Source organism: Veillonella intestinalis, from assembly GCF_943192895.1.
Taxonomy (GTDB): Bacteria; Bacillota; Negativicutes; order Veillonellales; family Veillonellaceae; genus Veillonella_A; species Veillonella_A intestinalis.
Map to the genome: position 1 here is coordinate 115344 of NZ_CALPCB010000005.1, position 57671 is coordinate 173014.

Consider the following 57671-nt stretch of genomic DNA (forward strand, 5'->3'; position numbering starts at 1 on the left):
AAACTACAATACATGACAAAATAAATTCTCTTTTTACACATTTATTTTTGTCTATGTATACATCTTACCTATTGATAATGAATCTCACATGAAAGAATTAATTTTATTCAAAATTAATTAATATTGGAGATTATTTCTTATTTTTCATCATTTTCATTGATGTAAATATATTTATCCTTCTTTAATTTAGAGATTACTTCAGGAACCATACCAATAAGACGATCAAAACCGCTGTATTTAGCAGAACCTTTAATGTTGAAGAGTTCAACACGTTCACCTTTAATTACAAGAATAGCTGTAGGTTCCATTTTAGCGCCGCCACCAGCACCGCCACATTCAGCTTTACCAGCGCCACCGCTACCAAAGCCCATAGTTACATCAACAAAAGGAACTAATGTAGCATCGCCAATTTGAATCGCTTCACCTACCACAGTTTCTACTTTAATCATATCTTTGAATTTTTCAAAAATTGGCTCCAAATTATCTTTAATAAAAGTGCATTTATTTTCCATGAGTATCCTCCTTATATTGCATGTGTACTTCACACCAGTTATGGTTTCGTTATTTTATTCTGAATATTAAGCTGCCATAGCTTTATCATTATCGTCTGTATTTGCCTCAGCTTGCTTCTTAGCTTTTTGCGCTTTGCGATAGCGCCAACCAGCTTTTACCGCATCAATTAATAACGCTCGTACTGGTTGAGATACAGCAAATAAAGTCCCATACCAAGCTAAGACACCAGGGCTAATATGTCCACGAATTTCAAAACTACCTTTGCAAATTGGCTCTACATAACTCAATTCTACATGCGCCATTTTTTCAGGCCAAATAGAATATAAAGCTGCAGCGGTTAATCCCATTTTATAAGGGTCACCCGTGCCAAATTGACCTTCAATATGACAGTAACGTGGCTTAGAATGATTGTAGCAACGTTTAGTTACTAATAAAAGCTTTTCATACAAAGCACCATTCAACACATGTTTTAACCACCAACGTTTATGAGGGTCTTCTTCTTTTTTAATTTTTGCTTCGGTAGCTTCTTCTGTTGTTGTATCTTCTGTAGCCACTACCTCTTTATTAGCTGTTTCCGTCTCAGTTTTTGATGGATTTTCAACATTACTACCAAAGGTAGATTTGATTGGTTTCTCCATAGTTTCTTCAATTCGTTCAATGGGATTCCCTTCCGCATCAAAGCGAACCTGTTTAACAACTTTAACGGTTTCTGTAGTTGGTTCTTCTACTTGTGTCCGATAAGGCTCTAATTCCTCTTCATATACTTTAGATTCATCAGGATCTTCCGTTTCTTCTGCCACACGGCGAGATAGCCAATCTTCATAATCTCGTACAGCGCCTAATTTGGCTTTGCGCAAAATATATACTTCTTTAAAAAACGGTTTACCTTGTTCATATATAAAATGTATACGGAACATTTTACCCCACCATTGGATATAAAAGCGGAATTTATATGGCTTACGAGTCACCAATTCTACAGCATAGCTAATAGGGTTAAAAATAGCAACAACGATCAGAATAAAAATAACCAGTAGCACTATGGCTAATCCGGTCACAGGCAACACCTACCCTCCTATTACAATCTTTGCGGTTTTCTCTATATCCGCTGTACTTCTTCTATCCTCAAAAAGGCATTCTTTTAAATATTCTCCATGAGAATAAGAAAATCCTTTATTTTATCAAAAAATCTTCTATTTAGTTTTCAATACCTAAACGTGCTAACACACCTTGTTGGTAATAATGTTTCACTTCTTCCATAGAAGTAACTAAATCGGCTGTTTCAATGAGCCAATCAGGGGCGCCTCGCCCTGTAAATACAACTTCTGTATTCGATGAACGATGAGCCAATAAATCTTCTGTCTCTTTTCGCGTAATTAAATCAAAGAATAAAGCCATTACATATTCATCGAGAACTACTAAATCATATTCACCTGAGGAAATTGCTTCTTTAGCGCGCTCCATACCTTTAGCGATTAATGCTACATAATCTGCCGGTGGCTTACCTACAGGAAATACCACTACTTCATCACCCCAGCGAGCTAATTCTTCTTTTGATTTTACCCCTTCTTGAATAATGAAAAACGGCTTACCTACCGTTTCTAAGGTCATATTTGGTAAGTTTGGTAAAATATTATGTTCACTATATACTTTAGATTTCATAAATTGTAAAAATAAAACTTTTTTACCTGCCCCTAAAGCACGAATAGCAAGACCCATGGCTGCTGTCGTTTTACCTTTACCATCACCCGTATAGACTTGCACATACGTATTCATCATAGACCTCCTCAATATAATCATATATTATTATTTTACCACATCTGTTTGTTTCGCGTTATATAAAAAGGGTATATTTCAAAAAAATAATGCTGAAGTCATGCCCATTTTACATGACTTCAGCATTCATTGCTTTAAATTACTAATTAAATATCTCTTACAACACCTTAAGGCACTATAGAAATTAAAATACATACTATTAATTATTGAATGGGCAAGAATAACATAGGATCTACCGCTACACCATTAATATTCACTTCATAGTGCAAATGACTGCCGGTGCTCTTTCCAGTACTCCCCATTAAAGCTACCGTATCCCCTTGTTTTACTTGCATACCTTCATGCACTAATACCACCGATGTATGACCATAACGAGTGACGAAACCATTGCCATGATCAATTTCAACTAAATTACCATAGCCGCCACTTGTACTACCAGCAAAAGTAACCGTACCTGCCGCTGTTGCCATAATTGGTGTGCCATAATCATTAGCAATATCCAATCCTTCATGAGTGGCTGCCCCACCATATACAGGATCAACACGACCACCAAAACTAGAGGTAATAACCCCTTTAGTTGGCCAAATTGAAGGCATTGTAGTTGTAGCCCCAGGATTATTAGAAGCAAACGCTACAGACTGCAAATCACGAATATTTTGGCCCGCTCCATCACGTAAAATATTACGCAACATATAAAATGAAGCCATTCGTTGTTGTGCTACCCTATCTAAGTGGGATAATTTAGCTGATAAACTCGTTACTGAAGTTGGATTAGAGCTTGCGGCTACTGAACTAGCACCGCCAGGCTCTTCTTTATCACTACTTGTCGTAGGCGTCTGAGCTTCCCCACCACCTTGTGGTATAGTACCGCTTTCAGAACCCTTTACCATTTGACGAATCTCCTTGTCTAATTGATCAAGAGATTCCATCTTCTTATCTAAAATTTCTGTCTTTTGCTGCAATAACTTTAATTGTTCAGTTTGCAATTGTGTTTGTTGACGAAGTTGCATTACCTCTGCTTGTCGTGAAATCCCCCAAATACCAAATATAAGGGCTACCACTACAATAGCAACAATAATGCCAACTACTAAACGAAATTGTTTTTTAGTCATTTGCAGCGTGTACGAATCGCCCTGACTTTGCACCTGCTGTGCCAAAAAGCCTGGTAGTTTCATACTATCACCACATCCTATCTTTTATTTAACCACCGAAGCACTAATCAACGCTTCTTCATTACTCTTTGTACCTAGTGCTTCTTGTAAACTTTCCATTTCTTCTTGTGAAAGGCTTGCCAAACTTTTACCTTTTACAATAGGTTTACTAAAAATACGTGATTCACTACGACCGTATACACTAGATATACAAATCCCATTATTATTTCCATCTAATAAAGTAACGGAAAAGGATAAATCATTGCCAATATTTTCAAAGGCATTATATTTAACAAAGCCAATCTTTTGAAATGTGTTATGTTGTGTTGTTTGAATTGCTTGTTGCTGTTGAAATAAATTTTCAATGGATTCGGCAGCATCGCGCAACTCTTTAATTTCCACGGATAATTTCCGTTCTAAACTACTGCCATTTTCGCCGCGCATAAAATATTCATATCGTTTACTAAGCGAATTTATTTTACTCTGCAATACGAGGCAATAAAGAAATAATACAATGAGTAATAAACCGCCACCAATGACGATCCAAAGTTGCATATTTTCTAACATGATTTGCCTTTCTATTTTAAATTATACGAATATAATGAATTTACAATGTTATAATTCAGCCGCAAAGGGACTAAGGGCACGGTCTAGTATACCATGTAATGACGCAATTAGCACGCCATAATTTACAATTGGCACACCTTGTTCTTGTGAAACTTCTAAACGCCGCAATACTTCACGACGAGTCAACATACAAGCGCCACAATGAATAATTAAATCAAAAGACCGTACATCATCTGGAAATGCACCACCGCTAGTCCATTGCAAGTCTAAATTTTCATGACCAGCTTGCTTAAGCCAGCGTGGAATTTTTACACTACCAATATCATCACATTGACGATGATGGGTACAACCTTCACTAATCAGAACTTTTGCACCACTTTTTAGTTCTTTCACCGCTTTAACACCAGCTGCTAAGGTTTTCAAATCCCCTTTAAAACGGGCCATTAAAATTGAAAAAGAAGTTAATGGAATATCCTCTGGCACTTGTGCCGCTACGGCTTCAAAAGCCTGCGAATCTGTAATAACTAATTTAGGTTTAACTCCTAATTTAGCTAACGAAGCTGCTACTTCTTCCGTTTGAACAACTAAACTCATACCATGAGCATCTAAAATTTCACGAATCATTTGTACTTGCGGTAAAATAAGCCGACCTTTAGGTGCCGCTGCATCAATAGGGCAAACTAATACAATTAAATCATGAGGTTCTACTAAGCCAGCTAATAGACTCTGTTCCTCTTGATCTTTAGGTCGCATAGAGCCTAATTGATTTAAAATTGCCCCTTGTTGCTCCTTATGTAATAAATTTGCACTTATATAAGGAAGCTTAAAATCACGCAATACATCAGCATTTTGCGCCATATAGGTATCACCATCAATGGCATCGACTTCATTAAGTACCAATAAGGTAGTCACTTTTTTTGCTTGTAACAAACTAAGCCAAGCTATATCAGCTTCACTAGGTGCTGCATCTGTTTTTAACACATACACCGCCATATTTATGCGTGGCAATAACTCTTTCGTCTTACCAATGCGCAAAGGACCTAATTCTGATGTATCATCTACACCTGCGGTGTCTGTAATAACAACAGGCCCTAATGGCAAAATTTCCATAGCCTTACTCACTGGGTCTGTTGTTGTCCCTGCTACATCAGAAACAAGAGCTATAGGTTGCCCTGTTAACATATTAATCAAGGTTGATTTACCTGCATTACACCGTCCAAAAAATCCGATATGAACTCTATTAGCTTTTGGCGTTTGTTCCATTGTTGTCATCGCTTCTTACTACCTGCCTCTATTATACGCATTAAACGTGAAATGAAATTGAACCTATATCCTCAGATTCATCGTGTGCAGGGGAAGCTCCCTTAACTTCACCCATCCCTTGGGCCTCTAAATATTCGATAAGATAAGCCAGTTCTTCTTCATTTTTAAAGGCTATCTCCATCTTCCCTTGTACTTTTTTACCTACTTTTACTTTTATATCTACAGGCATACCTAAACTTACCTTTAAACGATCCATAATCGCTCGTAATTCAGCTGTATTATGTGGGTTTTGCTTAGCTTTTTGTCCCTGTTGCTGCTTATCCTCTAATAACTTCTTAACTAGAGTTTCTACTTGTCTTGCCGTTAATTCTTTCTCTTTAATTAACTGCAACGCTTCTTTCTGTAACTCTTTATTTTTTAAACTTAACAAAGGTCTTGCTTGGCCAATAGTAATATCTCCTACCGATAATTCCACCAACACAAAATCTGGTAAATTTAAAAGACGTACCATATTAGCCACATGAGAACGACTTCGTCCAAGACGGCTAGCTATTTCCTCTTGCGTCTTTTTAAACGTTTCCATCAACCGCTTATACGCATACGCTTCTTCTACAGGGTCTAAATCTTGACGCTGTAGATTTTCAACTAATGCAATTTCTGTAATTTGTTCTGAACTGTAATCTTTAATAACTACAGGAATAGTGGTAAAACCAGCTAATTGAGCTGCCCGCCAACGACGTTCACCAGCTACAATTTGATATATATCTCCCTGCTTACTCACCACAATAGGCTGAATTAAGCCATGCTGTTTTATTGACTCTACTAATGTAGCCATTTCATCTTCTAAAAAATGACGCCGTGGCTGATTTGGATTTGGTGTAATATCTGTCAGGGCTAATTCTACTAGCCCGGTTTGCTTATTTTTTATTTCCTCACTAACCAATACCTCTTTAGCATCAGCTTGTGGCATTAGCGAAAGAACACCTCTACCTAGGCCACCTTTTTTCTTAGTATCTCTAGCCATTTTTCAAGACCTCCTTCGCTAACTTCATATATACTTCGGCCCCTTTAGACTTAGGATCATAAATAATAATCGGCTCACCATAACTAGGTGCTTCACTCAAACGCACATTACGAGGAATAATTGTCTTATATACTTTGGTCGTAAAATATTTTTTAACTTCATCAGCCACTTGAATGGATAAATTAGTACGTCCATCAAACATGGTTAATAAAACACCTTCTACGTCCAATTTTTCATTTAAGGATTTTTTTACCAAATTAATAGTATTCATCAACTGGCTTACCCCTTCCAAAGCGTAAAATTCACTCTGTATAGGAATCAAAACACCATTAGCTGCAACTAAAGCATTTAATGTAAGCAAATCTAAGGATGGGGGACAGTCGATAAATATATAATCATAATCATCTTTAATTGATTTTAAAGCTTTTTTCAAAATGTATTCACGCTTTGGTAAACCAACTAATTCAACACCAGCGCCAGCTAAATCAATCGATGCCGGTGCAATTTTAAGCTTTTTAATAGCTGTAGGAACAACTACCTCTCCTACAGCCATGCCATTAATTAGTACATCATAAATACAAGTATCTAAATTATCTTTATCAATACCAAGACCACTCGAAGCATTGCCCTGTGGATCCATATCTATAAGCAGAACTTTTTTGCCCAATTTGGCAATACAAGCACTTAAATTAACCGATGTCGTTGTTTTTCCTACGCCACCTTTTTGATTAGTAATTGCTATAATCTTTCCCACAGGCTCACCTCAGTTTCTTAATATTAAACACACAAAATATTATACCATACTCACCAGATAAAAACTTGTAAAATACAATAATTTCACCGTTTTAATAAAAATGTTTCACGTGAAACATTAAATTTTTCAAATTTCAATCGTATCTTTATCAATTTTCATACGTTCTTCCCCTTCAATTCTATTTTATAAATGTTTCACGTGAAACATTTATAAAATTAGCCTCCCTTAAAACTTATATTTTAAAGGAGGCAAATCAATAAAAACCTAATAAAAGCTAACAAGAACGAAAAAACTAATAAAATTATATTCAATTTAATTCCATAATTTATATATGATCAATAAGGTAAAGGACCGTCTGAATATCATTAAGAGGCATAATATGAACGCCCTGAGCAATGTTCTTTATCTCCAATAATGTTTCTAAGGCAATCTCTAACCCCGCTTCTTTGCCACCCTCTTCCATACGTTTTAAAATATCTTCCGTCAAAGAAATGCCTGGCACCTTTGTATGTAAGTAATTTGCCATTTTAAAACTTTTCAGAGGAATTAAGCCCAACATCACGGGCACTCCTAAGGGCGAAATCATATCTACAAAACGTTTTGCCTTCTCTAAATCATAAATAGGTTGTGTCTGAATAAAGTTGGCTCCTGCCTCTATTTTACGAATAAGCTTAGCTTTTTCCTCTTCTAAATCGTCCGCCCCAGGATTACCGGTAGTACCAATATAAAAATTAGTGGCTTCATCTAAAGGATTACCTGCTAAATCAAAACCTTTATTTAATGTATGGGCAATCTGTAATAGTCCCATGGAATCAACTTCAAATACAGCCTTTGCCTCAGGATGATCGCCTCGTGAAGGCTCATCACCAGTAAGAGTCAATATATTATTAACCCCCAAGGCAGCCGCCCCTAATAATTCAGCTTGCAAACCTAAAATATTACGGTCACGACAAGTTAAGTGAAAAATTGTATCTATCTGGGCTCGGAATTTTATTAAATGAGCTAAAGCTATAGGACTCATACGCAATTTTGCCATCGGACAATCTGCAATATTAATAGCATCAACTTTATCAATTAATTGAGCTGCTTCCTTAAACGTCTTTGTTACAGAAGCACTCTTAGGTGGGTCTAATTCAACAGTAATTGTGAATTGACCCACTTTATGTTTATCTCGTAATGATCTTACCATACTATCCCCAACTCTCTCTAAACTCTATTTCCTATCTACTCTTTTCTAATAAAATATAGCTTAATATATAACTAACAAATACATATTAATCATCGCCTAATAATTCTTTCACAATATTCACTGCACTAATACCATCTTTAGCATACCTATCAGCGCCTGCTTTCGTTGCATAGTCCTGTGTCAATACAGCACCCCCAACAATAACTTTAGATGGTAAACCAGCTTCATGAATAGCCTTAATCGTCACATCTATCATAGGCATGGTTGTAGTCATTAATGAACAAATTCCAACGACGGATGCATTTTCTCGTTTAACAGCGGCTACAATTTCACTTGGATCTACATCTTTACCTAAATCAACTACACGATAGCCATTATTTTCTAACAAAGCAGCTACTATATTTTTACCTAAATCATGAATATCACCTTTAACTGTAGCCACTATAACTGTAGCTCGTGTAAGTCCATCATTTTCAGGTAGTACACGTTTAATAGTCTGAAAAGCACCTTGCATAGCCTCTGCAGCTAGCATAACTTGTGGCAAAAACACCTTACCGCTGCCAAATTTATCCCCCACTACATTCATTGCTTCAGATAAAGCCTGCTTAGTAATTTTTAAAGGATCAAGTCCCTCTGCTAACGCTTGTTCCACTAATTCAATAACTAATTCTTTTTCCCCTTGCTCTACAGCATGCTTAATATTTTCTAGAGGATCCTCACTATTAAATACTGCTTTTTCTATTTTATTAGCTGTCACAATACCAATTGGCATAGCTTCTTCATCTTGACCATAATCAGCAATAAATTCGGCGGCTGCTGGATCAAAACCTAATAAAGTACGTCCCGCTATAAACGCTTTTTTAACAGTGCTATTTAAAGGGTTTAATATAGGTGCTGTTAATCCATGTGATAAAGCCATCGTTAAGAATTGACTATTTAAATACGGTCGCTGTGGCAGTCCAAAGGATACATTAGACAAACCCATAACTGTAGGAAAACCAAAAGTTTCTTTATACATGGCTAGCGTACGCAAGGTCTGTATAGCACTATCTTGACCACTAGCCAAGGTAAGCACTAATGGATCAAGTAATAAATCTTCACTGCGTAAACCAACTTCATAAGCTGCCAAAACAATTTCTTTGGCCAAAGCAACGCGCTCTTCAGCCACAACTGGTAAATCACCTTTTCCTAAAGGTAAACAAAGCACTGCAGCTCCATACCGCTTAGCTAAAGGCAATACACGTTCTAGTTGTTCTGGTTCTGCATTCACAGAATTAATCAAAGGACGACCTGGATATGCTTTTAAACCTGCTTCCATAGCGGCTGAATCTATAGTATCAATTGATAAAGGCACATCTACTAGCATTGTTAATTCCATAATAGCCCGTTTCATAGTAGCAGCTACATCTATATCAGGTACACCCATATTTACATCCAACACATCAGCACCAGCTGCCACTTGTGCTAAAGCATCTCGTTTCACCATAGCAAAACGACCTTCTTTAATCTCTTTAGCTAATACCTTCCGCCCAGTTGGATTAATGCGTTCTCCAATAATAATTGGTTTTTCCTTATGGCCAACTTTTACAAAATTAGTACGACTAGTAAAGACTGTAAATGGCGCTACAGTCATTCTCTCTTTAGGTGTATGGCTATGAGCTGCCTTTGCAATTTCACTAATATGTGCTGATGTACTACCACAACAAGCACCTAAAAAGGTAGCCCCAGCATCTATTAAAGCCGGTACATATTCGCCCATTTCAACCGGTGATAAAGGAAATATCGTTTCTTTACCGACTAATTTAGGCATACCTGCATTAGGTTGAGCACTTATAGGCAAATTAGTAACCGATGCTAACCGTTCTACTAAAGGAATTAATTGCTCAGGTCCCAAGGAACAATTAATACCTACTACATCAGCGCCCATAGCTTCTACTGTAATAGCCGCTACTTCTGGTGGTGTACCTGTAATAGTTCGGCCATCTTCATTAAATGAAAATTGGCAGATAACACCCACTTCTTCTTTTGTTTTATTAAGAGTTTTACGCGCATCAAGAGCCGCTAATAAAGCAGCCCGCATTTCCTGTATATCAATAATAGTTTCAATAATAATAAAGTCCACACCTGCTTCAATTAAAGCAAGAGCTTGTTCATAATAAGAATTATAGACTTCATCAAAACTAATTTGTCCCAAAGGTTCTATAAATTGACCTGTAGGTCCCATAGATCCTGCCACTTTAGCCTCTTTTTTAACTGATGCTATAGCTTGTTTGGCTACTTTTACAGCTGCTGTATTTATATCCTTAACTCTATGAGCTAAGCCATAATCAACTAATTTTAAACTACACGCACCAAATGTATTGGTTGTTATGATATCACTACCACTTTGTAAATATGCTTTATGAATAGCCGTCACTATATCTGGTTGATTCACATTAAATAATTCAGGACATTCCCCTTCTACTAGCCCTGATTGTTGTAACATTGTGCCCATAGCACCATCAAAAATATACATACTATCGCCTCATCTCTCTAATTTATCCCTATACTAATCTTACATTTTGATACTCATATACTCATATTTTTCGTGATATACAATTTACTTGAGCACAAGATGTACAACCTCGCTTAGTTAATACCTCTTCATCATTAGGCATACAACCGATAATAGCAGTCACTGATTTTCTCGGAAATAATAAAAAACTATCAGTCACTGATACATTAATTTTTTCAGCACCTATAATACGGGCTAAGTCCTTTTGTACTGTTAAATCCCAATTACCATATCCAGGACTAAAACGCCAAGTTGTCTTATATCCAGCTTTTTCAGCTTCTTGCTGTATTACTTCATTGACTTGATTAGCTACTTGTTCTACTGCTGCCGTAGCCGCTGCATCCATCAATAACCCCAGTGTATAATTACCGTCCTTAAATAATTCAGCACTGCGTAATTCTACATCTTCACCAAGGGTAACTGCCATAACATAGACTTTAGTAGCATTGCCTAAATGCTCACGAATAGAACTTCCTTCAATTTGAAGTGGTGGATTACTCTTAATCAGCCCCTGTTTAGCATCATATTCATAAGCTTCATATACACCGCTAGGATCTGCCACCAATTGAACTTCTAAACAAGCCTCTTTGACATATTCTTTTGGAAACTCTTTGGCCTTCTGCAAACCTGCATAGCGTGTGGCTTCATCTATATCAATTTGTGGTAAACGTCCATTATAAATTGCCATACGCACATCTCCTCTATCTAAAAAAAACCTCTATCTAACTTAGATAGAGGATCTCTCCTTATCTATCAGTTTCCTGTTGGAAGTAGCACCTTGCTATTGCTGGTTGCCGGATATCATTGGGCCAAGTCCCTCCATCGCTCTTGATAAGGCTAACATATAAAAATAGAATACCGTCTACACTATAGATTGTCAAGAAAAACCCCTGAGTATGCAGGGTTTCACCTATATGTAAAAAATACACTTTGTTATAGGTAAAACCTTCAACACAGGGGTTTTATATTATTTGTCCAATTATATTTAGTTATTTAGGCTATTATTTACTCAACCATCTATTCTATTATCTATTTAATTATACTAACGGTTTTAACTTAATCTCTTTTGGTTTTCGAGGATACTGCTTAGGCGTAACACCTGTTTTACGTGTATAAATAATTGCTCGCTTATCTGTTAACGTCGGTAATTGAACCGGCTTCATATTAGCAATTTCGCCTTTTAATACTTGTAAAGCTTTCTTTGCTTCGCCTATTTCCTCTTCATAAGCAGCCCCTTTTAAAGCTACCATGTAACCATTCTGTTTCACATAAGGCAATGCCCATTCTAATAAAATAGGTAATCTAGCAACCGCACGACTGGTTACAATATCATAAATCCCTCGATGATCTAAAGTATGACTCATGTCTTCAGCACGACCATGTAAAGTTATGACATTAGATAAGTCTAACGCTGTAATAACTGACTCTAAAAAAGTAAGTCTCTTTTGTAAGGAATCAAATAAAGTAATTTTTAAATCAGGACGCATAATAGCTAATGGAATGCCTGGAAAACCAGCGCCTGTCCCCAGGTCTAACAACTTAGCGCCTTCTTTAAATACTACACCAATTAAAGAGTTTGTAGTATGTTGAATTGCTCCATCAGTAGTATGGACCTTTGCTGTTTCATCGGAAACAGTATCTAATGCTGTTAAAGAGTCTACAAAATGCTTTACTGCTACTTCATGAGGATCTGTAATAGCCGTTAAATTTAAGCTTTTATTGGTCTCTATAAGCATTTCATAAAATGTATTAAATTGTCCCAACTGCTTTGCGGTTGCCTTAAAACCAGCAGCTTCTAATTGAACAGCTAAATTATCAGTAAAGTTCATAGACCCTCCTAGGATTGTTGTTCACGACGATATTGCTCTAATTGAATCAACAATACAGATACATCCGCTGGTGAAACACCAGAAATACGACTAGCTTGGCCAATGGAATGAGGTTTAATTTGTGCTAATTTCTGTTTCGCTTCTAAGGAAATGCCCTTCATAGTCTCATAGTCCCAATCAGCGGGAATAATCTTTTCTTCTAATTTTCGCACTTTAGCCACTTGTTCCATTTGTTTTTTAATATAACCATCATAAGTGATCATAATGTCGATTTCTTCTTCCACATCTGGCGTATAACGGGATAAATTGAATGATTCCGCTACATCACCATACGATAACTCATTACGTTTTACTAAATCAAATGCTTTAATACCAGTCTTAATAGGCGCTGTTCCCATAGCTTCTAATTTAGCCTGTACTTCAGTTGATGGATTAATTGGCGTATTTTGTAATTCAGCTAATCCTTGTTCAATTAAGGCTTTCTTTGCTTTAAAACGAGCATATCGTTCTTCTGTAACAAGGCCAATTTCATAGCCTTTTTCAGTTAAACGCATATCCGCATTATCTTGACGTAATAATAAACGATATTCACTTCGACTTGTCATCATGCGATACGGTTCTTTCGTCCCTTTAGTTACTAAATCGTCAATTAATACACCAATATACGCTTCTGAACGCGATAAAATGAATGGCTCTTTACCCTGTAAGTATAAAGCTGCATTAATACCAGCCATTAAACCTTGAGCAGCTGCTTCTTCATAACCAGAAGTGCCATTAGCTTGTCCTGCAGAATATAAACCTTTAATGGATTTAACCTGCAAAGCTGGAGTCAATTGCAAAGGATTTAAGCAATCGTATTCAATAGCATAAGCAGGACGCATAATTTCAACCCCTTCAAGGCCTGGAATTGTACGCAAGAATTTGTATTGCACATCAATTGGCAAACTTGTACTCATACCTTGAACATACATTTCATTAGTATGATTACCTTCTGGCTCAACAAATAATTGATGGCGATTCTTATCACTGAAACGCACTACCTTATCTTCAATAGAAGGGCAATAGCGAGGGCCTGTACCTTCAATGATACCTGTATACATAGGGGCTCTGTTTAAATTAGCACGAATAATATCATGCGTTTCTTCACTCGTATATGTCAACCAACATACTTGTTCATTGCGATTTGTCCAATCAGACATAAAGGAGAATGAGCGATACATGCCATCCCCTGGTTGTTCCGTCATATGCTCTAAAGTCAAAGTACGCTTATCTACACGAGCTGGTGTGCCCGTTTTAAAACGCATTAATTCAATGCCATGCTTACGTAAAGAATCTGATAATAATTCAGCCGTACGCTGTCCATTAGGACCACCTGTATAGGTCAATTCGCCTGTAATAATTTTACCTTTTAAGTAAGTACCAGTGCAAAGTATGATAGCCTTTGCTTCATATACTTCACCTAGTTCACTTAAAATTCCTTTCACTTTACCATCTTCAATAAGCAATTCATTGACCATAATTTGCTTTACATTTAGATTATCTGTGTTTTCTAGCGTCTCTTTCATTAAACGTTGATAAGCTACTTTATCTGATTGTGCTCGTAACGAATGAACGGCTGGCCCTTTACCAGTGTTAAGCATACGCATTTGTATAGCTGTAGCATCTGCATTAATAGCCATTTGACCACCTAAAGCATCTAATTCATAAACTAAATGACTTTTACCTGGTCCACCTACGGCTGGATTACATGGCATAAGGGCAATATTATCTAAATTAAGGGTTGCCATTAACGTGCGTTGTCCCATACGAGCTGTAGCAAGTGCTGCTTCACAACCAGCATGACCACCACCAATGACAATAATATCATACGTATCAACTGTGTACATACTATCTCCTATCCCTCTTGCGAGGCTATCTTATTTACCTAAGCAGAATCGACTAAATAGCTCATCTACCATAGATTCTCGTAAACTATCCCCTGTAATATCCCCTAAACGCTCCCAAGCTTCACGCATATCAGTTACTACAAAATCAACTGGTAATCCTGATTCAATCGTTGACAAAGAAGTTTCTAATTGGCTTTTTGCTTGTTCCATCAATGTAATATGACGAACATTACTTAATAAAGCAGTGGATTCATTTTGAACAGTGCCACCATAAACTAATTGTTTTACAGCTTCTGCTAACACGTCCATACCTTCTCCATTAGCTGCACTAATAGTAGCAATTACAGTAAATTCACCATAATCACTTACTGTAGATTCTGTAATAACAGCCCCTTTATCCGCTTTATTAAGAAAGACTATCGTATTTTTTCCTGAAGTACTTCGTAGCATCACTTCTTCTTCCGCTGTTAATGGCTTTGAAGCATCAATAACACAAACTACGATTTGTGCTGATTCTAAATACTCTTTTGCACGATCAACTCCGATTTTTTCTACAATATCATCGGTTTCACGAATCCCTGCTGTATCAATCAAACGTACAGGAATTCCTTCAATCGTAATAGCTTCTTCAATACTATCGCGAGTCGTTCCTGGTACATCCGTAACAATGGCTCGGTTTTCACGTAATAAAGCATTCATCAAACTTGATTTGCCCGCATTAGGACGACCTACAATGGCTGTAACTATACCATCACGCAATAGACGCCCTCGATTAGCCATAGCCAATAAATTATCAATTTGTCCTAAAATTGGTCGCAATTTAGCCGCTGTTTCATCCATCGTAAGTTCTTCAATATCTTCTTCTGGATAATCAATAGCCACTTCTAAATGAGCAATTAAAGCAATTAAATCTTCACGAATAGTACGAATTAATTGAGCTAACGTACCATCCAATTGTTTAACAGCTACAGATAAGGATTGCTCTGATTTTGCTTCAATAATATCTATAATAGCTTCTGCCTGTGTTAAATCGATACGGCCATTTAAAAAAGCTCGTTTCGTAAATTCTCCAGGCTCCGCTAAGCGGGCCCCTTGGCGAAGCAATACTTTCAAAATTTCACGCACCACCACGATACCGCCATGGCACTGTATTTCTATCACATCCTCAGCTGTAAATGATTGAGGACCTCGCATAATTAAAAGTAATACCTCATCCAGCACTTCATTGTCTTTCTGAGGATCTATAATATGACCATATTGAATGGTTCGATTCGGCCGTTTTTCTAAAGGTACGGTTCCCTTAGCTTGAAATAATGAGCTCACTATTTCAAAGCAACGAGTGCCACTCACTCGAATAATTCCTACACCACCAATACCAGGGGGCGTAGCAATAGCAGCAATCGTATCTTCTGTATACATGGTTTGCTCCTTATAGCAACGATATTACAATGTATAATTAACTTTCGTATTTAACAATTAAAACATCATAAATCATAGTAAAAATAAAACCCGATCATAGATCGGGTTTTATGACTCGCACATAGCTTATCGTTTATAAGCAATGACTACGTGACGATATGGTTCTTCACCTTCACTATCAGTCACAATATGTGGTTCATTTTGAAGCGTTAAATGAATAATTTTACGTTCAAACGCACTCATTGGTTCTAACGAAATTTTTTGACGATTTCGTTTAACCTTTGAAGCTAAACGTTTTGCTAAATTCATTAACGTTTCTTCACGACGAGCTCGATAATTTTCCACATCTACCACAATATGGCAATGACCCGCTACTTCTTTGTTGGCCACTAAATTAGTTAAATACTGAATAGCATCCAAAGTTTGACCATGTTTACCAATCAATATGCCTAATTCTTCACCATGAATTTGGAAGGTAATTTTATCAGCTGTCATCATTTTTTCAATCTGCACAGTTAAGCCCATTTTAGCAAACATATCTTGTAAGAATTGTTTACCTTTATCAGCTATGCGGATTTGTTCTTCTTTTGAAATCGCTTCACGCTGTGGTTTTACAGCTGCCACTACTTCAGTAGCTACTTCATCAGCTGCAGTTACTGTTGATTCAACAACTTCAGCCACTTTTGCTTCTGCTTCATTTACAGCTACTTTTACTTCTTCTACAGTAGCTTCTACTTTTTCTTCCACTACAGCAACTGTTTCATCAATAGCTTGCGCTATTTTTTCTGTTACTGGGGCTTCTTCAAAGTATAAACGCACTAACGCATCACGACGACCAATGCCTAAAAAGCCACTGGATGGCTGTTCTAATACTTTAGTATCAGCCACTACTTTACCATCTTCTTTAAGCTGTGCCGTTCCTTTAGCTACAGCTTCTTCGATAGTTTTTGCCGAAATTTCAATATAATCCATAATTAAGCCTCCTTATTATCATTGCGATAGATAAAGAATTGCTGAATCATTTGGAATACATTTGATACAACCCAGTAAATAACCAAACCACTTGGGAAATTTAAACTGATGTAACCAATGAATAAAGGCATGAAAATTTGCATTACTTTCTGTTGCCCTGCTGCTACACCAGAATTATCACCAGCTGTTTGTTTACTCATTACAAATGTAGAAAGAGCACTCAAAACAGGTAAAATATACAAATGATCCGCTTCACCTAAACTTGGCAACCATAAGAAGCTTTCATACGCTGGATCATATGGATACCCTTGTAAGGCATAGAAAATAGCAATTAAGAATGGCATTTGCACAAGTAATGGCAAACAACCAGATAAAGGATTAACCCCTAATTCTTTATACATCTTAGCAATTTCTTGTTGTGCCCGCTGTGGATCATTCTTATATTTCTTTTGAATTTCTTTCATTTTAGGCTGCAACTTCTGCATGCCCTTCATGGATTTAACCTGCTTCGCCGTTAATGGTGCTAAAACAGCTTTAATAGCAATGGTCAAAATGATAATCGCTATACCATAGCTTGGGAACCCAACTGCTTGCGTAAGATTATAGCAATACGTAAGCAAGGTTCGCATAAAATCAACTAATACCTGAAAAATTTCCAATAGTCTTCTCCTTACGAGTATTGATGACGAATACAAATGGCCTTTGCGTGTCTATATATGTTATGGTATGGTCTATATTTCATCCATACAGACACTTTGACATTTCCAAATTTGTGTTATTACGGAAGTGGATCGTAACCACCCGGATTAAAAGGATGACAACGTAAAATGCGCCGAATTCCTAAATAACTGCCTTTAAAAGGTCCATATTTGCGTAATGCTTCCAAGGTATACGTCGAACATGAGGGATAAAATCGACAAGTTTTAGGCTTCAATGGAGAGATTCCATAGCGATAAAATTGCACCAATCCAATGAAAATCCAATTTAATGCGCCCATTAATAGGGATACAAGGCGTTTCATAAATGTCCTCTTTTCTAAGCATCACTATTTTTCAATAATTTACTTTTCTTAAAAAGATACATCATTTCTTTACGCGCCTGCTCATAGGTAGCTTCGGCCATACGAGCACGGCCTACGACTACAATGGCATACCCTTCTCTAATGGCATGCTGATTAAGGCGATAGACCTCTTTCATTAAACGTCGAGCACGATTACGTTCCACAGCGCCACCAACCTTTTTCCCCGTAACAAAACCGATACGAGTTGGCTGCTTAGCTACTGGCATACGATAGATCACACAAAGGCGACCTACTTCATAATTGCCATGTTTATAGACAAGACGATATTCATTATTTTTACGAATTCTTCGTTCTTTATCTAGGGTAAACGTTAATTCACTCATACTTTCTTCCTATGCCATTATGAATAGAAAAACTTGGCAGCAGCGCCAAGTTTTTTTCTCCTGCCTAAAAGCTATTATATTATGCAGATAATTTCTTTCTGCCTTTAGCACGACGTCTTTTTAAAACAAGACGACCGCCAATAGTCTTCATACGTTCACGGAAACCATGAGTACGTTTTCTCCAAAGCGTATTTGGCTGATATGTACGTTTCATGTATAAAACACCTCCTCGAGATTGGTCTAGTAATTACTTATACCATAACAGCATAATTATAAATATAAACCCTTATAATGTCAATACTTATCTGGATTCTCTTATATTTTATTTACCTTATTATATATAATATACCTTATATTGTATATATTAAAATTCTCAACTACTATTTTTAGATAACTAGGTAACAATATGGATATATCCTTAACTAGCAATGACAAGATATGCATTTTCTGATAAAATATTAAGTGATAAAATAAATCAGGACAAACATATTGTGAGTATCTAACCACAGGTTATCAACAAGATATACACAACTTATACACGTATTATCCACAGCCATTCCATCTTTCGTATAAAGTCAGTGTCTATCTAAGGTGTTAGCCTTTTTATTTTTCTTATTTTACCATAAACTAAGAACTTATACACAGTTATAGGTATTTAACTTATCCACTTATTCACAATTTGTTACACCTAGGAAGGATATAGTATGTCAAACATAAATCTCAACGATTTTTGGAATAAAGTGCGTGAAGACATTGAGAATACATTGCCTAAAGAAATCTTAGAAAGTACCATTCTTAGATTATTACCACTCACTTTAGATGAAGCTAGCAAAACATTAACCTTAACGACTATGCAAGCATATATTAGGGATTTCATCGAAAAAGAACCGATGATAAACAATGCATTTCGTGACTCCGTTAATAATATTTGGCAACGCTTATCAAAAAGTAATTCTACGCTCACAATTATACTCACTACAGTTGGTGATAAAGAACCAACCATTGTCAGTGAACCTTCAGAACCTGCAGGAATACCAGTATATACAGCAGAAAGTACTAATCAGACAGTAGCTACAGATCAAATAACACCTATAAATAAGGAACCCCTAATAAATGATTCGTATTTAGAGAACCAAATTAATACTGAAACTGCAGTAAAAACTAATATAGATGCAACTAACCAATTCAATACGCAAAATAATGAACAACAACTAAATGGATATAATCAATTAGCTCAGCGTTTTGGCTTTTCACAAAAAAAGGAAGAATCCACTAACAGTGAACCAGTAGCACCTATATATGATGAACCTATCCAAATTGTAACACAACCACCAATGAATCGAACGGATAGTAAACGTCCTTATATTCCAGAAGAACCAGCTATAGGGTCTGATTCCTTATTTCCTCATTTAGAAGTAGCAACAACTGATACTAATACAATTTTAAATGCTAATAATAAATCTATTTTGCAATTAAATCCAACTTACACCTTTGACACCTTTATCCCTGGTGGTTCCAGTCAAATGGCTTATGTAGCAGCACAAAATATTGCTGAAAACCCAGCAACTCGCTATAATCCGTTCTTTATCTATGGTAAATCAGGCCTAGGCAAAACACATCTAATGCATGCGATTGGTAACGAAATCAAACGTCGTTATCCTGAATTACGCATCATGTGTATTACCAGTGAAAATTTCTTAAACTTATTTGTTCAAGCTATCCGTTTTAAAAAGAACGAAGAATTCCGCAATACCTTCCGTAAAGTAGATGTCTTATTAATTGATGATATTCAATTCATTCAAGATAATCGCTATGCAGGTACACAAATGGAATTTTTCCATACTTTCAATGCCTTAACAGAAAGTAAAAAGCAAATTGTATTAACCAGTGATACATTGCCACAAAATATGGATCAAATGGAAGATCGATTAAAAACACGATTCAATTCAGGTTTAGTCGTTACTATTGAACCACCAAATTCAGAAACGTTAGAGGCAATTACAAAATCCTATGTAGATAAACAACGAGAATTATTACCAGACCTGCGTATTCCTAATGAAGTCATTCGCTTCTTCGGCACCACCTATTACAATCGCAGTGTTCGTGATTTACAAGGAGCCTTGACTAAATTAATTAGTGCCGCTGAAATGGAACAAAAATTAGATCAAATTACAGTAGAATATGCGCGCTATGTATTGCGTGATTTAATTCCTGAAACAAAAGAAACTATTTTATCCATTACCTATATTCAAGATTTTATTGCTGACTATTTTAAAATCAAAAAAGAACTCTTAGTTGGTCAAAAACGAAATAAGCAGTATGCTCACCCTCGTCAAATTGCCATGTACTTGTGTCGTGAACTAATTAACGAAAGTTATCCACAAATTTCACAAGCTTTTGGTAAAAAAGACCATACTACTGCTATTCATGCCTATACTAAGATTAGTGAAGATTTAGAAAAGAATGCTGATTTAAAGCGTATGATAAGCGATATCATTAGTAAAATAAACGGTCATACGTAAATACTATAAGGGTGTGGATAACTCTGTGAATAAACTGTTTATAATTTGTGTTTAACTTCCAACTTTTAAACAGTGCTGGAAAATAAAGTCTATATGTGGATATCTTAACAATTCCATTCACAGATTTATACGCATGTGGAAAACCTATTCAAAATGCTACTTTCCACGACTTATCCACTTATCCACCATCCCTACTACTAAGACTACTAATAATTAAAAATTTAATCACATCAGTATTAGTAAAGGAGTACCTATGAAAATTCAATTTTCAAAAGACACATTACAAAAAGCACTTAATGCTTTAGCCAAAGTAAGTCAAAACAAAACAAGCTCTAATTTACCAGGTGCTATTTATATAACAACTAAAAACGGTAAAGTGGAAATGCAAGCTAATGATTATGAAATTGGCATTCGCATTACTATAGATGCCAATATTATTGAAGAAGGCACTATTGTTCTTAGTACACGTTATTTTCAAGAATGGGTTCGTAAAACACCAACTGATACAATCACTTTAGAATCCAATGAAGATACTAAACAATTATTATTGCACTCTGAAAGCTCTCAATTTAATTTAATCATGATGGATGCTAGTGAATTTAATTTAGTTGAGCAAATCCATGATGAATATCATATTGATGTAGATGGTGAACAATTTAAACAAATGATTGATTTAACCAACTATGCAGCCGCTAGTGATGATGATCGTCCTATTTTTACAGGCGCTTTATTAGAAGGTGAAGGTACCAACTTAACCATGGTAGCTACAGATACTCATCGTATGGCTGTTAAAAAGATTACATTAACTGAAGCTATTCCAACAGCAATGCGTATTTTAATACCTACTAAAACATTAGCTGAAGTATCCCGTTTATTACCAACAGATCAACCAACTATGGTTCGTATTATCTGGAATCGTACTAATGTAGTATTCTTATTTGATACTATTTATTTATTCTCCCGTTTAATTGAAGGACAATATCCAGATTATGAAAAAGTTATTCCTTCTCAATTTGACTCCAATGCTATTTTAAATAGCCGTGATTTTGCTGGCGCTGTTGATCGTGTATCATTATTAGCCAAAGATGCTAGTTATAATGTAATTCGTTATGATTGGAATGATAAAGAAGTTACTTTATCTACTCAAAATGCTGAAATTGGTATGGCTAAAGAAGAAGTATTATGTGAATTTAATGGCACACCATTTACGATTTCTTTCAATGGTCGTTATATTGGCGATATTTTACGTCATAGCAGTGGTGAACGCATTCATTTATACTTAAAACAAAATGGTCCTGTTGTTATTCGTCAAGATGATAATCCAAATTATACCTATGTTGTAACACCAGTGCGTACTAATTAAGCACTAAGTTAGGAGGATCCTATGAAAACTAAAAAGGAACCAATTCAAGTTGAAATTCATACCCCTTATATTAAATTGGATCAATTATTAAAATTTGAGCAAATTATTGGGACCGGTGGACAAGTTAAATTTTTATTAGATGATCAAAAAATTACTGTTAATGGTGAAATATGCCATGAAAAACGAAAAAAAATATATCCTGATGATATTGTAGAAATTCAGGGAATTGGTACTTTATTAGTTATAAAAGAGGAGGCTGACGAGTGAATATTCACTCCTTAGAACTCGTTAATTTTCGTAACTATGAACAAGCTAGTTGGTCATTTCCATCACATATTATTGTCCTTTATGGGCCTAATGGTGTAGGCAAAAGCAATATTTTAGAAGCCCTTTATGTTAGTACCATAGGCAAAAGCTATCGTACCAATGATACGCAAGATTTATTACAATTTGGAGCTACTGAAGCTGGTATTATTGTGGATTTTATAAAAAAAGAAACAAAACAAAAAATCAATTTACGGTTAAGTGGTAAAGAAAAAAAAGATATTCGTCTTAATGGGAATAAAATATTGCAAAAAGAACTGATGGGTACTTTAAATACTGTTATTTTTAGTCCAGAAGATTTGCAATTAATTAAAGGAAGTCCTTCTTTACGGCGGCGATTTTTAGATATAGAAATTTCACAGACCAGTGCTTTATATTATCAGCAATTGCGCATGTATAATAAAATATTGCAACAACGAAATAAGGTGCTGAAAGATTCCTATGGCAAACGAAATATATCATTAGCAGAATGGGATTATCAATTAGCTGAAACAGGATCTTTTATTATAAAGAAACGATTAGATAGTTTGCGAAAACTTAATTTATTGTTAGATTTAATGAATCGTCGTTTAACAGGCGGTAAAGAAAATCTAAAACTCACTTATGAACAGCAACAAGTTGATGGTTTATATATAGTTGAACCAGAAGCTATTTATAATCAATTACAAAATAATTTACCGATAGATCGTCATCGTATGAGTACTTCCTTTGGCCCTCATCGAGATGATTTAGGATTTTTTTCAGGTCCTATTGATTTAAAACGTTTTGGTTCGCAGGGGCAACAACGAACTGCTATTTTATCACTTAAATTAAGTGAATTAGAATATATCAAATCAGAAGTTGGTGAATATCCAATTTTATTATTAGATGATGTATTAAGTGAACTTGATAAAGAACGGCGACAAAATTTACTGCAATTTATTCATAAACGAATTCAAACATTTATAACAACTACCGATTTAGAGGAAGTACAACATTTAACTGATGTGGCTTTGATCAATTGTGAAAGGCGGTGAACACATGAATAGCGAAGATGTAAATACTAATGAAAATCAAGCGTTTAATAATCAAAATAAAGAGATGCCACAAAGTACGATTGAGTATGTAAACTCTCTGACTAACAGCCATCGATCAGCAGGTCCTGTTGGTTATAAAGTAGATAAGGCGCTTAAACAATATGATTCTCATTTAGATACTAAATATAATCAATTTAAAGTATTTCAAATCTTTGCTATTATGCGTCTATATCACGATTGGCCAAAGGTAATTGGTCCATTATTAGGCAAGCAAACGCGATTATTAGGGATTGAGCCACCTATTATTAAAGTAAGTGCTTTGAATTCTCCTTGTTTACAACAATTGCAAATGATGAAGCGTCAATTATTGCAAAAAATTAATGCTTATTATGGTAAAGAGATTATTACTGATATACAGCTTTCTATGTATAAACAAAGTTATATAAAGGATGAAAGGCAAGTATATTATGGAACTACTCATAAAACGGAGCAATATGAAAGACCTTTATTAAATTTTGAGGCTATTCCAATTAGTAATGAAGAATTAGCTGCTATAGATAAAGTAGTAGCCGTTATTGCTGATCCAACGCTTCGCGATTTATTTAGAGAAACCCAGATAAAACAATATAAGAAAACTAAATATTTAAAGTCTAAAGGATATCATACGTGTGTACATTGTGACACTTTAATAAGTCCAGAGGAAACAATATGTACAAGTTGTGTTATAAAAGCTAAAGAAAAAGCTGATTATGAGTATCGACAACATATTGAAAGAATAAAGGACATTTTGTTTGAACAACCATATTTAGTGTATGAGGATATATGTAAACAAATACCTAAGTGTGCGATGCATGAGTATCAGTTAGCTCATAGAGAATGCGTATATTTTTTTAGAAATCGGGTTATTCGTGAAGCATCGAATGATAATTATGATATTTATATGTTACTTATGTTAATTACCCATAAGAAAGCTCAACAATTAGAGAAAGAGTTTGTCCAAAATGCAATAAAAAAAATGCGATTTCAATATGAACAAAAACGAGCTAATTATGAGCAACATTAAGTAATCATGTGATTAAGAAAGTGATGGAAGTTTTATGTTTGTACATTTATCAGATACGTATAGTGTATCTATTGAGGATATTGTAGCGGTAGTTCAAGATATTCCGCTTTTAAAGGGACGACGTCGCCGCAATAAACAATGGCAAAATAGTGAAGTGATTCACGTTTTTCCAGATGAACCCATTGAAAGTTATTTAGTAACAGTCAATGCTATTTATGGTTTGAGCATGTCAATTACAGGTGTAGGACGTCGTTTACAGCGAGCTACTACAGGAATTCCTGTTAGCTTATACACAAAACGATAAAAATAGAGTATAATTAAGGTTAAATCTTTAAATAAATAAAATTTAACGATATATAGGTAATTTACTCTAAATAGGGAGGATATGGAATGGCAGAACAAAATTATAGTGCCGATAATATACAGGTCTTAGAAGGTCTGGAAGCGGTACGTTGTCGCCCAGGGATGTATATTGGTAGTACATCATCTAAAGGGTTACACCATTTAGTATATGAAGTTGTTGATAATAGTGTGGACGAAGCCTTAGCAGGTTATTGTACACATATTGAAGTAAATATTAACGAAGATAATAGTATTACTGTTATTGATGATGGGCGTGGTATTCCTTGTGGCATGCATGAAACTGGTGTACCTGCTGTTGAATTAGTTTTAACTAAATTACATGCTGGTGGTAAATTTGGTGGCGGCGGCTACAAAGTATCCGGTGGTCTCCATGGTGTTGGTATTTCTGTAGTAAATGCATTGAGTGAATGGACTATTGTTACTGTTCGTCAAGATGGCAAAGAACATGAAATTACATTTGAAAGAGGCTATTTAAAATCACCATTAAAAGTAATTGGCGAAGCTAGTGACACAGGTACTACGGTAACTTTTAAGCCTGATGCAGATATTTTTGAAACTACTGTTTTTGACTTTAATGTACTACGTACACGCTTACAAGAATTAGCATTCCTTAATAAGGGATTACGTATTACCTTAACTGATAAACGTGCAGAAGAACCAATTGTTGAAAGCTTTATGTATGAAGGTGGCATTGTTTCTTTCGTAGAATTTTTAAATGAAAACAAAGATTTAGTGAATCCAACAGTTATTGATGTAGAAAATACTCGTGACGATGTAGTGGTGGATGTAGCGTTCCAATATAATGATGGCTATAGTGAAAATCTATTATCCTTTGTTAATAATATCAACACCATTGATGGGGGGACTCATTTAAGTGGTTTCCGTAGTGCTTTAACACGTACCCTTAATGATTATGGTCGTAAAACAGGCCTTATTAAGGAAAATGAAAGCAATTTATCTGGTGATGATGTTCGTGAAGGTTTAACTGCTGTTGTTAGTGTTAAAGTTTTAAATCCTCAATTTGAAGGACAGACAAAAGCTAAATTAGGGAATAGCGAAGTAAAAGGGATTACAGATACGGTTGTTTCTGAAGGGCTTAAAACATTCTTAGAAGAACATCCAGCAGAAGCAAAACGCATTATTGATAAGGCGACTACGGCTAATCGGGCTCGTGAAGCAGCGCGTAAAGCTCGTGAATTAACACGTCGTAAAAATGCGTTAGAAATTAGCTCATTACCAGGTAAATTAGCCGATTGTTCTGAAAAAGACCCTATGATGACTGAAATTTATTTAGTCGAAGGGGATTCCGCTGGTGGTAGTGCTAAACAAGGGCGTGATCGCCGTTATCAAGCTATTTTGCCATTGCGCGGTAAAATTTTAAATGTAGAAAAAGCACGATTAGATAAAATTTTAGCAAATAATGAAATTCGTTCAATGATTACAGCCTTTGGTACTGGCATTGGGGAAGAATTTGATTTAGCTAAGAGTCGTTATCATAAGATTATTATCATGACAGATGCGGACGTTGATGGTGCTCATATTCGTACGTTATTATTAACTTTCTTCTATCGATATATGAAACCGTTGATTGAAGAAGGACGCGTTTATATTGCGCAGCCACCACTTTATCAAATTAAAAAAGGTAAAGGTCATTGGTATGTGTATAGCGATGCTGAAATGGCAGCTAAATTAGATGAAATTGGACGAGATAATATTACGATTCAACGCTATAAAGGTCTTGGGGAAATGAATCCAGAGCAGCTCTGGGAAACGACGATGAATCCAGAAAATCGTACTATTTTACAGGTAAGTTTAGAGGATTCCATTGAAGCGGATAAAATTTTTAGTGTCCTCATGGGTGATAAGGTAGAGCCACGCCGTAAATTCATTGAAGATAATGCAAAATTAGTTCGTAATTTGGATTTATAGTAGGGGGGAGGCTATTTAGTGAGTAGTGAAGCGAATAATAAATTAAAAAGAAGTTTGAAATCGCGTCATATGAATATGATTGCGCTAGGTGGAGCGATTGGGACAGGTTTATTCGTAGCTGGCGGTGAAGTAGTAAGTACAGCTGGTCCTGGCGGTGCTTTAGTTGCTTATGGCTTTATTGGTATTATGGTATATTTCTTAATGACTAGCCTTGGTGAAATGGCTACGTATTTACCTGTACCAGGTTCTTTTGGCACCTATGCATCACGGTATGTAGATCCAGCCTTTGGTTTTGCCTTAGGATGGAATTATTGGTTTAACTGGGCTATTACATTGGCTGCTGAATTGGTAGCAGGCGCTTTGATTATGAAATATTGGTTTCCTGAGATTCCAGCCATTGTGTGGTCAGCTTTATTCTTATGTGCCTTATTTTTGATGAACTATTTATCAACGCGTTCCTTTGGGGAAAGTGAATATTTCTTCTCCAGTATGAAGGTTATTACCGTATTTGTGTTCTTATTTGTAGGTACTATGCTCATTTTAGGTATTGGTGGTACCTCGCCTGGTTTTGAAAACTGGACCCGTGGCGAAGCTCCTTTTGTTGGTGGCTTTGGTTCAATTTTAGCTATTTTTATGGTAGCTGGTTTTTCTTTCCAAGGAACAGAATTAATTGGGGTAGCTGCTGGTGAATCAGAGGATCCTGAAAAAAATATTCCAAAAGCGATTCATTCTATTTTCTGGCGTATTTTATTATTCTATATTGGTGCCTTTGCTGTTATAGGTTTCTTGATTCCTTATGATGATCCTAATTTATTAAATGCTAGTGTAGAAAATATTGCTATCAGTCCATTTACTTTAGTATTGGATCGTTTTGGTTTTGCTTTTGCAGCTAGTTTTATTAATGCCATTATTTTAACAGCTGTTTTATCGGCTGGTAACTCAGGTTTATATGCATCAACTCGTATGCTTTATGCTATGGCTAAAGAAGGCGATGCACCACAGATTTTTACTAAATTAAACTCTCGTGGCGTACCAGTACCTGCTCTATTAGCTACTTCTGCATTTGGTGTATTTGCTTTCTTAACCTCTTTAATTGGGGAAGGGACAGCTTATAATTGGTTGATTAATATTAGTGGTATGAGTGGTTTTATTGCTTGGCTTGGAATTGCTATTGCTCATTATCGTTTCCGTCGTGCTTTCCACGAACAAGGTAAGAGTTTAGATTCTATTCCATTTAAAGCTTTATTTTTCCCATTCGGTCCTATTTTTGCTATGATTTTATGTTTAATCATTATTGCTGGTCAGAACTATACAGCGTTTACAGGTGATACTATTGACTGGTATGGTGCTAGTGTGGCTTACATTGGTATTCCTGTATTCTTATTAGTATATGCTAGTTATAAGGCTAAAAATAAGACGCATATTATCCCTCTAAAAGAAGTTAATTTAGATCGGGATTATGAAAAATAAAATAGATTTATTTAAATTTAATTTTAATTTTATATCTAAAAATAGAAAAATTTAAATTTAATACTTGACTTGAAGTTAACTTCAAGTTCTATAATTAGTTTCGTAGTCATAAGTAAGATTTAGTTATGACTACGAAACTTTTTTTATGGAAATTAAATTTGAAGAACATAGGTATTAGAAGAAAGGAACTGAATATGAGTCTATTAGAACATGTAAATACACCACAAGATATTAAGAAAATGAGCCTTGAAGAATTAAAAACATTGGCTCAAGAAATTAGAGACGTATTAATTACTCGCGTTACCACAACAGGGGGCCATATGGCACCTAATCTTGGTTTTGTAGAAGCTACATTAGCCCTCCATTATGTATTTGAATCTCCAAAAGATAAATTTGTTTTTGATGTATCACATCAATCCTATATTCATAAGATTTTAACAGGTCGTAAAGAGGCTTTTACAGATCCAGCATCTTATAAAAAGTATTCTGGCTATACTAATCCAAATGAAAGTGAACATGATTTCTTTACCATTGGCCATACTTCAACTGCTGTTAGCTTAGCTTCTGGTTTGGCAAAAGCTCGTGATTTAAAAGGTGAAACTGGTAATGTAATTGCTATTTTAGGTGATGGTTCTTTATCTGGTGGTGAAGCTATGGAAGGTCTTAATGTAAGTGCGACCTTGGGCAGTAATTTTATTGTTTTATTTAACGATAATGATATGTCTATTGCGCCTAATGAAGGTGGCTTATACCCTCATTTAAAAGAATTAAGAGATAGCAAAGGAACAGCAGTCAATAATTTCTTCAAAGCTATGGGTCTTGATTATATCTTTGTAGAAGATGGTCATAATTTAGAGCATCTTATTGAAACCTTTAAAGGTGTAAAAGACAGTAATCATCCAATTGTTATTCATATGGTAACAACTAAAGGGAAAGGCTTGCCAGAAGCAGAAGCTAATAAAGAAGATTATCACTATATAATGGGTAAAGATTTTGATGTAGATGCTTATATGCAAGAAGAACATTATGATGAAATCATTGCTACTCATTTATTAGCTAAAATGAAAGCTGACAAAACAGTAGTTGGTTTAACCGCTGGTGTTCCTGGTATTGCTGGTTTTAGTGCTGAGCGTCGAGCTGAAGCAGGTAAGCAGTTTATTGATGTAGGGATTGCAGAAGAACACATGGTTGCTATGGCAGCTGGCCTTGCTAAAAATGGAGCTAAACCAGTTATTTTAGACGCAGGTACTTTCTTACAACGGACGTATGACCAATTGACTCAGGATTTAGCTTTAAATAGCAACCCTGCTACGATTATTTCATTCCCACTAGGTGGTGGTATTTCGTCTATGGATGCTACTCATTCCAGTGCTTTTGATATGGCTATGATGAATAGTATTCCCAATTTACGAGTGTTATCACCAGCAACAAAAGAAGAATTAATAGCTATGTTAGATTGGTCTTTAGAACAGACTGAAATGCCAGTTATGATTCGAGTACCAGGTGGCAAAGTACAGACTTATGAAGCTGGTAAAGCCTTTACTGGGGCATTAACAAATGAAGTAACAGCTAATGGTAATACAGTAGCTATTTTAGGTCTTGGTGCTTTCTATGATTTAGGTTTACGTACAAAAGAAGCTTTAAAAACTGAATTAGGTATTGAAGCTACTTTAGTAAATCCTCGTTTATCTTCTGAAGTAGATGAAGCTACTTTAGAAGCTCTAAAGGCTAATCATGAGTTAGTAGTCACTTTAGAAGATGGTGTATTAGATGGTGGCTTTGGTGAAAAAGTAGCTCGTTTCTATGGCCCATCTACTGTTAAAGTATTAAATATTGGTATGAAAAAAGAAGTGAATGATCGAGTGCCAATGAAAGAATTAGTAGCTCGCTATCATTTATCACCAGAATTAATTGTGGCGGATATTAAAGCTATTTTAAATAAATAATAAATGCTGTAATATGGTAAACCATAAAAAATACAGAGTAAAAGAATAAAATAATTGGATAAAGAAAAAAATAACTAAATAAGAATAAATATCTAAAGAAAGCCTTGTTTTTACTTTAAGTTTTAAAAGTAATAACAAGGCTTCTTTTTATAAACTGTGATTACTCATAGCGAAATACCGTAGTTTTTGGTATACTATACGGTAAGTATATAGAATAAATATATACAGAGCGTACATGTGTAAGTACATATAGTACACTAAGTATAAAGTGTCCACTTGAAGTAAGAGGAGAGTGATAAATCAGTGGATGGTGATGTAGGTCTGGAGATACTTATAATATTATTGTTAATTGTAGCGAATGGGATTTTTTCCATGACAGAATTAGCGATTGTTAATGCCCGCAAAGGGTTATTAGAAGATAGTGCTGAAAAAGGTAGTAAAGGAGCACAACGGGCGATACAATTGTCTGAAGATCCTAATCAAATGTTTTCAACCATACAAATTGGTATTACTTTGATTGGCATTGTTACTGGTTTGTATTCAGGTGCAGCCCTTTCAGAACCAATGGCAAAAGTAATTAAAGAATATATGCCTTCTTTAGCTAGTTATGCCGATTCAGTAAGCCCTATTATTATTGTATCCTTAACGACATATTTATCCTTAGTGATTGGTGAATTAGTGCCAAAACGATTAGCCCTTAATGCACCAGAGAAAATTGCTATTTTTATGGCTGTACCTATGCATTATTTTGCAGTAGTGGCCACGCCTTTAGTAGCCTTGTTAAGTGTTTCAACGTCGTCATTATTAAAAATCATGGGTGTAAAAGATAAAGAAGAAGCACCTGTTACAGAATTAGAAATTAATAAGATGTTGACACAAGGTGTTGAATTAGGTGCTTTTGAAAAAGATGAACCTCGTTTGGTAGATAATGTATTCCGTTTAGCTGATTTAAATGCTGGTGATGTTATGACGCCACGCACGCAGTTAAAATGGTTAGACTTAAATAGTCCCGATGAGGAAATAAAAGAACGATTATGTCATTCGACTCATTATCGTTTGCCTGTAGGCCGTGACTCTTTAGATGAGCTTGAAGGTCTAGTTGTGGTAGCCGATGTATTTGCTGAGCATATGAAACAAGATGGTCATAAAACATTGAAGCAATTAGTTGAAGAATGTACGAAACAGCCTGTAATGGTGCCAGAATCGATTAGTCTTATGAAGCTATTAGAAGTATTTCGTACAGAAGGTGTTCATGAAACTGTTGTTTTAGATGAATATGGTGGTTTTAGTGGCTTAGTAACATTACATGATATTATGGAAAAACTAGTAGGTCTTATGCCAGCTAGTGAAGATGAATTAAAAGAAGAAGAAAATCGCGTTATTCAACGTAGTGATACGACTTGGCTAGTAGATGGTCTTTTAAGTATTGATGAATTTAAAGAGTATTTTAATATTACTAAAGAATTACCTGGTGAAGACGAAGATTTATATAAAACAGTTGGTGGTTTTTTAATGTATTTATTTGGCCGTATTCCTAAAGAATTGGAACGTTATATTTGGGAAGACTATACTTTTGAAATCGTTGATATGGATAATGTGAGAATTGATAAGATTATGGTTACCCATGAACCTGTGCAAATAACAGAAGATAGTGGAACCATAGATTAATAAGAAAACCCTAATAGCTATTGTATTAAAATAGCTATTAGGGTTATTTTTTTATTTTTTATAATATTGACCAGGTATTACGCTACCTGTTTTGGCCAAGCTGTCATTTGAAATAACCTTGTCACCATGCATGAGAGCTTCTAGGACTTCTAAGGTATTTTCAACCTTTGATAAAGGTAATTGATTTAAGATTTGATGATAATATTGAATTTCTAGTTTATGAATTTCATCGCATACTAAGGAGACGGATTGTCCAACATCTGTAATTTTTAATAATACAGACTTTAAATCAGTAGGCTGATGAAATCGGATGAGTAAGCCATTAGTATCTAAAAACTTTACATAGCGAGAAACTAATCCCTGTGAGAAGGGCATAGCTTGGACAACTTCTTGGTATGTGGCTACTAAATCAGGTTTATTAGCTACATAATTTAAAATTTGCATTTGTGAGTGATTAAATTTTTTCTTTAACAATCGCTCAACAATATGGGGGGATACGGTATGAATATACTTAGGCAAGGCTTCATTGATGAATTGTTTACGCAATTCTGTATTGTACATGGAAAATAAACGAGCAGTTTCAACTAATTGTTTATATAAGTCTTCCGTACTCAAGGAAGTATGGCTATTTAATGTTTCATCAGTATTCATGTACAGTCTCCTTAAAATATATTACCTGTAATATATTTGACATTATATCATATAAAAAGTAAAATGTAACTAAAATAATAGATATAGATTTTATATTTTAGTGGTGAAAAATATGTAAAGTATGCGTAACTTATTAGCTCTATGGAAATTGTGTTTATAATAGGGCCTGTAAGGCGTGTTTAACATAGTAGGAGGCGTTTATATGCAGTGGAGGCAAAAGGGTGTAATGAAACAATTGGGTAGTCTTATGTTAGTTGTATCGTTACTTATTATGAGTGGTTGTGGCAGTGATTCAGAGTCTAAAGAACAGGCTCCCTTAGTTAAAACTACAGTTGTTGGTAAAGATGCCTCAAGTAGTGAAAATAGTTTAGCTGGTACTATTAAAAATCGATATGAAACAGCCTTATCTTTTCAAATCGGTGGTCGTGTGATTCAAAAGAATTTTACTGTTGGTGATAGAGTTAGTGCTGGTCAAGTATTAGCTGTATTAAATCAGAGTGACACGAGTAGCCAATTACAAAATGCACAAGGTGCGTTGGCGGCCGCTCAATCGCAATATGAATTAGCAGCTACTAATGTAGAACGATATCGTATTTTATATGCGCAAGAAGCTGTCAGTCAATTGCAATTAGATCAGATGGAAAATTCCTATAAAGTGGCAGCCGCTCAATTAGAACAGGCACAGGCTAATGTACAAGCTAGTGAAAATCAACAAAATTATACCCAATTAATAGCACCCGCAGATGGTGTTATTACAGCTAGCTCTATTGAAATAGGGCAAGTGGTTGGGGCTGGTCAAACAGTAGGAATGATAGCTGTAGGTGATGAACCAGAAGCTGTAATAGCCTTGCCAGAACAAATGATGGCCTCCGTAAGTGCAGGTTCAGAAGCTAAAGTTACGTTTTGGGCGTTGCCTAATGTAGTAACTACTGGCGTTGTTCGTGAAATATCGCCAGTTCCTGATGCGGCAGCTCGTACTTATACAGTAAAAGTAAGTTTAACGAATCCACCGAGTCAATTACAGCTGGGGATGACTGCTAATGTGGCGTTTAATCAAGTAAATGGTCCTACTATGGAAGTTCCTTTAACTGCTTTAGTGGGCACTAGAGAGCCAAAACAAAATGGTCAGGGGCAAGTATATGTAGTGACAAAAGACAATACTGTTAAATTAAAAACTGTTACATTAGGTAATATGGGGGCCAATAGTGTACAGGTAGTCTCTGGTTTACAGTCTGGTGATCGTATTGTAACAGCAGGAACTGATAAATTGGAAGAAGGGGCTAAGGTACGGATATGAATTTTAACTTAGCTGATTGGGCCTTACGGCATAAATCAATTATATATTTCTTTATTGCTATGCTCTTTGCTATTGGCAGTTTTTCTTTTATGAAAATCGGTCGTATGGAAGATCCGAATTTTACTATTCGCACTATGGTAGTAGCAGCTACTTGGCCAGGTGCTTCCCCACAGCAAATGTCAGAGCAAGTAACGGATAAATTAGAAGAAAAAATTCGTGATTTACCAGGCCTTGATTATACTAAAAGTTTTACCGATGGCAGTAAAACAGTTATTTATGTTAACTTGAAAGAAACATTACCAGAAGATGATGTTAGAGCTGCTTGGACAGAAGTTCGTCATATGGTAAATGATGAGTGGTCAAAACTTCCATCAGGTGTACAAGGGCCTATTATTAATGATCGCTTTGATGATGTATATGGTACGATTTATGCATTAACTGGTGAAGAATATTCGTATGAAGAAAAGCGTTCCTATGCTGAACAAATTAAACGAGTATTACTGACTGTCCCCAATGTTAAGCGTATTGATTTAAAAGGGGTACAGCAACAAACTTTATATGTAGAAATGAATAAGGATAAATTAGCATCTTATCAAATTAGTAGTGAAGCTATATTAAATGCTTTAAAACAGCAAAGTTCTATGGCACCAGCTGGCATGATTGATACAGATACTAATAATGTATATCTCCGTGTGAATGGTCTTTTTGATAGTGTAGATTCAGTGCGTGAAATGCCATTACAAGTGAATGGACAAACACTTCGCTTAGGCGATATGGCTACGGTCCGTCTTGATTATGGTGAACCAGAAAGTCCTTTATTCTACTTTAATGGCAAACCAGCCATTGGGATTGCTGTTTCAATGGATCCAGGGGCCAATAATATTGAATTTGGTGAAGCATTACAAGCTAAATTAGCCTCTTATAAAGGAGAATTACCGGTTGGCTTAGAAGTGAGTCAAGTATCGAACCAACCTCAAGTAGTAGATGAATCTATTAGTGAATTTACTCGTTCTCTTTTTGAAGCTATTGCCATTGTATTGGTAGTTAGCTTTATATCCTTAGGTGTGCGAAGTGGCCTAGTAGTAGCTTTAACCATTCCTGTAGTCGTTGCTAGTACCTTTGTGGGCATGTATGCAGATGGACTAGATTTACATAAAGTAAGTTTAGGTGCTTTAATCATTTCCTTAGGTTTATTAGTAGATGATGCTATTATCGTTGTTGAAATGATGACCCTTAAAATGGAGGAAGGGTTGGATACCCATTCAGCAGCTACCTTTGCGTATAAGTCCACAGCGTTTCCAATGCTTAGTGGTACTTTAATTACTTGTGCAGGGTTTCTTCCTATTTTCTTATCGGAAGGTTCTGTTGCCGAATTTACCCATTCTTTGTTTATTGTAGTCGCTATGGCCTTGTTACTATCTTGGTTTGCCTCTGTATTAGTTAGTCCTGTACTAGGCAGTCGTCTAATTCGTATTAAAAAAGACCATGCTGAAACAAGGGCGATGCGTTTACAAAAGTCCTTTTTAGCGCGATTTGAAAAGTTTCTTCATTGGGCTATGGGACATCGCAAAATCGTTTTAATTACAACGGTAGTATTATTTGTTATTTCTTTAATTAGTGTACCTTTAATTAAAGTTGAATTCTTCCCTGCTTCGACACGACCTGAAATTATGGTATCAGTACAGTTCCCACAAAGTTCTTCCTTGCAATATACAAAAGAGCAAGCAGAAACATTAGACTCTTTATTAAGTGGGGATAAGCGTATTGATCATTATTCAGCTCATATTGGTGAAGGGGCGCCGCGATTTATTTTGACATTAGATCCAGAAGTAGAACGAAATAACTTTATGCAGTATGTAATTGTAGCTAATTCATTGGAAGATAGAAATGAATTATATACTGAATTACGAGACAAGTTAAATGATACCTTCCCATCGGCATTGGTTAATATGACCTTTTTACAAACAGGGCCACCTTCTAAGTATCCAATTATGTTCCGTGTTGCGGGTCCAGATACAACAAAAGTAAAAGAAATAGCCAATGAAGTCAAAGAGGTATTTAAAACCTATCCGGATATAACCGACATTTCAGAAGATTGGCCAGATAATACACCAACTATACAGGTTCATATTGATCCTGCTAAAGCTCGTTTGATGGGGGTTGACAGTTATTCTGTGGCCACTGATTTGCAAGGTAAAATTTCAGGGGTTACAGTGGGTCAATACTATGTAGGTAATCAGACCATTCCTATGAAATTTAAACTTAGTGGCAATGAAGAACATAATATGAGTGTATTACAAAATATTCCAATTCAAACGGGTTCAGGTGCTTATGTACCATTGAGTCAGATTGCTACCATTTCGTTGGGCAATGAAGATGGTATTATTTGGCGTCGTAATATGGAACCTACCATCACAGTACATGGTAATGTACCACCGAATGTAATGGCGAATTCATTAGCCAATGATTTAAATAAAAAATTGGAACATATTCGAGCTGATTTACCAGCAGGTTATACGATTGAAGTCGATGGTTCGGCTGAACGTAGTAATATTGCTATGGACAATCTAAAAGGGCCAATGCCTATTATGTTATGTCTAATTATGACAATTTTAATGTTCCAATTGAAAAAGATTCCTCTTATGATAATGGCTCTGTTGACGGCTCCATTAGGTTTAATAGGTGTTGTATTGACCATGATATTAACAAATACACCAATGGGCTTTATGGTCGTATTAGGGGTTATTTCCTTAAGTGGTATGATTATTCGGAACTCTATCATTTTAATTGATCAAATAGAATTACATCGTAAGGAAGGGCAAACTACTTATGAAGCCATTGTAAGTTCTACAATTTTACGATTTAGACCAATCATGCTGACAGCCTTAGCCGCTATTTTAGGTATGGTACCATTAATGCGTAGTGCGTTCTGGTCACCTATGGCGATTGCCTTTAGTGGTGGTTTATTAGTGGCTACGATTTTAACTCTCATTGTATTGCCAATTATGTATGCCGTATATTATAAGGCCGAAGCAAAATAACCGATTTATTCATATTTGTGAATTTTTACTGGTAATTTTACGATTAATACGATAAAATTTAATCGAATAGCATTGCCTAGATAGGGTATATGTGGTTAAATAGGTAAGAGTAAGTGCCAATAATAATGAAAAGGAGCATGTACAATGAGTGACATAGCATACTATGCTATCCATTATGGGGTGGACGAAAAAGGATATATCGGATATAACAAGGTGAATCAGGAAGTAACAGTTGTTTTACCTGATGAAGAATGGCAACAAAAAGTGTGGTCATATTTACATACACCACAGACTTTAGAAAAAGCGATTGGTCTAGATACGTATGAAACAGTCACTGTTGATCCGTTAGCATCGTTAGCTGATTTAAAACTTGCTTTAACTGTTATGTGGGGCCGTACGGACGTACAAGTTGATTGGAGTCGTCCTGTTGAAATTGATGGTTCTATGTATTTTCCTGAATAAAAAATACTAGAGGAATACGTTAATATAGATAACGTGTTGCTGAGTATAAGTTAAAACTTGATACATAAATACGAACATATCCACAGAATATACACAAAATTCTGTGGATATGTTGTGTATAGCTTGTGATTAAGTAAATGAATTCGGTGGATAAGTGAATAAATTAGTGGATAACTCTGTGTATAGTTTTACTATAAATACGGTTCTATCCACTTATATTGCGATATGTGAGCATTCCGTTTATAATATATACATACATGCGTACTTAGTATAGGGAAGGAACTGTAACTTCCTAAAGTGCAGGTCATGTTATACATGCGTCTATAGCTCAGTAGGATAGAGCAGCAGTTTCCTAAACTGCGTGTCGGTGGTTCGATTCCGCCTAGGCGCACCATAAGAGTATAAGACTATAACAAAGCCTTGGTTATTTCTGATCGTTTTGTTATAGTCTTTTTTATTTGAAAATAATTCCCAAATACTATGCATGCTATATTAAATAAGCATAGATGGTAATTGTTAGTAAAAAAATAGTAACTTTTTGTTTATTTTTTTCAAAAAAATAAAGTATTTTTTTCAACATAGTGTTTAAATTTAAAGTATCTTTTGTGAGTGGATACTGTCTATTATTTTATTAAAAATAAGAGAAAAATAAATTAAATTATCATTTTATAAAAATAATATAGTATAATACATAATAAATATATGTAAATATTTAATTTTATTCTATTATTTTCTTATATTTGATATAAAATAATAATCTATAGATAATTGAACACAGTGAATGTACACTCTATGCAATACAATCATGATGATTAGTTGTCATTTTAATCATGCCATGCTATCATACGTATATGAAATGTCTTTCCTGAACGGATTTTTGGGGGCTTATATTTAGGAAAGGGTATGCGTGTTTTTTATGAGGTTACATTTTAAGGAGTAATGGTTATGTTGAATGAACAAACAATGGTCCACAAGGACATACCGGTACAAGGTGATATTCCGGTTCAAGAAGAAACACTCACTCAAGCAGGTGTGAGCACCCAAACATTGGATGCAAGTAAATGGAACAAACAAGACACAGTTTGGATGTTAGGTTTGTTTGGTACTGCTATTGGCGCAGGCGTTCTATTCTTGCCAATTAATGCAGGGATTGGTGGTATTTTACCTCTTATTTTAATTACTTTATTTGCATTCCCTGTTACCTTCTATGCACATCGTGCGTTAGCTCGTATGGTTATGGCCGCTTCTTCTCCAGATAAAGGTATTATTGGTGCAGTAGAAGAATTCTGGGGCCCAGTAGCAGCTCGTTTTTTCAATGTCGTGTACTTTATTAGTATTTATACTATTTTGTTATTATATTCCGTAGCCATTACTAATACGACCGACAGTTTATTAACGCATCAGATTGGGATTGAAGGTATTGATCGTGCTGTTATTACCATTGCTGTTATTTTAGGCTTATTAGCTATTGTACGCATGGGGCAAGATATTATTGTTCGTATTATGAGTTATTTGGTATATCCATTTATTGCCACTTTATTGCTTATTGGTATTTATTTAATCCCACAATGGAATACAGCTATTCTTTCTTATGAACCAACAGGTGGTAATATGGGCATGTTAATGACTTTGTGGATGACCTTCCCAGTGTTGGTATTCTCTTTCAATCATTCCCCTATTATTTCTACATTTGTTATGAAAGAACGTCATGTATATGGTGATGATCAAGTTGATAAAAAGACTCGTGATATTCAACGATATGCTGTATTATTGATGTTTGCTGTTGTAATGTTCTTCGTATACAGCTGTGTATTTAGTTTATCTCCAGCTGATTTACAAGCTGCTAAAGATCAGAATATTTCCATTCTTTCTTACTTAGCAAATCATTTCAATACACCATTTATTGCTTGGTTTGCACCAATCATTGCTTTCGTAGCAATTACTAAATCCTTCTTAGGTCACTATGTAGGTGCTTATGAAGGGTTACGTGATATTATCATCGACTTAGGTAAAGTAAATAAGAAATCCTTCAATGAAAAAACAATTGACCGTATTATCTTATTATTCATGATGATTACTTGTTCTTTAATTGCTTATTTAAACCCAAGTATTTTAGGCATTATTGAAACTTTAAGTGGTCCAGCGGTAGCGTTCATTTTATTACTTATGCCAATGGTAGCTGTACGTAAAGTTGATAAAATGAAAAAATACCAAAGTGTTTCCAACTATTTTGTTATTATTGTTGGCTTAATCACAGTAGGAGCTATGTTCTACGGTCTTATTCATTAATAATAAAGTTTATGTTTAGCGTAGCTAATGTAATATACTAATTAGAATACTATCCTTACAAAATAACAAGAATATAGCGAATTTTAAAGCCGCCATTTGACGAAACTTCATCAAATGGCGGTTTTTTATTATAGGGAATGTCCTAAGAGAGGGGATACCTATTTACTAGCTTTAGGGGTTATGGTATATTAGAATTAATTTTATTATTATAGGGAATAGGTAATATATAGCAAAGTTGATGAAATCATCAACAATGAAAAGAGATAGAGGAGGTTTATCCATGGTTGGATTAGATGCAAGCGAACAAGCAAAACAAATTGCTAAAGCTGGTTATACAGAAGATAGAGATTATACGTTAGAGGAAGCCTTGGCTGAGGCAAAACGCTGCTTAAATTGTGCGAAGCCTTTGTGCCGTACAGGTTGTCCTATTGAAAATGAAATTCCTCGGTTTATTCAGGCTATTGCTCGCGGTAACTTTGGGGAAGCGAATGATATTATTGGGGAACGCAGTAATTTACCAGCTGTTTGTGGTCGTGTTTGTCCTCGTGAAAAACAGTGTGAAGGGCATTGTATTTTAAATCGTGCCAATAAGCCGATTAACATTGGTAAATTAGAACGTTTTGCTGCTGATTTTGAAAGTTTGCATGGCCTTCGTCGTATGAAACCAATCATTAAGGATCAAGGTAAAATTGGTATTATTGGTTCTGGTCCGGCAGGCTTAACTGTAGCTAGTGATATGGCTAAATTAGGCTATGAAGTGACTATTTTTGAAAAGCAAGACGAACCAGGAGGAATTTTACTTTATGGGATTCCGGCCTTCCGTTTAAGTAAAGAAGTAGTACACCGTGAAATTAATCGTTTAAAAGCATTAGGTGTTACTTTTGAATGTAATACTATTATTGGTCCTGAGAAAACCATTGACTCTTTATTTGAAGATGGTTATGATGCGATTTTTATTGCTACAGGGACTCACGTACCGATGGAATTGCCTATGCGCGGTGATGAAAAGTCAGGCGTTTTACAAGCAATGGCTTTGTTAACAGCCGTACAATTACATCAAAATGGTCGTGTTGGTGATGATGCGATTCCAGTAAATAGTGGTGATCGAGTAGTCGTAATTGGTGCCGGTAATGTGGCTATGGATGCGGCTCGTACTTGCGTTCGTTTAGGTGCTTCTGTGACTGTAGCATACCGTCGTGGCGAAGAAAATATGAGTGCTAATCCATTAGAATATAAAGAAGCCAAAGAAGAAGGAGTAGCTTTTAAATTTTATGCCTCCCCAGCTAGTGTTGAAGGAGAAGTCGTTGTAGAAGGGCTTCGTTGTGAAATCCAAGAACCACAAGAAGATGGTTCAGTTACTCCGACTGGTCATTATGAAACAATTCCAGCTGATAAGATTATTATTGCTATTGGTCATAAGCCAAATGCTCGTTTAGTAGGCCCTGGCAATGGTATTGAAGTTAATAAAGATGGTTATGTAGTGACTCGTGAAATGCCATATGGTATGACAAGCCGTAAAGGTGTATTTGCTGGTGGGGATGTAGTACATAAGCCAGCTACTGTAGTATTGGCAATGCGGGCTGCTAAAAAAGTCGTAGAAGGTATGGTTAACTACTGTGAAGCTAAACGTTTCTTAGGGGATATGTAAGTATCGTTGCTATATTGGTACACATAAAAAGTAAGAAATACGAATAATAAGAAAATAAAGAATAGAATAAAAAAATTTCGTATTAAATACGTATAGCAAAATGATAGAAAGACAAGTATATAAATAAAAAGAGGACTGTAATGAAATGAGGATTTTATCCGTCATTTAGGTTACAGTCCTTTTATGATTGGGTAAATTTTATAAGGTTTATAAGTTTTTAAACTTTATAGGGCTATAAAACTTGCCTTATAAGGCTAATATTCATTGACTAGATATAGTGATTATATAAGCTTTCGTTGTGCTAAGCCTTGAATAATTCGGTTAGCGGCCTCTTTTATTGTGTCAGGATGAGCGGCTAAGTTAAAACGGCCAAAACCTGGTGTAGCAGGGGCAAAATTAGCACTTGTGTTAACGCCTACACGACATTCTTTAATAAGAAAATCATCCAGTTCTTCAGGTTTAATATAAGCATTGAAATCAAGCCAAGCTAAATATGTTGCTTCTAGCGGTGTAAAGCCTATATTAGGGGCTTTTGCTAGGAGTTCTTTTTTGAGCAATTCATAATTACTTTGAATGGTAGCCAATAGGCCAGTAAGCCATACATCACCAGTCTGATAAGCTGCTTCCGTTGCAATTAAATTAAGTACGGATAATTGTGTGTGATCAATAGTTTTCACAAAATTATCAAACCGTTGGCGATGTTCTTTGTTAGGGATAATAACATGAGCTACTGGTAGTGAAGCTAAATTAAAGGTTTTAGAAGCACTAGTAATGGTAATAATAGAGTCTTTAAAACGACCATCAGCTACTTTTAGGGCAGGAATAAAAGTACCAAAATTAAAATCTTGATGTATTTCATCACTGATTATAAGTACCTTATATTGCTCACAAAGGGTGAATAAACGAGTTAATTCTTCTTCGGACCAAAGACGACTAACAGGATTATGGGGATTACATAGAATAAAGACTTTTACCTGATGCTCTTTAATTTTTTTCTCTACATCGTTAAAATCAATATAATAACGACCTGTATTATCCCGTTGTAATTCACTACAAATAGGGGTTCGATCCGTATCTTGAGGTGTGCTAAAGAAAGGAAAATAAACTGGACTTAGCATCATAACAGAGTCTTGTGGTTTAGTGAAGGCGTGAAGAATCCAAAAAAGAGTTGTAATTGTGCCATTCGTGAAGCGGAGCCAGCCTTTTTTAGGACTGTAACCATGGTGACGAGTTAGCCAATCTATAAAGGTCTGATGATAGGTAGGGCTAATTAACGAGTAGCCAAAAGCACCTTGTTTAATTCTATCTTCTAAGGCAGTCATAACAGTTTCTGGTACTTTAAAGTCCATATCAGCTACCCAGAGAGGAATAACATCGGTTGTATTAAAACGCTGTTCTAACGCATCCCATTTTACACTATTAGTATTACGGCGATCGAGAGCGTAGTGCTGTAAAAATTCAGCAGCAGTCATAGTTTGTGACATATAGGCACCTCCTTGAAGTATGAGTAAATACATATACTTTATAATCGAAACCAGTTTATTACTATAATAATTATCGTATAGTGGTTTATAGATTATATAATATGTTGAAATATATAATAAGAACTACGTTCATTATAGCAAATGGATGTTAAAAGAATAAAGGAGGTGATATAATAATACAGATATAATGTGAAAATTACTAGTGAAATGTGTTAAACTAATAAAAAAGCATCTAACTCCGTTTATTATGATTTATTTAAAAATCATTAATAGGAATTAGATGCTTTTTATTATTTTAATGTTAATAATTCTTGGATACTTTCTATATGCTCTAGTAGTTTAGTGCTATCTGTAAAGCTTCCATTAGCATATTCTAACACTTTAATTGCCTTAGGTGAATATGTATTTATTGTTTTAAATAAGTCTGGCCAATTAATAGTACCTGCATTAATTGGATAATGTTGATCGTAATTTCCGTCATTATCGTGTAAATGAAAGGCTATAATTTGAGAATTTAAGGTTTTTATTACGTTTGATAAATCCCAATTATTTACATGGGCATGGCCTACATCAATGATTGATTGGATATGAGGAATGGTATTAAATAAATTTAAGTATTCTTCTTCATTAAATAAATTATTTTCATGTAAACCTACATTTTCCACAGCCATAATAGGTCCATTGATTGAGTGGTTAAAAGTAGCAATTTCTTGTAAACGTTGAATAACTAGTTTTTGACAGTCTAATCTATCTCCTTGCCAACGCTCATTTGTATGAATAACAACAAATTTAGCATTTATTTCTTTTCCGAAGAGAAGCGTATCTTTTAATTGCTTTAAATATTGCGTATCCTCAGGATCTGCTAAATTGACTGTTACACAAGGACCATGTAAGGAAATATCTCTTTTGTTTATGCTAAATTGAGGAAGTAATTGACTCCAATAATCTTGAGTACCAAATTCATTAAAAAATTCAAGGCCATAAGATAGAGGCAATGTTTTTAATTGACCTTTATTAAAGGCTGGAAATAGAAGATCACTAATTTCAAGTGTGCTCATAGGGGCTCCTTCACAGTAAGTAAAAAATATATTGATTAATAGGTTAGTTACGATTGAAGATTTTGTTGGCTTTCTGGATCAAAAAAACAAGCATCATTAATATTAAAACTTATACCGAGTCGTTCGCCTAATTGTATTTGAGTATCTTTACTTGGTATTTGGATAAAGCCTGTTAAAGAATTAGAAAATTTAAAAAGACAGTTTTGGATATGTCCAATATTTTCTATATACTGGCATTCTCCATAAAGTAAAGCTTTGTCAGTTGTTGTAACTTTTATTTTTTCAGGACGAATACCTAAAATTACATTATCAGTAGTTATTAGTTTTTTTATAGATTCAGGAATATTCAGTGTTGATGAACCTAGCTGAATTTGGCCATTATTGATAGGTAGTGTCCATAAATTCATAGCTGGAGTACCAATAAAAGAGGCTACAAAGGTGTTAGCTGGTTGATTATATACTTCTTGAGGATTACCAAATTGTTGTAAAACCCCTTCGTGAAGAATAGCAATTCGTTGACCAATGGTCATAGCTTCTACTTGATCATGAGTGACATAAATCATAGTAGAGTTACAGTTTTCATGAATTTTTATTAATTCTTGGCGAGCATGTTGGCGTAATTGTGCATCTAAATTAGCAAGTGGCTCATCGAGTAAGAAATAAGGCGATTGCTTTACAATAGCTCGACATAAAGCAACTCGTTGTTTTTGTCCGCCAGATAAAGATTGAATAAGTCGATGTTCATAGCCGTTGAGATTTAACATATTAATAGCAGCTTTGGTACGAACTTCAATTTCAGAGGCCGGTAAGTTTTGTAATTTTAGGCCAAAGACAATATTATCCCAAACGTTAAAGTGGGGAAACAAGGCATAGTTTTGAAATACCATCGCAATATTCCGTTTTCCAGGCGGTACATCATTGACACAGGTATCGCCCATAAAAAGTTGACCTGATGTGATGTCTTCTAGACCAGCGATCATACGTAATGTTGTGCTTTTGCCTGAACCGGAAGGTCCTAATAAGACTACGCGCTCGCCTTCTTTGATTTCAAAGTTTAATTGTTTAATTATTTCTTTTCCATGATATGATTTTGTAACTGCATTAAATACAATATTGTGCATTATCCTTTTACTCCTGCTTGTATAAATGTATTAAGTATGTATTTCTGGCAAATTATGAATAAAATAAAGGGTAAAATGCTAGTTAAAACAGCTAAGGCCATAGCAAGTCCCCACTCACTACCGCCTTCTGCACTGATAAACATTGGTAATGCTAAGGCTAATGTATATTCAGATTTACTTTTTAAAATAAGTAGTGGCCAAAAATATTCATTCCAAGCATTAATAAAAAACATTATGCTAATAGAAATAATAGAGGGGCGTACAAGTGGTATTATGATATGCCAGAGTATATAAAGTGGTGAGGCACCTTCAAGAATAGCTGATTCAAATATGCTTTTAGGAATACTGCGCATAGTTTGACGCATAAGAAATATTCCCATCCCATCGACCATTTCTACTAATATTACGCCAAAGGCAGTGTCTAATAAACCAATGGAAGAAATGAGAAGATAGTTAGGCATAATTAATACAGACATGGGAATAAAAAAGGTTAAAACCATGGAGTTAAATAACAATTCTCTACCTTTAAAGCGATAATATACAAAACCAAAACCAGCTAGTAAGCTTGTAATGATTTTGAATATGGTTACTGTAATAGCAATAAAAAATGTATTGCCAGTAAATTGAAAGATGGGGAAACGATTTAATATAGTTGTATAGTTATCTAGCGTTGGGTTTGTTGGTAACGGATTAAGGGGGTATTGGAAAATTTGATTTAAGTCTTTTAACGAAGCTGAAAGTAAGAAAATAATAGGCCATAAGCAAAGAATTAATGATATGAGTAGAAATATATGGCCTAGTAATTCTTTTTTTATATTAATTTTCATAGTAAACCTTCTTGTCTAATACTTTATTACGCCACCAAGCAAAAAGTATAAAGAGCATCATAGTAATAACAGCATAGGCGGCAGATTTTCCTACTTGATAGAAAACGAAAGCATATTGATAAATTACATAAACTAAATTAGCACTTCCTTGGTTAGGTCCACCTTGTGTAAGAATATTGACAGGAATCATTACATACTGTAAGCCAAAAACAACAGTAATAACAAAAACATAAATAGCAGCTGACGATGTTTGTGGAATGACAATTTTGCGTAGTATCATCCAATCAGAGGCCCCTTCTAGACGAGCTGCTTCTATCATTTCTTTGGATACAGACATCATAGCTGCTAGCATGAGTATAAAATTATATCCAAATACTTTCCACGCAATAATAAGGCTAATAGAAAAAATGACTAATACAGGTTCTTTTAACCATCTTGGTGAGTCTAGGCCGATCATTTGTAGAATTGTAAAAATAGGGCCTGCTAGCGGATTATAAATCCACAGAAATAATATACTGGCTACTGATAAACTAAAAAGAGAGGGAATAAAGAAGCATATTCTATACAAATTTTTTCCATATTTTAATATATAAGCTAAAATATAGGAGTATATATAGGGTAATATAAAATTAAATAGTAGTAAGAAGACAACAAATAGGATTGTATTTACGATAATAGAATAGAATTCTCCATTTTGTAATACATCTATATAATTATCTAATCCAACAAATTTAATTTTAGAACTCACCATATTCCAAGAAAAGAAACTCATACCAACATTGACAAGTAATGGCCAGTAATAAAAGATTAGAAAACAGAGTGTGGCTGGTAAAAATAGTAAATAACCAGTTTTAGAGAGTTTATTCATACAAGTACCTCTTTATTCGTAGGCTATATTTAATAATGAAAATAGAATCAATAGTTTTATCCTATTGATTCTATTTTGAGATGGAATCCTTAGTAGGTATTCCTCTATGTTTAATATAAAAGATTAGTTAACTAATTAATATTTATGGTATTTATTTAATTAACTCATTAATTTTTAAGGCTGCTTGATGTAATGCTTCTGTAGCAGATTGACTACCATTGAGAATTACATCGCGGGCGTCGATTAAAACTTGTTCTGCCTGAAGTCCATTTTGCCCAGGGAAACTAACCCATGGCGTTACATTAGGGAGCATAGCCATCGCTTTTTTAATGTTGTCGTTTTCATCGATAAGCTTTTTGTAAGGCCCTTCTTTATCCATGTTTTTGCGTGGTGGTAAATAACCCGTTCCAGTATCCCATTTTGTTAGATTTTCTGAACTTTCTAAATATTTAATAAATTCTACCGCTGCTTTTTGCTTAGCTTCATCTTTAGAAAGAATCATTAAGAAGTTACCGCCAGCTGGTACTTTTACAGGTTTAGATCCAAAAGCTGGAAAGGTTGTAGTCATTACTTTAAATTGGGATGATTTTTCAAAGTTAGCTCGTTTACCAATAGTGGTAGCCACCATTGCTAACTTCCCTGATGTAAAGCTTTGGAATCCTTCTTCATTGGTTGCATGTAAGCCAGTGCCTGCTTTTATCATATCAGCAATGACTTGATAGCCTTGGGCTGCTTCTGGTGTATCAAAACCAGCTTGCCATTTGCCATCTTTTTGTATAAGCATGGTTCCACCATTAGATTCTACTAAAGCTTGATTTGTCCAAGTATCAGCATATTCTTGCATAAAGAAAGCAGGTGTTCCTGTTGCATTTTTTATTTGCTGTGCATATTGTTGGACTTCTTCCCAGGTTTTTGGTGGTGTATTTGGATCTAAGCCAGCCGCTTTAAATATGTCTGGATTATAGTATAATACAGGCACTGATAATGAGTAAGGGACACCAACTTGCGTTCCTTCGGCCGTTTGTGCTAAACGGGCTATATTAGGTTCAAAGGTATCGTTAATAAAATTAGAATCGCCTGCTTTAGCAAATATTTTGTTAATATCTTCATTTTCAAAATTTTCATGAGCATAATTTAGAAAATTCCACCCCATTTGCACAACATCTGGTGTTTGACCAGATGCTAGAGAGGCTTGTAAATTTTGTGTTAATCCTTTGTACATATCAGGATTGAATTTTTCAGTTACTTTAATATTAGGATGGGTTTTATTAAAGTCATCTACTAATTCTCGAACAGTTTGTCCACCAAAACTATCTGATGCTACATGCCAATACTCTATTTCTACTACTTTGTCGTTGGTTGTTGATGTATTTGATGTGGAACCACCACAACCAGCAAACATTAATGCTGATGTCATGCAAAGAAGACCTGTTAATAGAGCCTTGTATTTCATGATTTGCCTCCTACCTCTTGTGAGGTGTTATAACGATAAAAATAAAAATTAGTGCACTCTTTGTTTTCCATTTAAACATATAATTGTAAATAGAAAAGCTAGTAGTTGTAAAATTTTATTAAATTTTTATCAAGTGTTGTGTTTGGTTGATTTTAATTGGTAAATTTAAATAATAGAATGTATAAAAAAAGCGACTCCTATATAGGAGTCGCTTTTGTGTTTTGTAAGATATTATTTATGTTCTTCTTCATTGATGCGTTGGATTTCAAGGGCTTCTTCACGATTGAACTTTGTAGATAATACAAGATTTACAAAGTAAGCAATTGTAATGAGGAATACCGCTAAGCCAAGCCATTCAGCAGTGCTAGCAAAGTCTTTGCCTACCATGCCAAGTGGATCTTCGCCACCACCAGAGGTTACGGAAATAACGATGATTACCGCAATTAATACACCAATTAAACTTTCGCCAACAATCATGCCAGAGGCAAATAATACGCCACGGCGATTACATTGTTCAACATCTGCATCGGCTAATTCACCGCTGCGTTCTTTTGCACGTTTTACTAAATATTTACCTACGAAATAGCTCATGAAAGAACCAATAACAAGTGGCATTTCAAGGCTTGGTGGTAAGTAAATACCCATGCCAATCGCTAATGGTGGCAAGGATAAAGTAGCAGTTGTGCTTTTTAGAATTAAGTTAATGATAATCCCGATGATACCAATACCAACACCAATAAGGATATAGTCCCAATCAAGATTGGAACTGAAGATACCTTGTGCAATGGTTGTCATTAAGGTAGCTTGTGGTGCTGATAAAGCAGCTGATGGGTCCATTTCAGGACGAGGTAAAGCGCCTGTAAAACCATAAGCTTCATATAATAAGTTAAGTACAGGTGCGATAGCTACAGCACCAGCTACAGAACCAATTAATAAAGCAACCTGCTGTTTCCAAGGCGTAGCACCTACAAGTTGACCAGTTTTAAGGTCTTGTAGGTTATCATTAGAAATAGCAGCGATACATACTACTACGCTAGTCATAAATAGTGCCATAGCGGTAGCAAATTTTACACCGGCTTCTGTAGCAAATAAGTCATTGGCAGAGGCAATGGCAAATACTACGAGGGAGGATATGATAATCCCTAAAATACCGATACCAGAGATTGGGCTGGCAGAAGTACCAATTAGGCCTGCCATGTAACCACAAGCAGCGGCAACGAAGAAACCGATGCAGAGGGCGATTACGATGCCACAAACTACAAGTGTCCACATAAGTGCAGGATTAATATCAACTGCGCTTACAAAGGAATAGAAACAAATTACGAGACCAACTAAGATAACTAAGAATACAAGGCCAATGGTAGATGGTTTCATATCTGTATCCATACGATGTGTATCGCGTTCTTCGCTGGACATTTTCATGTTTTTAATAGAGATACGCATGCCTTCAACGATTGGTTTTGTTAGGGTAATTAAAGTCCAAATAGCAGCAATACCGATACAACCAGCGCCGATGAAACGAACTTTTTCTTTCCAAACGGCCATAGCAAAGGATTCTACTGATTTAGCATCGCCCATAGGTAGTACATTTGTTAAGTATGGTACGAAACCACCCCAGGCGATAATCATACCTACAAGAATAGCGATACCGCTGGCAATACCAATGAGGAAACCAGCTCCTAAAAGAGCGGTAGAGAACCCGAGTGGGAATTGAGTTACCCCACGGCCTACGCCAAACCAGAAACTCATTTCACCAGCGAGGTAATGGAAACCGTTAGTACAAAGACTAATAATACCAGCAAAAATACCGCCACTTACGATTTCTTTCATGCCACTAGCGGATTTGCTAGTGCCTGATTCATCAGTATGTGCTTGGCTACCTACTTTTAAAATCTCGGCAGCAGCGCGACCTTCAGGATACGGTAAATCACTGTTTACAACCATAGCTCGACGAAGTGGAATGGTAAATAACACACCTAAAGAGCCCCCACAAGCACAGAGCAACAATGTTTCTCCATAAGGGAAGCCTTGCCAATAGCCTAGCATCAATAGACCTGGCAATACGAAAATAACAGCTGATAAGGTACCAGCAGCTGATGCTTGGGTTTGCACCATGTTGTTTTCAAGGACGTTAGAGTCTTTGAAAAAACGTAGGATAGCCATAGAGATAACGGCTGCAGGAATTGAACTTGAGAAGGTTAAACCAACTTTAAGCCCTAAATAAACGTTTGACGCGGTAAAGATAATAGTTATAAGTACACCTAAGAGCATACCGCGAAACGTTAATTCCGGCAGATGTAAGTCATGACTCATAAAATCATGCTTCATACTAATCCTCCTTACTTGCATAAAATAATAAATAAATAATATCCTTACTAGACAATTGTATAAGATATGCGGACAAAATACAATGATTTGTCGCTAACTATATTGTATACATATAATTCATCATGAATTTTTCACTACAATCTGTTATACTTGTTATATGTTTAACGCATATATAGCATGAATATATGGGCGTGAAATGTAAGAAGTACATTGTTTAAGGAGGGTTTTGTAATGAAACATGTATTGAAATCATATATATTAGCTGCCCTAGTGGGGACAGTTGCTTTTGGTGGTTTTGGTGTGGCACAAGCTGCCGATGTGGCAGTAGTAAAGGTTAATGCAGAACCTGCAGCTGCTGTAGTAGATGAAAGTGGTGATGTAGTAGCCGTAGCAACACCAACAGAAGCTCATAATAATACTACGGGCATTATGACGAAACGTATTTCTCAGGATATTTCCCCAGCTACCAATAAAACGGTATGGGAAGAATCGGATAAATTAGCGCGCGAAGCAGATTTAGTAGAAGTGCCAGAAGCGAATGCGTATTACCAACGTTTGGCGGTATCTGTTTCTCCAGTAGCTGTGACTGGTGATCGTTTACATATTACGTATCCTACGGTTACATCTGTTAGCCCAGTCGTGACGAAGGCTATCAATGATCGAATTACTAAATATGTACAAACGTTACAAAAGAATTTAGAAAAAGCTAATTTAAAAGCAGACATGAAAGAAAATCTTTATATTAGCTATGATGTAGAAGCTAATGATAAAGGTATCTTCAGTGTGCTAATTAAATCTTATACGATTGGCGATCATGCAGCCAATGGTTTGAATACAGTAAAAGCATTTACCTTCAATAGTACCAGTGGTAAATTACTATCTTTAGGTGATTTTGGTGGCGTTTCTAAAGATGTATTAAATAAAGCTATCAATGAGGATGAAGAGTTAAAAGAACAATTTTTCCCTGATAACTTGCCAATTGATAAAGTACCGACTGATTTCTATGCTACCGAAGACCATGAGTTATATATTATCTTCCAACAAGGAACAGTTGGTTCTATGGCAGCAGGTACGATTTATGTACCAGTCGGTAAAAGTAAACGCTAAGTAAGTTAGGCTAAGTGATAGCTAGTGTTAATTGGTTTAAGTGCCTACCTGCTGATTAAAAGGTAATTCATAATAAAAGGATGTCATGACTATCTGTTGATAGTTGTGACATCCTTTTTGATTACTATAACTCGTTAGCACTAATAACTAGCTGCTGTCCGATTTGATAGGCTCTAGTTAAATCGTGTTCAAAGTGTGCGGCTTGATATGCTTTTTTATCGCTTTCAGAGAAAATTGATGATTCAAATTTACTGTAATCATCGAATTGTACGGTATTATAGACATAATGTTTAATAGGTTCTACCCCTAAAATACGATGTACACCAGCTTCAATAGGTAATAAGCTATCTCGTAAATGGTATTGATAGCTTTGCTCTTCGGTCATGTTCATGGTATAAATAAAAGCAGAAGGAATTGTTTTGCCAAGAACAGATGGTACATCAGCGCTATAAATATAATTTGAAAAGAGGAAGCGTTCAAAGAGTGCTTGTAAGGCTGCCGTTATATTTGAAAAGTAGATAGGCGAGCCCCAAATGATAGCATCGGCTTCTTTTAATTGTTCAATAATAGGTGTTAAATCGTCTTTAATAATACAGGTACCATGCTCTTTATCTTTGCGTTTACAATAAAAACAGCTGAAACAGCCACGATACTGTAAGGGATAGAGTGAGATTAATTCTGTTTCAGCGCCAGCTGCTTGAGCACCAGCTAAGGCTTTATTAAGCAATTGCACTGTATTTTTGTTAGGTCGAGGGCTACCATTAATAGCGATAACTTTCATAATAAAACTCCTTTACACATTAAATTAGAACTTTCTTTTTATAGTCGTATAAAAAAGGGGATAGCTATGACATATCCAATGTATTTTTTCTCAGAAGATTTTTTGTCGATTCGTCCATTACTTGAGGAGTTACCTGTTAAAATATTTGATTTTAAAGAAGGTGATTACCTCTGGCAACCTGGAGATTCTTTAGAATATTTACATTATATTCAGTCTGGTGTTTTACAGTTTGCTATCACGCATTCTACAGGCCGTGAAAAGATTATATCTTTTCATGGTAGAGATACTTTATTTCCTGTTTTTTATGAAGGTCCTGTACGTCTTGAACATGCGTTAGAAGCACAAATACTAGCGGATACGCATACTATGGCAGTAAAACGAACAGATTTTCAGCAGTTATTAATGGTTCATCCGGACGTTAGTTTAGCTGTTATTCGCTGGTATACGCGCTTCGCTAATCTATTACTTTATGATACAGGACATCAAGAATTTAATGATGGTTTTAGTAAATTATGTAATATTATTTACTTATTACTTTGTCGTGATAAAACAGAATTAATTATTAGTCAGGAACGATTGGGTCAAATCTTAGGTATGAGTCGTGTACATATTAATCGTTACTTAGGCCGACTTAAAGAAGAAGGCATTATTCAAGTGCAGCGTATGCGGATTAATGTGCTTGACAAAGTTAAGTTGATGGCGTATTGTTCAGCTGAAACTGTGGATTTAGACTTATAACACTAATGCTATTTACTAGAAAAAATTTTATTAAGAAATATACAGGTAGGTCATGGCTTATTTTAGTATAAACAAGATGTCATACTATTGTCTGTAAACTAGGTTACACAACTTAAAAAAGCCCTTAGGTGCAATATACTTATACATTGTTAGTATATGTGCCGTAAGGGCTTTTAGCTATTTATTTGTATGGAATGTTTACGTTTTATGTTTATGTAACTTTAAAAGTATGGATTACACATTGAAGCGGAAGTAGGTTACGTCCCCATCTTTCATCACGTATTCTTTACCTTCAAGGCGCACTAGGCCTTTTTCTTTGGCTGCATTTTGGCTACCGCAAGCTACGAGATCATCGAAGGCTACGATTTCAGCACGAATGAACCCTTTTTCAATATCAGAGTGAATTTTACCCGCTGCTTGAGGAGCTTTCGTTCCATCCACAATGGTCCAAGCGCGTGCTTCCATTTCACCGGCTGTGAAGAAGTTGATGAGACCAAGTAATGCATAACTGGCTTTAATCAATTTATCTAAACCGCTTTCAGATACGCCCAACTCTTCTAAGAACGCCATGGATTCTTCATCAGATAATTCTGCAATTTCTGACTCAATGCGTGCAGATACAACAACAACGCCAGAACCTTCTTTAGCTGCATATTCCTGTACTCGTTTCACATGTTCGTTACCGGAATAATCTGAAATTTCATCTTCTGAAATATTAGCTACATAGAGGGATTTTTTGGCTGTCAGTAAGGTCAATTCTTTAAGAATTTCTAACTCTTCTTCTTCAAGACCTTGAGCTCGTACAGGAATAGCATCGCCTAAGCCTTCAATGACTTTTTCAAGAATTGGCAGTTCGATACGAGCGTCTTTATCACCACTTTTAGCAATTTTTTCAATACGCTGTTTACGTTTTTCGACAGAATCTAAGTCAGCTAAGCAAAGTTCTGTGTTAATGATTTCAATATCACGGATTGGATCGATGGAGCCAGATACATGGGTAATATTAGGGTCATCAAAACAACGAACTACTTGAGCAATAGCGTCGACTTGGCGAATATGGCTAAGGAATTTGTTGCCTAAGCCTTCCCCTTTAGAAGCCCCTGCTACAAGACCGGCAATATCTACGAAACGCATAGCCGCAGGAATTACTTTTTTAGATTTAAACATGTCTGCTAATTTATAAATGCGGTCGTCTGGTACATCAACGACACCCACATTTGGTTCAATGGTACAGAATGGATAGTTAGCGGCTTCAGCGCCTGCTTTAGTAATAGCATTGAATAATGTACTTTTTCCTACATTAGGAAGACCTACGATACCTACTTCAAGATTTGTGCTCATAATACCACCTTTTTAAATGACTCGATATATACAAATTGTTGTTTATTTTATAACTGTGTATGTTATATGAATATGATTTTATCGTATATGCACATGACTCTATATGCATATCAACAATATATTATAGCATAGAAATAGTTTTACTGCATGATATTTGCGCATAGGAATTGAAATTTGCTAACTGTATGAAAAAGGGGCTGAAACAAAATGGAGAATAACATTTGCATTTCGTTACAGCCCTTTATATGGAGTGTGTTATAAGTTACATTTTAGATTATAAGGAGTGTGCACGTAATTCTTCAGCACTGTGCGTAGAAATCCAAGCTGGTGGAATATCAAAAACTGTATAAGCACCAGTACCACCATGTTTAGCTAAGCGATAAATACCACGAGCATAGGCTGTTAAAACAGAGCCCGTGAATTCTGGATTGCTATCAAGTTTTAAGGAATATTCAACTACATGACGAGTACCTTCTGTGCTTTCGCCGCTGCGAAGGACAAAACCGCCATGAGGAATTCCTTTATGGTTTTTATCGAGCTCTTCTTGAGAGATAAAATGTACAATTGTTTCATAACCAACAAAGTAGTTTTCCATGGTTTTAATGTCATGCTCAATTTTAGCTTTATCAGCATCATCGGCAGCTACTACATAGCATTCACGAAGATGGCCAGATTGAGCAGTTACTTCAGGCGTTTCACCATTGCGAATCTGGTCTAAATACTCTTCACGAGGTACTGTATATTGACGGGCATCAACAACACCTTCTAGGCGACGAATCGCATCGGAGTGACCTTGGCTAACACCACGACCCCAGAAAGTATAAGATTTGCCTTGAGGTAAAATGCTTTCAGCAAATACGCGCTGTAAGGAGAACATACCTGGATCCCAACCACAGGAGATAAGAGCGGCATGACCTGCTTCTTTTGCTGCTTTATTAACATTTTCAAAGTGCTCAGGAATGCGTGCATGTGTATCGAAGCTATCAATAACTGTGAAATGTTTAGCCACCATTGGTGTTTGCTCGATTAAATCAGTCGCAGAGCCACCACAGAGTACCATAACGTCAATTTTGCCTTTGAAGTTTTCTAGTTCGCTCATAGCATAGCTTGGTACACCACTTACAGTTTGTAAACCGCTACGACGAGAGAATATACCAACTAATTCCATATCTGGTTGTAAGTTAACAGCAGCTTCTACGCCACGGCCAAGATTGCCATAGCCTACGATGCCTACTTTAATTAAATTCATAGGTAAGACCTCCTAAATAATGTATGTGATAATAACTCTTATTTAATTATCTTGTTTTAGTATACCGTTTGATGGGCAACCTGTACAGAGAAAAATCTAATTTTCTATAGAAAATTTATTTTTGCTAGGTATATAGGCTAAATTTATGGATGAAATATGATAAAAGTATAATTTATATCATATAAAGGTATTGTGTTTTATTCTTGCTTAGGTTATAATAGTAAGGCTTATTGATGGTAAGCGCTTCCTACCCCTATGGAAGATAGGGGCATAAGTCCAAAAGAGGAGGTGATTTTGTATGAACAAATACGAAGTCATGGTGATTGTGAAACCAGCCGAAGAAGAGACAACCAACGCAGTTATTGAAAAAGTAGAAGCTTTGATTGCTCGTGTAGGCGGCACAGTAGAAAAGGTAGATCGTTGGGGCAAGCGTCGTCTTGCTTACGCAGTGAAAAAATTCACTGACGGTTTCTACGTATTGATTAACTTTGAAGCAGATCCTGCTGAAATCAAAGAAATCGATCGTGTATTGAAAATCAACGATGATGTCCTTAAACACCTAATTGTTAAACACGGCAAGTAAGCTCTGGGAGGTTTATTATGAACTCAGTACAGATCTTAGGTAATTTAGCTCGTGACCCTGAAGTGCGCTTTACTAAAACAGGTAGAGCCGTAGCAACATTTACAGTGGCTGCGACAAACACATATTTTGATTCCACAACCAATGAACAGAAGGAACAAACTGCCTTCATTAATTGTGTTGCATGGGGCAAATTAGGGGAAGCAGCTGGTAACCTTCGCAAAGGGAGCCGTTGTTTCGTTGAAGGTCGTTTAAATACCCGTTCTTATGAAACTCAGGATGGGCAAAAACGCTATGTTACTGAAGTAGTGGCTAACTTTGTTGGCCAGTCTTTAGATGCACAAAACGCTGATAGCTTTGGCGGTGGTTCATCTAACTTCGACAGCTTTGGTGGCGGTAACGAAGAAAACATTCCGTTCTAGTGTTTAGGACTCCTACTAATTCGAAAAGGAGGATTCACAATGAGAAGAGATAGAGGCAGAAAGCCAAGAAGAAAAGTATGTAACTTCTGCGTTGATCATGTAGATCAAATCGACTATAAAGATATTGCTAAACTTCGTCGTTTTACGACTGAACGCGGCAAAATTCTTCCTCGTCGTATTTCTGGCACTTGCGCTAAACATCAGCGCAAATTGACTCTTGCAATTAAACGCGCTCGCGCTATTGCATTGTTGCCATTCACTGCAGAATAATCGCATAACAAATGAAAACCCAGTAACCATGATGGTTGCTGGGTTCTTTTATTTTATCAATCTTTGCCACATACTTTCCTATTTCATTATCCAATTAATCAGAAATTTAATCAACTATAATGTTTTTTCCGATATGATTTTGACATAAAGTAGGCACGTCGAATTTGTTCTGGTGTTTTATTGCCGTAAAGTATAAAATCGTCTTCTTCGCGTACTACTATATCAGCATGAAGAGGCTTTGTATAGCTACCTAAATGTAATAGAATGCCTTCTTTTTCTTTGTTATACATGAGGTTATCGTCTCCTTAACTTCGGAAATATACTATTTCATAGATGAATTTATGTATTATTGGAAATAGTTAGAGTATATGGACATGATTAATTTTATAAGGATAGGTTTATTAAGTATGTACCTATTAAGTATGTGTCTATTAAGTGTGTGTTTATTAAGTATCTACCTATTAAGTATCTACTTATAAAATTAAATACATTGATTTTTACTATTATATTAATGAATGATGAAATTTTACGCTCGTTTATCATTTATTATACTCCTTTTATAAATAATGTAAATATAAAATATGACAAAGTTGTTGGTGATTAATACTTTAATAAAATAAATATAACGAAAATAAACATATATAAATAGTAGGTTTTATATAAAAGTTATATATGAGGTGAATTATATATTGGT

The 57671-nt window shown here is 35.5% G+C and carries 51 protein-coding genes, 1 tRNA gene and 1 riboswitch; of the genes, 21 read left to right on the forward strand and 31 right to left on the reverse strand.

The genetic code is table 11. From position 1 onward, the window contains the following. Nucleotides 1–137: 137 nt before the first annotated feature. The 19 genes from NFR27_RS05295 to rpmH form a co-directional block, all read right to left on the reverse strand. Nucleotides 138–512: a GerW family sporulation protein gene (locus NFR27_RS05295; RefSeq protein WP_251441745.1), complete on the reverse strand. Its 375-nt coding sequence runs from the start codon at nucleotides 510–512 to the stop codon at nucleotides 138–140. 66 nt (nucleotides 513–578) lie between these two features. Continuing rightward, the gene (locus NFR27_RS05300) at nucleotides 579–1568 is read right to left on the reverse strand and encodes a hypothetical protein (RefSeq protein ID WP_251441744.1); all 990 of its coding nucleotides are present in this window, start codon (nucleotides 1566–1568) and stop codon (nucleotides 579–581) included. A gap of 139 nt (nucleotides 1569–1707) precedes the next feature. Further along, nucleotides 1708–2286: a cob(I)yrinic acid a,c-diamide adenosyltransferase gene (locus NFR27_RS05305; RefSeq protein ID WP_251441743.1), complete on the reverse strand. Its 579-nt coding sequence runs from the start codon at nucleotides 2284–2286 to the stop codon at nucleotides 1708–1710. A gap of 203 nt (nucleotides 2287–2489) precedes the next feature. Next, nucleotides 2490–3461 carry a M23 family metallopeptidase gene (locus NFR27_RS05310; protein WP_251441742.1) on the reverse strand — a complete coding sequence of 324 codons (972 nt, stop codon included), beginning with the start codon at nucleotides 3459–3461 and terminating at the stop codon, nucleotides 2490–2492. Between the two features lie 21 nt (nucleotides 3462–3482). Then, nucleotides 3483–4004 (reverse strand): DUF4446 family protein, encoded by a 522-nt coding sequence (locus NFR27_RS05315; protein ID WP_251441741.1) that lies wholly within the window; start codon nucleotides 4002–4004, stop codon nucleotides 3483–3485. A gap of 48 nt (nucleotides 4005–4052) precedes the next feature. Beyond that, a complete protein-coding gene (gene hydF, locus NFR27_RS05320; RefSeq protein ID WP_251442446.1) occupies nucleotides 4053–5267 on the reverse strand; it encodes a [FeFe] hydrogenase H-cluster maturation GTPase HydF in 1215 nt (404 codons plus the stop codon). 40 nt (nucleotides 5268–5307) lie between these two features. Then, entirely contained in the window at nucleotides 5308–6291 is a 984-nt protein-coding gene (locus NFR27_RS05325; protein WP_251441739.1) for a ParB/RepB/Spo0J family partition protein, read from the reverse strand. Next, the gene (locus NFR27_RS05330; protein WP_251441737.1) at nucleotides 6284–7045 is read right to left on the reverse strand and encodes a ParA family protein; all 762 of its coding nucleotides are present in this window, start codon (nucleotides 7043–7045) and stop codon (nucleotides 6284–6286) included. Before NFR27_RS05330 ends, NFR27_RS05325 begins: the two co-directional genes overlap by 8 nt. 325 nt (nucleotides 7046–7370) lie before the next feature. Beyond that, on the reverse strand, nucleotides 7371–8234 hold the full coding sequence (locus NFR27_RS05335; RefSeq protein WP_251441735.1) for a methylenetetrahydrofolate reductase: 864 nt from the start codon (nucleotides 8232–8234) through the stop codon (nucleotides 7371–7373). An 85-nt stretch (nucleotides 8235–8319) separates the two neighbouring features. Continuing rightward, a complete protein-coding gene (locus tag NFR27_RS05340; RefSeq protein ID WP_251441733.1) occupies nucleotides 8320–10749 on the reverse strand; it encodes a homocysteine S-methyltransferase family protein in 2430 nt (809 codons plus the stop codon). A gap of 61 nt (nucleotides 10750–10810) precedes the next feature. Next, nucleotides 10811–11476, reverse strand: a complete 666-nt coding sequence (locus NFR27_RS05345; protein ID WP_251441723.1) for a vitamin B12 dependent-methionine synthase activation domain-containing protein — start codon at nucleotides 11474–11476, stop codon at nucleotides 10811–10813. A gap of 55 nt (nucleotides 11477–11531) precedes the next feature. Further along, nucleotides 11532–11626: riboswitch (SAM riboswitch) on the reverse strand. A 199-nt stretch (nucleotides 11627–11825) separates the two neighbouring features. Further along, nucleotides 11826–12617 (reverse strand): 16S rRNA (guanine(527)-N(7))-methyltransferase RsmG, encoded by a 792-nt coding sequence (rsmG, locus tag NFR27_RS05350; RefSeq protein ID WP_251441721.1) that lies wholly within the window; start codon nucleotides 12615–12617, stop codon nucleotides 11826–11828. Between the two features lie 8 nt (nucleotides 12618–12625). Continuing rightward, on the reverse strand, nucleotides 12626–14503 hold the full coding sequence (mnmG, locus tag NFR27_RS05355; RefSeq protein WP_251441719.1) for a tRNA uridine-5-carboxymethylaminomethyl(34) synthesis enzyme MnmG: 1878 nt from the start codon (nucleotides 14501–14503) through the stop codon (nucleotides 12626–12628). A 30-nt stretch (nucleotides 14504–14533) separates the two neighbouring features. Continuing rightward, nucleotides 14534–15922, reverse strand: coding sequence for a tRNA uridine-5-carboxymethylaminomethyl(34) synthesis GTPase MnmE (mnmE, locus tag NFR27_RS05360; protein WP_251441717.1), 1389 nt, complete (start codon nucleotides 15920–15922; stop codon nucleotides 14534–14536). A gap of 126 nt (nucleotides 15923–16048) precedes the next feature. Further along, complete coding sequence (gene jag, locus NFR27_RS05365; protein WP_251441712.1) at nucleotides 16049–16894, reverse strand: RNA-binding cell elongation regulator Jag/EloR; 846 nt, start codon at nucleotides 16892–16894, stop codon at nucleotides 16049–16051. A gap of 2 nt (nucleotides 16895–16896) precedes the next feature. Beyond that, a complete protein-coding gene (locus tag NFR27_RS05370; protein WP_371875191.1) occupies nucleotides 16897–17553 on the reverse strand; it encodes a YidC/Oxa1 family membrane protein insertase in 657 nt (218 codons plus the stop codon). Between the two features lie 119 nt (nucleotides 17554–17672). Further along, nucleotides 17673–17915, reverse strand: coding sequence for a membrane protein insertion efficiency factor YidD (gene yidD / locus NFR27_RS05375; protein WP_251441711.1), 243 nt, complete (start codon nucleotides 17913–17915; stop codon nucleotides 17673–17675). A 14-nt stretch (nucleotides 17916–17929) separates the two neighbouring features. Next, the gene (rnpA, locus tag NFR27_RS05380; protein WP_251454696.1) at nucleotides 17930–18298 is read right to left on the reverse strand and encodes a ribonuclease P protein component; all 369 of its coding nucleotides are present in this window, start codon (nucleotides 18296–18298) and stop codon (nucleotides 17930–17932) included. 79 nt (nucleotides 18299–18377) lie between these two features. Then, nucleotides 18378–18512: a 50S ribosomal protein L34 gene (gene rpmH / locus NFR27_RS05385; RefSeq protein WP_006555255.1), complete on the reverse strand. Its 135-nt coding sequence runs from the start codon at nucleotides 18510–18512 to the stop codon at nucleotides 18378–18380. Nucleotides 18513–19002: 490 nt separating this feature from the next. On the opposite strand from rpmH, the gene dnaA reads away from it, so the two are divergent. The 10 genes from dnaA (at nucleotide 19003) to NFR27_RS05435 (ending at nucleotide 31962) form a co-directional block, all read left to right on the forward strand. Further along, nucleotides 19003–20820 carry a chromosomal replication initiator protein DnaA gene (gene dnaA / locus NFR27_RS05390; protein WP_251441709.1) on the forward strand — a complete coding sequence of 606 codons (1818 nt, stop codon included), beginning with the start codon at nucleotides 19003–19005 and terminating at the stop codon, nucleotides 20818–20820. Nucleotides 20821–21073: 253 nt separating this feature from the next. Next, complete coding sequence (gene dnaN, locus NFR27_RS05395; protein ID WP_251441707.1) at nucleotides 21074–22183, forward strand: DNA polymerase III subunit beta; 1110 nt, start codon at nucleotides 21074–21076, stop codon at nucleotides 22181–22183. A 21-nt stretch (nucleotides 22184–22204) separates the two neighbouring features. Continuing rightward, the gene (locus NFR27_RS05400) at nucleotides 22205–22450 is read left to right on the forward strand and encodes an RNA-binding S4 domain-containing protein (protein WP_251441705.1); all 246 of its coding nucleotides are present in this window, start codon (nucleotides 22205–22207) and stop codon (nucleotides 22448–22450) included. Further along, nucleotides 22447–23523: a DNA replication/repair protein RecF gene (gene recF, locus NFR27_RS05405; RefSeq protein WP_251441703.1), complete on the forward strand. Its 1077-nt coding sequence runs from the start codon at nucleotides 22447–22449 to the stop codon at nucleotides 23521–23523. The genes NFR27_RS05400 and recF overlap by 4 nt, the downstream gene beginning before the upstream one ends. 4 nt (nucleotides 23524–23527) lie before the next feature. Then, nucleotides 23528–24586 (forward strand): DciA family protein, encoded by a 1059-nt coding sequence (locus NFR27_RS05410; protein ID WP_251441700.1) that lies wholly within the window; start codon nucleotides 23528–23530, stop codon nucleotides 24584–24586. A gap of 34 nt (nucleotides 24587–24620) precedes the next feature. Continuing rightward, nucleotides 24621–24890, forward strand: a complete 270-nt coding sequence (locus tag NFR27_RS05415; protein WP_251441698.1) for a hypothetical protein — start codon at nucleotides 24621–24623, stop codon at nucleotides 24888–24890. A gap of 86 nt (nucleotides 24891–24976) precedes the next feature. After that, complete coding sequence (gyrB, locus tag NFR27_RS05420) at nucleotides 24977–26878, forward strand: DNA topoisomerase (ATP-hydrolyzing) subunit B (RefSeq protein WP_251441695.1); 1902 nt, start codon at nucleotides 24977–24979, stop codon at nucleotides 26876–26878. Between the two features lie 69 nt (nucleotides 26879–26947). Continuing rightward, nucleotides 26948–28348: an amino acid permease gene (locus tag NFR27_RS05425; RefSeq protein WP_251442440.1), complete on the forward strand. Its 1401-nt coding sequence runs from the start codon at nucleotides 26948–26950 to the stop codon at nucleotides 28346–28348. A gap of 194 nt (nucleotides 28349–28542) precedes the next feature. Further along, nucleotides 28543–30294, forward strand: coding sequence for a 1-deoxy-D-xylulose-5-phosphate synthase (locus NFR27_RS05430; RefSeq protein WP_251441694.1), 1752 nt, complete (start codon nucleotides 28543–28545; stop codon nucleotides 30292–30294). Between the two features lie 303 nt (nucleotides 30295–30597). Further along, nucleotides 30598–31962 carry a hemolysin family protein gene (locus tag NFR27_RS05435; protein ID WP_251441693.1) on the forward strand — a complete coding sequence of 455 codons (1365 nt, stop codon included), beginning with the start codon at nucleotides 30598–30600 and terminating at the stop codon, nucleotides 31960–31962. A gap of 51 nt (nucleotides 31963–32013) precedes the next feature. Here the strand turns inward: NFR27_RS05435 and NFR27_RS05440 are convergent, their stop codons facing one another. After that, nucleotides 32014–32613 carry a helix-turn-helix domain-containing protein gene (locus NFR27_RS05440; RefSeq protein WP_251441692.1) on the reverse strand — a complete coding sequence of 200 codons (600 nt, stop codon included), beginning with the start codon at nucleotides 32611–32613 and terminating at the stop codon, nucleotides 32014–32016. A 202-nt stretch (nucleotides 32614–32815) separates the two neighbouring features. Here NFR27_RS05440 and NFR27_RS05445 point away from each other — a divergent pair, with 202 nt between their 5' ends. The 6 genes from NFR27_RS05445 (at nucleotide 32816) to NFR27_RS05470 (ending at nucleotide 41350) form a co-directional block, all read left to right on the forward strand. Continuing rightward, the gene (locus NFR27_RS05445; protein ID WP_251441690.1) at nucleotides 32816–33910 is read left to right on the forward strand and encodes an efflux RND transporter periplasmic adaptor subunit; all 1095 of its coding nucleotides are present in this window, start codon (nucleotides 32816–32818) and stop codon (nucleotides 33908–33910) included. Next, nucleotides 33907–36951: an efflux RND transporter permease subunit gene (locus tag NFR27_RS05450; protein ID WP_251441689.1), complete on the forward strand. Its 3045-nt coding sequence runs from the start codon at nucleotides 33907–33909 to the stop codon at nucleotides 36949–36951. Before NFR27_RS05445 ends, NFR27_RS05450 begins: the two co-directional genes overlap by 4 nt. A gap of 144 nt (nucleotides 36952–37095) precedes the next feature. After that, complete coding sequence (locus tag NFR27_RS05455; RefSeq protein ID WP_251441688.1) at nucleotides 37096–37413, forward strand: hypothetical protein; 318 nt, start codon at nucleotides 37096–37098, stop codon at nucleotides 37411–37413. Between the two features lie 317 nt (nucleotides 37414–37730). Beyond that, nucleotides 37731–37807, forward strand: a tRNA-Arg gene (locus NFR27_RS05460). A 551-nt stretch (nucleotides 37808–38358) separates the two neighbouring features. Then, nucleotides 38359–39702 (forward strand): SLC5/6 family protein, encoded by a 1344-nt coding sequence (locus tag NFR27_RS05465; RefSeq protein WP_251441687.1) that lies wholly within the window; start codon nucleotides 38359–38361, stop codon nucleotides 39700–39702. A gap of 280 nt (nucleotides 39703–39982) precedes the next feature. Next, nucleotides 39983–41350 (forward strand): NAD(P)-dependent oxidoreductase, encoded by a 1368-nt coding sequence (locus NFR27_RS05470; RefSeq protein WP_251454699.1) that lies wholly within the window; start codon nucleotides 39983–39985, stop codon nucleotides 41348–41350. 281 nt (nucleotides 41351–41631) lie between these two features. On the opposite strand, the gene NFR27_RS05475 is transcribed toward NFR27_RS05470, so the two are convergent. From NFR27_RS05475 to NFR27_RS05505, 7 genes are all read right to left on the reverse strand, one after another. Further along, a complete protein-coding gene (locus NFR27_RS05475; protein WP_251441683.1) occupies nucleotides 41632–42834 on the reverse strand; it encodes a MalY/PatB family protein in 1203 nt (400 codons plus the stop codon). Between the two features lie 290 nt (nucleotides 42835–43124). Then, nucleotides 43125–43892 (reverse strand): sugar phosphate isomerase/epimerase family protein, encoded by a 768-nt coding sequence (locus NFR27_RS05480; protein WP_251441682.1) that lies wholly within the window; start codon nucleotides 43890–43892, stop codon nucleotides 43125–43127. A gap of 47 nt (nucleotides 43893–43939) precedes the next feature. Then, nucleotides 43940–45013, reverse strand: coding sequence for an ABC transporter ATP-binding protein (locus NFR27_RS05485; protein WP_251441681.1), 1074 nt, complete (start codon nucleotides 45011–45013; stop codon nucleotides 43940–43942). Beyond that, the gene (locus NFR27_RS05490; RefSeq protein ID WP_251441678.1) at nucleotides 45013–45840 is read right to left on the reverse strand and encodes a carbohydrate ABC transporter permease; all 828 of its coding nucleotides are present in this window, start codon (nucleotides 45838–45840) and stop codon (nucleotides 45013–45015) included. Before NFR27_RS05490 ends, NFR27_RS05485 begins: the two co-directional genes overlap by 1 nt. After that, on the reverse strand, nucleotides 45830–46708 hold the full coding sequence (locus tag NFR27_RS05495; protein WP_295238219.1) for a carbohydrate ABC transporter permease: 879 nt from the start codon (nucleotides 46706–46708) through the stop codon (nucleotides 45830–45832). The genes NFR27_RS05490 and NFR27_RS05495 overlap by 11 nt, the downstream gene beginning before the upstream one ends. Before the next feature lie 151 nt (nucleotides 46709–46859). Further along, on the reverse strand, nucleotides 46860–48161 hold the full coding sequence (locus tag NFR27_RS05500) for an ABC transporter substrate-binding protein (RefSeq protein ID WP_251444307.1): 1302 nt from the start codon (nucleotides 48159–48161) through the stop codon (nucleotides 46860–46862). A gap of 231 nt (nucleotides 48162–48392) precedes the next feature. Then, a complete protein-coding gene (locus NFR27_RS05505) occupies nucleotides 48393–50489 on the reverse strand; it encodes an OPT family oligopeptide transporter (protein WP_251444305.1) in 2097 nt (698 codons plus the stop codon). Between the two features lie 231 nt (nucleotides 50490–50720). Here NFR27_RS05505 and NFR27_RS05510 point away from each other — a divergent pair, with 231 nt between their 5' ends. Next, on the forward strand, nucleotides 50721–51596 hold the full coding sequence (locus NFR27_RS05510; RefSeq protein WP_251444303.1) for a DUF3298 and DUF4163 domain-containing protein: 876 nt from the start codon (nucleotides 50721–50723) through the stop codon (nucleotides 51594–51596). A 124-nt stretch (nucleotides 51597–51720) separates the two neighbouring features. On the opposite strand, the gene NFR27_RS05515 is transcribed toward NFR27_RS05510, so the two are convergent. Further along, nucleotides 51721–52377: a flavodoxin family protein gene (locus tag NFR27_RS05515; RefSeq protein ID WP_251444301.1), complete on the reverse strand. Its 657-nt coding sequence runs from the start codon at nucleotides 52375–52377 to the stop codon at nucleotides 51721–51723. Between the two features lie 66 nt (nucleotides 52378–52443). Here NFR27_RS05515 and NFR27_RS05520 point away from each other — a divergent pair, with 66 nt between their 5' ends. Beyond that, nucleotides 52444–53115, forward strand: coding sequence for a Crp/Fnr family transcriptional regulator (locus NFR27_RS05520; RefSeq protein WP_251444299.1), 672 nt, complete (start codon nucleotides 52444–52446; stop codon nucleotides 53113–53115). A gap of 234 nt (nucleotides 53116–53349) precedes the next feature. Here the strand turns inward: NFR27_RS05520 and ychF are convergent, their stop codons facing one another. Next, nucleotides 53350–54456, reverse strand: coding sequence for a redox-regulated ATPase YchF (gene ychF / locus NFR27_RS05525; RefSeq protein WP_251444297.1), 1107 nt, complete (start codon nucleotides 54454–54456; stop codon nucleotides 53350–53352). A gap of 274 nt (nucleotides 54457–54730) precedes the next feature. Next, the gene (locus NFR27_RS05530) at nucleotides 54731–55705 is read right to left on the reverse strand and encodes a diaminopimelate dehydrogenase (protein ID WP_251444281.1); all 975 of its coding nucleotides are present in this window, start codon (nucleotides 55703–55705) and stop codon (nucleotides 54731–54733) included. A 298-nt stretch (nucleotides 55706–56003) separates the two neighbouring features. On the opposite strand from NFR27_RS05530, the gene rpsF reads away from it, so the two are divergent. The 3 genes from rpsF to rpsR are packed head-to-tail and all read left to right on the forward strand — an operon-like array spanning nucleotide 56004 to nucleotide 56977. Then, nucleotides 56004–56288 carry a 30S ribosomal protein S6 gene (gene rpsF / locus NFR27_RS05535; protein WP_251444276.1) on the forward strand — a complete coding sequence of 95 codons (285 nt, stop codon included), beginning with the start codon at nucleotides 56004–56006 and terminating at the stop codon, nucleotides 56286–56288. A gap of 17 nt (nucleotides 56289–56305) precedes the next feature. Further along, nucleotides 56306–56707, forward strand: coding sequence for a single-stranded DNA-binding protein (locus NFR27_RS05540; protein ID WP_115310531.1), 402 nt, complete (start codon nucleotides 56306–56308; stop codon nucleotides 56705–56707). 39 nt (nucleotides 56708–56746) lie between these two features. After that, a complete protein-coding gene (gene rpsR, locus NFR27_RS05545; protein ID WP_115310530.1) occupies nucleotides 56747–56977 on the forward strand; it encodes a 30S ribosomal protein S18 in 231 nt (76 codons plus the stop codon). A 110-nt stretch (nucleotides 56978–57087) separates the two neighbouring features. On the opposite strand, the gene NFR27_RS05550 is transcribed toward rpsR, so the two are convergent. Continuing rightward, a complete protein-coding gene (locus NFR27_RS05550; RefSeq protein ID WP_251444273.1) occupies nucleotides 57088–57267 on the reverse strand; it encodes a hypothetical protein in 180 nt (59 codons plus the stop codon). Nucleotides 57268–57671: the final 404 nt, after the last annotated feature.

Excerpts from the sequence above, each read along its gene's own strand:
- NFR27_RS05295 (WP_251441745.1), bottom strand. The coding sequence starts at position 512 with ATGGAAAATAAATGCACTTTTATTAAAGATAATTTGGAGCCAATTTTT.
- NFR27_RS05305 (WP_251441743.1), bottom strand. The coding sequence starts at position 2,286 with ATGAATACGTATGTGCAAGTCTATACGGGTGATGGTAAAGGTAAAACG.
- NFR27_RS05310 (WP_251441742.1), bottom strand. The coding sequence starts at position 3,461 with ATGAAACTACCAGGCTTTTTGGCACAGCAGGTGCAAAGTCAGGGCGAT.
- NFR27_RS05315 (WP_251441741.1), bottom strand. The coding sequence starts at position 4,004 with ATGTTAGAAAATATGCAACTTTGGATCGTCATTGGTGGCGGTTTATTA.
- hydF (WP_251442446.1), bottom strand. The coding sequence starts at position 5,267 with ATGGAACAAACGCCAAAAGCTAATAGAGTTCATATCGGATTTTTTGGA.
- NFR27_RS05325 (WP_251441739.1), bottom strand. The coding sequence starts at position 6,291 with ATGGCTAGAGATACTAAGAAAAAAGGTGGCCTAGGTAGAGGTGTTCTT.
- NFR27_RS05335 (WP_251441735.1), bottom strand. The coding sequence starts at position 8,234 with ATGGTAAGATCATTACGAGATAAACATAAAGTGGGTCAATTCACAATT.
- NFR27_RS05340 (WP_251441733.1), bottom strand. The coding sequence starts at position 10,749 with ATGTATATTTTTGATGGTGCTATGGGCACAATGTTACAACAATCAGGG.
- NFR27_RS05345 (WP_251441723.1), bottom strand. The coding sequence starts at position 11,476 with ATGGCAATTTATAATGGACGTTTACCACAAATTGATATAGATGAAGCC.
- rsmG (WP_251441721.1), bottom strand. The coding sequence starts at position 12,617 with ATGAACTTTACTGATAATTTAGCTGTTCAATTAGAAGCTGCTGGTTTT.
- mnmG (WP_251441719.1), bottom strand. The coding sequence starts at position 14,503 with ATGTACACAGTTGATACGTATGATATTATTGTCATTGGTGGTGGTCAT.
- mnmE (WP_251441717.1), bottom strand. The coding sequence starts at position 15,922 with ATGTATACAGAAGATACGATTGCTGCTATTGCTACGCCCCCTGGTATT.
- jag (WP_251441712.1), bottom strand. The coding sequence starts at position 16,894 with ATGGATTATATTGAAATTTCGGCAAAAACTATCGAAGAAGCTGTAGCT.
- yidD (WP_251441711.1), bottom strand. The coding sequence starts at position 17,915 with ATGAAACGCCTTGTATCCCTATTAATGGGCGCATTAAATTGGATTTTC.
- rnpA (WP_251454696.1), bottom strand. The coding sequence starts at position 18,298 with ATGAGTGAATTAACGTTTACCCTAGATAAAGAACGAAGAATTCGTAAA.
- rpmH (WP_006555255.1), bottom strand. The coding sequence starts at position 18,512 with ATGAAACGTACATATCAGCCAAATACGCTTTGGAGAAAACGTACTCAT.
- dnaA (WP_251441709.1), top strand. The coding sequence starts at position 19,003 with ATGTCAAACATAAATCTCAACGATTTTTGGAATAAAGTGCGTGAAGAC.
- dnaN (WP_251441707.1), top strand. The coding sequence starts at position 21,074 with ATGAAAATTCAATTTTCAAAAGACACATTACAAAAAGCACTTAATGCT.
- NFR27_RS05400 (WP_251441705.1), top strand. The coding sequence starts at position 22,205 with ATGAAAACTAAAAAGGAACCAATTCAAGTTGAAATTCATACCCCTTAT.
- NFR27_RS05410 (WP_251441700.1), top strand. The coding sequence starts at position 23,528 with ATGAATAGCGAAGATGTAAATACTAATGAAAATCAAGCGTTTAATAAT.
- NFR27_RS05415 (WP_251441698.1), top strand. The coding sequence starts at position 24,621 with ATGTTTGTACATTTATCAGATACGTATAGTGTATCTATTGAGGATATT.
- gyrB (WP_251441695.1), top strand. The coding sequence starts at position 24,977 with ATGGCAGAACAAAATTATAGTGCCGATAATATACAGGTCTTAGAAGGT.
- NFR27_RS05425 (WP_251442440.1), top strand. The coding sequence starts at position 26,948 with ATGAATATGATTGCGCTAGGTGGAGCGATTGGGACAGGTTTATTCGTA.
- NFR27_RS05430 (WP_251441694.1), top strand. The coding sequence starts at position 28,543 with ATGAGTCTATTAGAACATGTAAATACACCACAAGATATTAAGAAAATG.
- NFR27_RS05440 (WP_251441692.1), bottom strand. The coding sequence starts at position 32,613 with ATGAATACTGATGAAACATTAAATAGCCATACTTCCTTGAGTACGGAA.
- NFR27_RS05445 (WP_251441690.1), top strand. The coding sequence starts at position 32,816 with ATGCAGTGGAGGCAAAAGGGTGTAATGAAACAATTGGGTAGTCTTATG.
- NFR27_RS05450 (WP_251441689.1), top strand. The coding sequence starts at position 33,907 with ATGAATTTTAACTTAGCTGATTGGGCCTTACGGCATAAATCAATTATA.
- NFR27_RS05455 (WP_251441688.1), top strand. The coding sequence starts at position 37,096 with ATGAGTGACATAGCATACTATGCTATCCATTATGGGGTGGACGAAAAA.
- NFR27_RS05465 (WP_251441687.1), top strand. The coding sequence starts at position 38,359 with ATGTTGAATGAACAAACAATGGTCCACAAGGACATACCGGTACAAGGT.
- NFR27_RS05470 (WP_251454699.1), top strand. The coding sequence starts at position 39,983 with ATGGTTGGATTAGATGCAAGCGAACAAGCAAAACAAATTGCTAAAGCT.
- NFR27_RS05475 (WP_251441683.1), bottom strand. The coding sequence starts at position 42,834 with ATGTCACAAACTATGACTGCTGCTGAATTTTTACAGCACTACGCTCTC.
- NFR27_RS05480 (WP_251441682.1), bottom strand. The coding sequence starts at position 43,892 with ATGAGCACACTTGAAATTAGTGATCTTCTATTTCCAGCCTTTAATAAA.
- NFR27_RS05485 (WP_251441681.1), bottom strand. The coding sequence starts at position 45,013 with ATGCACAATATTGTATTTAATGCAGTTACAAAATCATATCATGGAAAA.
- NFR27_RS05490 (WP_251441678.1), bottom strand. The coding sequence starts at position 45,840 with ATGAAAATTAATATAAAAAAAGAATTACTAGGCCATATATTTCTACTC.
- NFR27_RS05495 (WP_295238219.1), bottom strand. The coding sequence starts at position 46,708 with ATGAATAAACTCTCTAAAACTGGTTATTTACTATTTTTACCAGCCACA.
- NFR27_RS05500 (WP_251444307.1), bottom strand. The coding sequence starts at position 48,161 with ATGAAATACAAGGCTCTATTAACAGGTCTTCTTTGCATGACATCAGCA.
- NFR27_RS05505 (WP_251444305.1), bottom strand. The coding sequence starts at position 50,489 with ATGAAGCATGATTTTATGAGTCATGACTTACATCTGCCGGAATTAACG.
- NFR27_RS05510 (WP_251444303.1), top strand. The coding sequence starts at position 50,721 with ATGAAACATGTATTGAAATCATATATATTAGCTGCCCTAGTGGGGACA.
- NFR27_RS05515 (WP_251444301.1), bottom strand. The coding sequence starts at position 52,377 with ATGAAAGTTATCGCTATTAATGGTAGCCCTCGACCTAACAAAAATACA.
- NFR27_RS05520 (WP_251444299.1), top strand. The coding sequence starts at position 52,444 with ATGACATATCCAATGTATTTTTTCTCAGAAGATTTTTTGTCGATTCGT.
- ychF (WP_251444297.1), bottom strand. The coding sequence starts at position 54,456 with ATGAGCACAAATCTTGAAGTAGGTATCGTAGGTCTTCCTAATGTAGGA.
- NFR27_RS05530 (WP_251444281.1), bottom strand. The coding sequence starts at position 55,705 with ATGAATTTAATTAAAGTAGGCATCGTAGGCTATGGCAATCTTGGCCGT.
- rpsF (WP_251444276.1), top strand. The coding sequence starts at position 56,004 with ATGAACAAATACGAAGTCATGGTGATTGTGAAACCAGCCGAAGAAGAG.
- NFR27_RS05540 (WP_115310531.1), top strand. The coding sequence starts at position 56,306 with ATGAACTCAGTACAGATCTTAGGTAATTTAGCTCGTGACCCTGAAGTG.
- rpsR (WP_115310530.1), top strand. The coding sequence starts at position 56,747 with ATGAGAAGAGATAGAGGCAGAAAGCCAAGAAGAAAAGTATGTAACTTC.
- NFR27_RS05550 (WP_251444273.1), bottom strand. The coding sequence starts at position 57,267 with ATGTATAACAAAGAAAAAGAAGGCATTCTATTACATTTAGGTAGCTAT.